The sequence below is a fragment of the Shewanella sp. FeAMO genome (assembly GCF_053653955.1).
In genome coordinates this window covers 402566-460236 of sequence record NZ_CM132201.1, presented here as the reverse complement: position 1 = coordinate 460236, position 57671 = coordinate 402566, and the positions used below count along the sequence as shown (strand labels likewise).

51 protein-coding genes (2 of these 51 running past the window's edge) are annotated in these 57671 nt (G+C 52.7%); 16 read left to right on the top strand and 35 right to left on the bottom strand.

Translation table 11 applies throughout. The annotated features are described in order from the left end of the window. The 14 genes from ftsZ to mraZ form a co-directional block, all read right to left on the bottom strand. On the bottom strand, positions 1-295 hold the 5' portion of the coding sequence (gene ftsZ, locus ACWAU4_RS02160; RefSeq protein ID WP_025010895.1) for a cell division protein FtsZ. 878 nt of this gene lie to the left of the window's left edge; the window shows 295 of its 1173 coding nt (coding positions 1-295); it begins with the start codon at positions 293-295; its stop codon lies beyond the left edge, outside the window. Between the two features lie 35 nt (positions 296-330). After that, on the bottom strand, positions 331-1566 hold the full coding sequence (gene ftsA, locus ACWAU4_RS02155; RefSeq protein ID WP_025010894.1) for a cell division protein FtsA: 1236 nt from the start codon (positions 1564-1566) through the stop codon (positions 331-333). Between the two features lie 3 nt (positions 1567-1569). Next, positions 1570-2334 (bottom strand): cell division protein FtsQ/DivIB, encoded by a 765-nt coding sequence (locus tag ACWAU4_RS02150; protein ID WP_101058279.1) that lies wholly within the window; start codon positions 2332-2334, stop codon positions 1570-1572. A gap of 96 nt (positions 2335-2430) precedes the next feature. After that, positions 2431-3900 carry a UDP-N-acetylmuramate--L-alanine ligase gene (gene murC, locus ACWAU4_RS02145; protein WP_208146114.1) on the bottom strand — a complete coding sequence of 490 codons (1470 nt, stop codon included), beginning with the start codon at positions 3898-3900 and terminating at the stop codon, positions 2431-2433. After that, on the bottom strand, positions 3897-5000 hold the full coding sequence (murG, locus tag ACWAU4_RS02140; RefSeq protein WP_044733550.1) for an undecaprenyldiphospho-muramoylpentapeptide beta-N-acetylglucosaminyltransferase: 1104 nt from the start codon (positions 4998-5000) through the stop codon (positions 3897-3899). The genes murC and murG overlap by 4 nt, the downstream gene beginning before the upstream one ends. Continuing rightward, a complete protein-coding gene (ftsW, locus tag ACWAU4_RS02135; protein WP_107006120.1) occupies positions 4997-6214 on the bottom strand; it encodes a cell division protein FtsW in 1218 nt (405 codons plus the stop codon). Before ftsW ends, murG begins: the two co-directional genes overlap by 4 nt. Further along, the gene (gene murD / locus ACWAU4_RS02130) at positions 6204-7523 is read right to left on the bottom strand and encodes a UDP-N-acetylmuramoyl-L-alanine--D-glutamate ligase (RefSeq protein ID WP_025010891.1); all 1320 of its coding nucleotides are present in this window, start codon (positions 7521-7523) and stop codon (positions 6204-6206) included. Before murD ends, ftsW begins: the two co-directional genes overlap by 11 nt. A gap of 6 nt (positions 7524-7529) precedes the next feature. After that, complete coding sequence (mraY, locus tag ACWAU4_RS02125) at positions 7530-8612, bottom strand: phospho-N-acetylmuramoyl-pentapeptide-transferase (protein WP_071237737.1); 1083 nt, start codon at positions 8610-8612, stop codon at positions 7530-7532. Next, positions 8613-9989: a UDP-N-acetylmuramoyl-tripeptide--D-alanyl-D-alanine ligase gene (locus ACWAU4_RS02120; RefSeq protein WP_045283628.1), complete on the bottom strand. Its 1377-nt coding sequence runs from the start codon at positions 9987-9989 to the stop codon at positions 8613-8615. Then, positions 9986-11455: a UDP-N-acetylmuramoyl-L-alanyl-D-glutamate--2,6-diaminopimelate ligase gene (murE, locus tag ACWAU4_RS02115; RefSeq protein WP_045283627.1), complete on the bottom strand. Its 1470-nt coding sequence runs from the start codon at positions 11453-11455 to the stop codon at positions 9986-9988. The genes ACWAU4_RS02120 and murE overlap by 4 nt, the downstream gene beginning before the upstream one ends. Then, positions 11452-13188: a penicillin-binding transpeptidase domain-containing protein gene (locus tag ACWAU4_RS02110; protein ID WP_025010888.1), complete on the bottom strand. Its 1737-nt coding sequence runs from the start codon at positions 13186-13188 to the stop codon at positions 11452-11454. Before ACWAU4_RS02110 ends, murE begins: the two co-directional genes overlap by 4 nt. Next, positions 13185-13499: a cell division protein FtsL gene (gene ftsL, locus ACWAU4_RS02105; RefSeq protein ID WP_025010887.1), complete on the bottom strand. Its 315-nt coding sequence runs from the start codon at positions 13497-13499 to the stop codon at positions 13185-13187. Before ftsL ends, ACWAU4_RS02110 begins: the two co-directional genes overlap by 4 nt. 8 nt (positions 13500-13507) lie before the next feature. After that, the gene (gene rsmH, locus ACWAU4_RS02100; protein WP_025010886.1) at positions 13508-14449 is read right to left on the bottom strand and encodes a 16S rRNA (cytosine(1402)-N(4))-methyltransferase RsmH; all 942 of its coding nucleotides are present in this window, start codon (positions 14447-14449) and stop codon (positions 13508-13510) included. 29 nt (positions 14450-14478) lie between these two features. Next, a complete protein-coding gene (mraZ, locus tag ACWAU4_RS02095; protein ID WP_025010885.1) occupies positions 14479-14937 on the bottom strand; it encodes a division/cell wall cluster transcriptional repressor MraZ in 459 nt (152 codons plus the stop codon). A 602-nt stretch (positions 14938-15539) separates the two neighbouring features. Between mraZ and ACWAU4_RS02090 the strand changes: the two genes are divergently transcribed. Beyond that, positions 15540-15839, top strand: a complete 300-nt coding sequence (locus ACWAU4_RS02090; RefSeq protein ID WP_025010884.1) for a hypothetical protein — start codon at positions 15540-15542, stop codon at positions 15837-15839. A 31-nt stretch (positions 15840-15870) separates the two neighbouring features. Here the strand turns inward: ACWAU4_RS02090 and ACWAU4_RS02085 are convergent, their stop codons facing one another. The 10 genes from ACWAU4_RS02085 to leuA form a co-directional block, all read right to left on the bottom strand. Beyond that, positions 15871-17451, bottom strand: coding sequence for a nicotinate phosphoribosyltransferase (locus ACWAU4_RS02085; RefSeq protein WP_454290437.1), 1581 nt, complete (start codon positions 17449-17451; stop codon positions 15871-15873). Between the two features lie 12 nt (positions 17452-17463). Continuing rightward, on the bottom strand, positions 17464-18330 hold the full coding sequence (gene prs, locus ACWAU4_RS02080; RefSeq protein ID WP_045283635.1) for a ribose-phosphate diphosphokinase: 867 nt from the start codon (positions 18328-18330) through the stop codon (positions 17464-17466). 152 nt (positions 18331-18482) lie between these two features. Then, on the bottom strand, positions 18483-19196 hold the full coding sequence (locus tag ACWAU4_RS02075; protein WP_208142418.1) for an NUDIX hydrolase: 714 nt from the start codon (positions 19194-19196) through the stop codon (positions 18483-18485). Positions 19197-19285: 89 nt separating this feature from the next. Continuing rightward, positions 19286-20791 carry a glycerol kinase GlpK gene (gene glpK, locus ACWAU4_RS02070; RefSeq protein ID WP_044733540.1) on the bottom strand — a complete coding sequence of 502 codons (1506 nt, stop codon included), beginning with the start codon at positions 20789-20791 and terminating at the stop codon, positions 19286-19288. Positions 20792-20817: 26 nt separating this feature from the next. Then, positions 20818-21288, bottom strand: a complete 471-nt coding sequence (locus ACWAU4_RS02065) for a nuclear transport factor 2 family protein (protein ID WP_454290436.1) — start codon at positions 21286-21288, stop codon at positions 20818-20820. 244 nt (positions 21289-21532) lie between these two features. Beyond that, positions 21533-22879: an outer membrane protein transport protein gene (locus ACWAU4_RS02060; protein ID WP_028781118.1), complete on the bottom strand. Its 1347-nt coding sequence runs from the start codon at positions 22877-22879 to the stop codon at positions 21533-21535. Positions 22880-23387: 508 nt separating this feature from the next. Next, a complete protein-coding gene (gene leuD, locus ACWAU4_RS02055; RefSeq protein WP_454290435.1) occupies positions 23388-23993 on the bottom strand; it encodes a 3-isopropylmalate dehydratase small subunit in 606 nt (201 codons plus the stop codon). Position 23994: 1 nt separating this feature from the next. Further along, the gene (gene leuC, locus ACWAU4_RS02050; protein WP_044733536.1) at positions 23995-25404 is read right to left on the bottom strand and encodes a 3-isopropylmalate dehydratase large subunit; all 1410 of its coding nucleotides are present in this window, start codon (positions 25402-25404) and stop codon (positions 23995-23997) included. Further along, on the bottom strand, positions 25404-26498 hold the full coding sequence (gene leuB / locus ACWAU4_RS02045) for a 3-isopropylmalate dehydrogenase (RefSeq protein ID WP_045283625.1): 1095 nt from the start codon (positions 26496-26498) through the stop codon (positions 25404-25406). The genes leuC and leuB overlap by 1 nt, the downstream gene beginning before the upstream one ends. After that, on the bottom strand, positions 26495-28063 hold the full coding sequence (leuA, locus tag ACWAU4_RS02040; protein ID WP_025888145.1) for a 2-isopropylmalate synthase: 1569 nt from the start codon (positions 28061-28063) through the stop codon (positions 26495-26497). Before leuA ends, leuB begins: the two co-directional genes overlap by 4 nt. A gap of 479 nt (positions 28064-28542) precedes the next feature. Between leuA and ACWAU4_RS02035 the strand changes: the two genes are divergently transcribed. Continuing rightward, the gene (locus ACWAU4_RS02035) at positions 28543-30306 is read left to right on the top strand and encodes a diguanylate cyclase domain-containing protein (RefSeq protein ID WP_028781114.1); all 1764 of its coding nucleotides are present in this window, start codon (positions 28543-28545) and stop codon (positions 30304-30306) included. Here ACWAU4_RS02035 and recQ read toward each other — a convergent pair. Continuing rightward, a complete protein-coding gene (gene recQ, locus ACWAU4_RS02030) occupies positions 30288-32075 on the bottom strand; it encodes a DNA helicase RecQ (protein WP_372239372.1) in 1788 nt (595 codons plus the stop codon). The two genes, ACWAU4_RS02035 and recQ, sit on opposite strands and share 19 nt — an antisense overlap. Positions 32076-32279: 204 nt before the next feature. Here recQ and ACWAU4_RS02025 point away from each other — a divergent pair, with 204 nt between their 5' ends. Beyond that, the gene (locus tag ACWAU4_RS02025) at positions 32280-32744 is read left to right on the top strand and encodes a thioesterase family protein (protein ID WP_454290434.1); all 465 of its coding nucleotides are present in this window, start codon (positions 32280-32282) and stop codon (positions 32742-32744) included. 106 nt (positions 32745-32850) lie between these two features. After that, complete coding sequence (gene rarD, locus ACWAU4_RS02020) at positions 32851-33735, top strand: EamA family transporter RarD (protein WP_454290433.1); 885 nt, start codon at positions 32851-32853, stop codon at positions 33733-33735. A 54-nt stretch (positions 33736-33789) separates the two neighbouring features. Here rarD and ACWAU4_RS02015 read toward each other — a convergent pair whose 3' ends face one another. The 6 genes from ACWAU4_RS02015 to radC all read right to left on the bottom strand — a co-directional run bounded on the left by ACWAU4_RS02015 (position 33790) and on the right by radC (position 38751). After that, positions 33790-34320, bottom strand: coding sequence for a PH domain-containing protein (locus tag ACWAU4_RS02015; RefSeq protein ID WP_045283624.1), 531 nt, complete (start codon positions 34318-34320; stop codon positions 33790-33792). A gap of 115 nt (positions 34321-34435) precedes the next feature. Continuing rightward, the gene (gene argA, locus ACWAU4_RS02010; protein WP_028781111.1) at positions 34436-35755 is read right to left on the bottom strand and encodes an amino-acid N-acetyltransferase; all 1320 of its coding nucleotides are present in this window, start codon (positions 35753-35755) and stop codon (positions 34436-34438) included. A gap of 436 nt (positions 35756-36191) precedes the next feature. Then, positions 36192-37385, bottom strand: coding sequence for an ISL3 family transposase (locus ACWAU4_RS02005; protein ID WP_454290432.1), 1194 nt, complete (start codon positions 37383-37385; stop codon positions 36192-36194). Positions 37386-37534: 149 nt separating this feature from the next. Next, entirely contained in the window at positions 37535-37708 is a 174-nt protein-coding gene (gene rpmG / locus ACWAU4_RS02000) for a 50S ribosomal protein L33 (protein ID WP_025010872.1), read from the bottom strand. Between the two features lie 6 nt (positions 37709-37714). Then, entirely contained in the window at positions 37715-37951 is a 237-nt protein-coding gene (rpmB, locus tag ACWAU4_RS01995; protein WP_028769274.1) for a 50S ribosomal protein L28, read from the bottom strand. A 122-nt stretch (positions 37952-38073) separates the two neighbouring features. Next, entirely contained in the window at positions 38074-38751 is a 678-nt protein-coding gene (gene radC / locus ACWAU4_RS01990) for a RadC family protein (RefSeq protein ID WP_093983855.1), read from the bottom strand. 128 nt (positions 38752-38879) lie between these two features. Between radC and coaBC the strand changes: the two genes are divergently transcribed. The 5 genes from coaBC (at position 38880) to folE (ending at position 44092) form a co-directional block, all read left to right on the top strand. Continuing rightward, positions 38880-40076: a bifunctional phosphopantothenoylcysteine decarboxylase/phosphopantothenate--cysteine ligase CoaBC gene (gene coaBC / locus ACWAU4_RS01985; RefSeq protein ID WP_208182700.1), complete on the top strand. Its 1197-nt coding sequence runs from the start codon at positions 38880-38882 to the stop codon at positions 40074-40076. Then, complete coding sequence (gene dut, locus ACWAU4_RS01980; RefSeq protein ID WP_025888140.1) at positions 40073-40531, top strand: dUTP diphosphatase; 459 nt, start codon at positions 40073-40075, stop codon at positions 40529-40531. Before coaBC ends, dut begins: the two co-directional genes overlap by 4 nt. 24 nt (positions 40532-40555) lie before the next feature. Continuing rightward, on the top strand, positions 40556-41149 hold the full coding sequence (gene slmA, locus ACWAU4_RS01975; RefSeq protein WP_025010868.1) for a nucleoid occlusion factor SlmA: 594 nt from the start codon (positions 40556-40558) through the stop codon (positions 41147-41149). Positions 41150-41278: 129 nt separating this feature from the next. After that, positions 41279-43249, top strand: a complete 1971-nt coding sequence (locus tag ACWAU4_RS01970; protein ID WP_208158079.1) for an alpha/beta hydrolase family protein — start codon at positions 41279-41281, stop codon at positions 43247-43249. A gap of 192 nt (positions 43250-43441) precedes the next feature. Then, positions 43442-44092 (top strand): GTP cyclohydrolase I FolE, encoded by a 651-nt coding sequence (gene folE / locus ACWAU4_RS01965; protein ID WP_025010867.1) that lies wholly within the window; start codon positions 43442-43444, stop codon positions 44090-44092. Positions 44093-44192: 100 nt separating this feature from the next. Here folE and pyrE read toward each other — a convergent pair whose 3' ends face one another. Together pyrE and rph are read right to left on the bottom strand one after the other, a co-directional pair. Beyond that, positions 44193-44834 (bottom strand): orotate phosphoribosyltransferase, encoded by a 642-nt coding sequence (gene pyrE / locus ACWAU4_RS01960; protein WP_025010866.1) that lies wholly within the window; start codon positions 44832-44834, stop codon positions 44193-44195. A gap of 105 nt (positions 44835-44939) precedes the next feature. After that, positions 44940-45653, bottom strand: coding sequence for a ribonuclease PH (rph, locus tag ACWAU4_RS01955; RefSeq protein WP_025010865.1), 714 nt, complete (start codon positions 45651-45653; stop codon positions 44940-44942). A 180-nt stretch (positions 45654-45833) separates the two neighbouring features. On the opposite strand from rph, the gene ACWAU4_RS01950 reads away from it, so the two are divergent. The 3 genes from ACWAU4_RS01950 (at position 45834) to ACWAU4_RS01940 (ending at position 47468) form a co-directional block, all read left to right on the top strand. Continuing rightward, positions 45834-46697, top strand: a complete 864-nt coding sequence (locus ACWAU4_RS01950; protein WP_045283620.1) for a YicC/YloC family endoribonuclease — start codon at positions 45834-45836, stop codon at positions 46695-46697. 161 nt (positions 46698-46858) lie between these two features. Further along, a complete protein-coding gene (locus ACWAU4_RS01945) occupies positions 46859-47188 on the top strand; it encodes an Arm DNA-binding domain-containing protein (protein ID WP_052678818.1) in 330 nt (109 codons plus the stop codon). Further along, complete coding sequence (locus ACWAU4_RS01940; RefSeq protein WP_052678817.1) at positions 47172-47468, top strand: phage integrase central domain-containing protein; 297 nt, start codon at positions 47172-47174, stop codon at positions 47466-47468. The genes ACWAU4_RS01945 and ACWAU4_RS01940 overlap by 17 nt, the downstream gene beginning before the upstream one ends. Before the next feature lie 118 nt (positions 47469-47586). On the opposite strand, the gene ACWAU4_RS01935 is transcribed toward ACWAU4_RS01940, so the two are convergent. Next, positions 47587-48618 carry an IS630-like element ISSen5 family transposase gene (locus ACWAU4_RS01935; RefSeq protein ID WP_045283633.1) on the bottom strand — a complete coding sequence of 344 codons (1032 nt, stop codon included), beginning with the start codon at positions 48616-48618 and terminating at the stop codon, positions 47587-47589. A 954-nt stretch (positions 48619-49572) separates the two neighbouring features. On the opposite strand from ACWAU4_RS01935, the gene ACWAU4_RS01930 reads away from it, so the two are divergent. The 4 genes from ACWAU4_RS01930 to ACWAU4_RS01915 all read left to right on the top strand — a co-directional run bounded on the left by ACWAU4_RS01930 (position 49573) and on the right by ACWAU4_RS01915 (position 56842). Continuing rightward, positions 49573-51543, top strand: a complete 1971-nt coding sequence (locus ACWAU4_RS01930) for a DEAD/DEAH box helicase family protein (protein ID WP_454290431.1) — start codon at positions 49573-49575, stop codon at positions 51541-51543. 146 nt (positions 51544-51689) lie between these two features. Continuing rightward, on the top strand, positions 51690-53720 hold the full coding sequence (locus ACWAU4_RS01925) for an AAA family ATPase (RefSeq protein ID WP_045283618.1): 2031 nt from the start codon (positions 51690-51692) through the stop codon (positions 53718-53720). Then, entirely contained in the window at positions 53713-54222 is a 510-nt protein-coding gene (locus tag ACWAU4_RS01920; protein WP_052678812.1) for a DNA phosphorothioation-associated protein 4, read from the top strand. Before ACWAU4_RS01925 ends, ACWAU4_RS01920 begins: the two co-directional genes overlap by 8 nt. Positions 54223-54631: 409 nt before the next feature. Next, on the top strand, positions 54632-56842 hold the full coding sequence (locus ACWAU4_RS01915) for a DUF262 domain-containing protein (RefSeq protein WP_335904241.1): 2211 nt from the start codon (positions 54632-54634) through the stop codon (positions 56840-56842). 70 nt (positions 56843-56912) lie between these two features. Here ACWAU4_RS01915 and ACWAU4_RS01910 read toward each other — a convergent pair whose 3' ends face one another. Beyond that, positions 56913-57671, bottom strand: the 3' portion of a protein-coding gene (locus ACWAU4_RS01910) for a phosphoadenosine phosphosulfate reductase domain-containing protein (RefSeq protein ID WP_045283631.1). 141 nt of this gene lie beyond the right edge of the window; 759 of the gene's 900 nt are visible here — the last part of the coding sequence; the start codon falls outside the window, past its right edge; its stop codon occupies positions 56913-56915.

Genomic DNA, 57671 nt, shown 5'->3' with positions numbered 1-57671 from the left:
TCATATCCGAGCCCTTGATGGCCTCACGGATATTTTCACGATCTTCTTCGGCAGCAGCGCGACCGACTTCCGGGTTGGCACCGGCGCCCAGGCCCTTGGTGACATCACGTCCCAGTTGAATTGTGGTGCCCGCGGCAGACTTACGCAGTGCCTGGGCATCTGTATTGGTGGCAACAAACTCAACACCTTCGATGTTGTGTTTCACCATATGTTCGACGGCATTACCACCGCCACCACCGACGCCGATGACCTTTATCACCGCCTCGTCAGAATGAGTATCCATGATCTCAAACATGGTTGAATTCTCCGTATTACCTGCGTTTACGTAAGTTAAAACTCACCTTTAAACCAGCTCTGAACCCGATTCCAGAGACTGGTCACCCCTTGACGCTCGGGTCGTTCAAACTGACGTTCGATAACCCTGCGCGCGCCGTAATGTAACAGCCCAACACCTGTGGAGTAGATGGGCTGATCCACATATTCATACAAACCTTTCACCGGCAGCGGTGATGCCACCCTGACCGGCATGCCGAACGTGGCTTCGGCAACATCCACAGCCCCTTCGATAGAGGCTGTGCCACCGGTCAACACTATGCCGGCGGCAATTTGATCTTCTAGGCCACTGTCCTTTAGCTCTTTGAATACCAACTCGAACAGTTCCTGATATCTGGGTTCAACCACTTCGGCCAGTGTATGACGCGACATGGTTCTTGATGGCCGGCCACCTACGGACGGCACCTCTATGCTGTCCTCACGGCTCACCATGGAGCTGCGGGCACTGGCATGCTGCACTTTAATCTGCTCGGCATGCGACAGCGGCGTGCGGAAAATTTTGGCGATATCACTGGTTACCTGATTGCCGGCCACCGGCACCACGGCGCAGTGACGCAGAGCGCCATTGGTATACACAGCAATATCTGTGGTACCGCCACCGACATCCACCAGACAAACACCCAGATCTTTTTCATCATTGGTCAGTACCGCATCGGCCGAAGCGATACCGGAAAACACCAGGTCGTCCACCTTGAGGCCACAGCGCTCAACACTCTTGGTGATATTCTTAGCCATATCATTGGCGCAGGTGACTATATGCACCTTGGCTTCCATCCGCATGCCGGACATGCCAATAGGGCTGCGGATCCCTTCCTGAACATCTATGGCATATTCCTGCGGCAGTACGTGCAAAATGCGGCGCTCGGTGGGGATCTTCACCGAACGGGCCGTGTGAATGACGTTGTCCACGTCTTCCTGGGTCACCTCTTCATCATTGATGGAGACCATGCCGTTTTCGTTCTGACAATCGATATGCTTGCCGGAAATGCTCAAATACACCGAAGACACCTGACAGTCTGCCATCAGCTCGGCCTGATCCAGGGCCCGCTGCACACTGCGCACGATAGAATCGAGGTCGTTGACCCCGCCTTTATCCATGCCGCGTGATGGATGATTACCCAGACCGACGACACTGATTTCGCCATCGGGCAAGACTTCACCTATGATCACAGCGACCTTGGATGTCCCTATGTCCAATCCGACGATCAGATTTCTATCTTGGTTCTTGGTCATTAATTAACGGCTCTCTTCTTGTGCGTCTTCCCAGCCTACTGCCAGACCCGTGTCATAGCGTAGATCCACTCTGGCGACACTCTTTTCCTGTTTAACCAACTCGGGATACACGTTGATAAAACGCTGTATCCGCGCCATCTTGTCCTCTCGTCCCAACTCCAGCATGATGCCGTTGCCCAAAGTCGCCTCCCAGGCATGTCTCGGGCTGAGACTCAATCTATCCAGCTTGAAGCTGTTTATCCGCAGCAGTTCATCCATCTGCCGAAAGGAGATCAATACCTCCTTCGCCATAGGTTCAGGTCCCGCCAACCAAGGCAGATTTTCCAGCCCGGGTTGCGGTGGCGCCAGGAACACCTCGCCGTGTTCATTGAGCCATTCATCCTGATTCCAGTGCGCCACGGCGACCTGCTCCTGCAGATAAACCTTCAGCTTGGCCGGCCATTCGCGCCGAACCGAGGCCCTGTATACCCAAGGCAGGGCCTCCAGCGCCTGCTGCACCTCAGCCACATCAGCGCTGAAAAAGCTACGCTGCATCAAGTCCTGCAAGGCGCCACGGATTTCCGCATCCGTGGTGTACTGGCGCTCGCCTTTTATCGCCACTGCCTCAATGGGCAAGGCCTCGGCATCATTCAGCACCAGTCCCAATTTCCAAGCCGCCAAGCCGAATGCCGCCAGTACCAACAGCAGAAAGCCAATCCCGCTGCAGAGATACCAATTGACCCCGGCTAGCCTTGCCCGGCCCTTGTGCAACCTGTCCTTCAGCGCCATGGTCCTGCCCGTTAGCTTGGCGGAAAACCGGCCATTATATAGGGCTGGTTTTCTTGGTCAAAAGATACTGTTTTCAAGCCATTAAGCGGCGAAAATCTATTCAGCAATCGTATCTTTCTTATCATCACTAAACCCCAGTTTGCTGCTCGCCAGTTGGCGCGCCAGGGCGCCTATATTGCCGGCGCCTTGGGTCATCAGCAGATCGCCGTCCTTGAGCACATCCGGCAGTATCTCCTGCAACTGCTCCGGCGTAGCGACATAGATAGGGTCGACCTGACCACGCAATCTAATGCTGCGGCACAACGCGCGGCTGTCTGCTCCCGCGATAGGTGCTTCACCGGCGGGATAGACCTCCAGCAGCAATAGACCATCGACCTGAGACAATACTTCGACAAAGTCCTCGTACAGATCCCGGGTGCGGCTATATCTGTGTGGCTGATAAGCCATCACCAGGCGCTTATTAGGCCAACCGGCGCGAGCAGCCTTGATAGTGGCAGCAACTTCACTGGGATGATGGCCGTAATCATCAACCAGCATCACCTCGCCCTTGGGAGTATCGAAGGCCCCCAGATGCTGGAAGCGGCGGCCAATTCCCTGGAACTCCGCCAGCGCCTGCACTATGGCGGCATCATCTATATCATCTTCACAGGCCACGGCAATCGCCGCCAAGGCGTTCAGCACATTGTGCCGTCCCGGCAGATTCAGCAGCAGCTCCAAGTCGTCCCGCCCCTTGCGACGCACGGTGAAACGGCATTGATGTCCTTCCTGGCTAAAGTTGAGTGCCTGTACATCGGCCTCATCACTGAAGCCATAGGTCACCATGTGGCGACCAATACGTGGCATGATCTCTTTCACCACAGGATCATCGATACAGAGCACGGCCACACCGTAGAACGGCAAGTTATGCAGGAAGTCCACAAAGGTGGTTTTCAACTTCTCAAAATCGCCGCCATAAGTATCCATATGGTCGGCTTCAATATTGGTTACCACACTCACCATGGGCTGCAGATGCAGGAAGCTGGCATCACTCTCATCGGCCTCGGCGATAAGGTAACGGCTGTGCCCCAAGCGAGCATTAGTGCCGGCACTATTGAGCAGGCCACCTATTACAAAGGTCGGATCCCGCTCGGCCTGGCCATAAACACTGGCGATAAGGCTAGTTGTAGTGGTTTTGCCATGGGTGCCAGCAATCGCCACCCCATGACGGTAACGCATCAGCTCGGCCAGCATCTCGGCACGGCGCACTATCGGAGTGCGACTGGCTCTGGCGGCCGCGACTTCCGGGTTATCCGCTTTAATCGCGGTGGAAACCACCACCACATCAACGTTCACCACAGCCTCGGCACTGTGGCCGATAATGATGCGAGCACCCAGAGCCGCCAAACGCTCAGTCACGGCATTTTCGGCAATATCCGAACCACTGACCTGATAACCTTCGTTAACCAGAACCTCGGCAATGCCCCCCATGCCGGCACCACCTATGCCAACAAAGTGAATACGACGCACCCGGCGCATTTCCGGGATCATGGCGCGAAGCTGGGCGTATTTCTCTGCTCTGTTATTCATCTATTTCCTTTCTCTGCCAGTTCGATACAGACTTGGGCGACTTTATCGGTCGCATCCAGCACGGCGGCCGCTCTGGCTCTTTGCCCCATCAGGGCCAATTCATTTCTATCACTGCCAAGCAGGGCCAGCTTATTCGCCAGCCTGGGCACATCGACAATCGGCTGCGGCAACAGGAAGGCCGCACCCGCATCCACCAACACCTGGGCGTTGCGGGTCTGGTGATCATCCACCGCATGGGGATAAGGCACCAGCAGGCTGGGCAGGCCAACGGCCGCCAACTCGGAAACGGTTAACGCTCCGGCGCGGCAGATGACCACATCGGCCCAGCGATAAGCGGCTTCCATATCATCGATAAACTCAGCCACTTTGACTCTGCCGTCTTGTCCCAGCTGCTGATATTCAGCTTCCACCGGCACCTGATTACCCTTGCCCACCTGATGCCAAACCGTCACCGACTGTGACTTGCTGACCTCGGCAACCACGGCCGGCATAAGGTCGTTGAATACCTTGGCCCCCAGGCTGCCACCGACGACCAGAATTTTCAGCGCATCCTGATGCTGGGCTCTGGGCTGCCCACCCAGAGTGATAAGCTCCTGGCGAATAGGGTTGCCCACCACTTCGGCTTTACCCGGCTCGAAGGTGTTGGCAAAGGCGCACAGCACCTTGGTAGCGATACGGGAAAGCAGCTTATTGGTCATCCCCGGAATGGCGTTTTGCTCATGCAACACCAACGGAATACCACTGAGCTTGGCGGCAACGCCGCCCGGACCGCTGGCAAAGCCGCCCATGCCCAACACCACATCCGGCCGAAATTCGCGGATGACCCTGCGCGCCTGAATAATCGAGCGCAGCACCTTGAAAGGTGCCGCCAGCTTGCGCACTATGCCGTTGCCGCGCACGCCCTTGATGTCGATAAAATCTATGTCAAAGCCGTGTTGAGGCACCAAGCGCGCCTCCATCCGGTCTGCCGTACCCAGCCAGCGCACCTGCCAACCCTGCTGTGCCAGGCGTCTGGCCACTGCCAACGCCGGAAAAACGTGACCGCCGGTACCACCGGCCATCACCAAAATACGTTTGTTATTCACATTATTACCTTTCATGACTTCAGCCTTCCCTGTACCGCCTGGATCAGGCTGAGACGCCGCTCATGATCTATCCGGATCAGCATCATGACCGCAGCCGTCATCACCCAGAGACTACTGCCGCCATAGCTGATAAAGGGCAGTGTCAGCCCCTTGGTCGGCAAAATGCCGATACTGGCGCCCACGTTCACCACAGTCTGGAAACAGATCCAGATCCCTATGGCGTAGGCCAAATAACCTTCAAATGCCCGGTCCATGGCCAAGCATTGACTGCCGAGACGAATTGCCCGCAGCGCCACAAACAGCAGTACCGCCAGCACAGCGATAATGCCGATAAATCCAAGCTCTTCCCCTATAACGGCAAAGATAAAGTCAGTGTGCGCCTCCGGTAGGTATTCCAGTTTCTGGATACTATTGCCAAGCCCCTGACCAAACCAGTCACCACGGCCATAGGCCATCAGCGACTGAGTCAACTGGTAACCACTGCCGAACGGATCCTGCCAGGGGTCGAGGAAGGAGGTTACCCGCCGCATCCGGTAGGGCTCCAGCAACACCAAAGCCACAAAGGCCATGACCCCGGTGAGGATCAGCGCAAAGAAGTCCAGCAAACGGGCGCCGGCCAAAAACAGCAGTCCCACAGTGCCGACAAATAGTACCACCACGGTTCCCAGATCCGGTTGCATCAGGATCAAGAAGGCATAGACGGCAAAAACCGCAATCGGTTTGTAAAAGCCCTTGGCGTTTTCACGCACTTCCTGATGCCGCCGTACCAGATAACCGGCCATGTAGACCGCAAAAGCAAACTTGGCTATCTCAGCTACCTGAATTCTCACCGGCCCCAGAGACAGCCAGCGGGTCGCCCCGTTTACCGTGGTGCCCACTATCAGCACAGCCACCAACATGACTCCAACCAACAACAGCATCAGCGGACTCAGTTGCTGCCAGCGCTGCATCTCTACCTGCAACACCACTGCGGCTATCACCACGCAACCCACCAGATAAAACAGATGACGGGTCACAAAGTGAAACGGATTACCTGTCAGGCTCTGGGCTTCCGGCATAGAAGCCGACATCACCATCACAAAGCCAAAGGCGATCAACGACAAAACGGCAAGCAGCAAACGCCGGTCATACAGTTGCATGCCCTGCGATTGCTTCTCACCGAACCAGTCAGGCCAGCGCCACTTGAGGCTGGTCCCGAACAGGCTGAGTTGTCGTTCATCACTGCTCATCCAGCGCCTCCACCAGTTGGCGGAAATCATCGCCTCTGGCCATAAAGTTGCTGTACATATCCAGGCTGGCACAGGCCGGTGACAACAAGACTATGTCTCCGGAACTCGCCAGTTCGGCGGCCTTGCTCACGGCTTCTGCCATGGAGCCAACCTTGATGGCGCCCTCTTTCAATGCCGCAATCTTGTCACCGTCTCGCCCTAGGGTAATAAGGTGAGTCACAGAGCCGAGCGCATTGGCAAGCGGCCGGAAATCGGCTCCTTTACCATCACCACCGGCAATCAGGATCACATCACCGAGGTAGTCGCTGAGCCCTTCGAGCGCAGCCACGGTAGCGCCCACATTGGTGGCCTTGGAATCGTTGATCCAGGTGGCGCCATTCTTGACCGCCACCAGTTCACATCTGTGCGGCAAGCCTTTGTACTCGCGGGCCACTCTGGCCATGGCTTCCTTATCCACGCCGGCCGCATCGGCCAACGCCATGGCGGCCAGCAGGTTGGCGTGGTTATGGCTGCCGAGCAGTGCCACATCCATCAGATTCATGATTTCACTGCTGCCGTGGAAAATCTTGCCGTCGGTGATCCCCCACTCATCCCCTTCGGGGTTACCCAAACCAAAGCTATTGTTGTTCATGGGTGACATGGGCTGAGTTTGCGGATCATCCCGGTTGAAAATCGCCAGTCGGCTCAGTTCATAGAGCCGCAGTTTGGCCTGGCGATAGGCTTCCAGGTCGCTGTATCTGTCCATGTGGTCTTCAGAAATGTTCAGGCAAGTTGCCGCCAAACACTTGAGACTATGAGTGGTTTCCAACTGGAAACTGGATAGCTCCAGCACATAGTGACTGACGTTTTCGCCCAAAAGCTCCAACGCCGGTACCCCTATGTTGCCGCCGATGGCGGCTTGCTTGCCACCGGCTTTGAGCATTTCACCGACCAGAGTCGTCACAGTCGACTTGCCATTGGAGCCGGTAATCGCCAGCACACATGGGCCCTTGTCGGCGATGGCGCGGGCAAACAGTTCCACATCGCCGATCACTTCTATGCCCATATCCAACGCTGCCCTTACTTCGGGGGTATCCATGGGGATCCCGGGACTGATGATGATCTGCTCGGCCTGCACCAGACCTCGGCAATCGAAACCACCGAAGCAAAATTCCAGATCCGGAAACTCATTTTTCAGCGCCTCAGCACCGGGTGGATTGCGGCGGCTGTCCATCACCATAGGGGCATGCCCCTGAGCTACCAGATAGCGCACCACAGACAAGCCTGTGGCCCCCAATCCCAACACTATGTGCGAACAGCGACTCATCATGACTGTTTACCTCAACTTCAGGGTGGCCAATCCCAGCAGAACCAGGAACAAAGAGATAATCCAGAAACGCACTATCACTCTGGGCTCGGGCCAACCTTTCAATTCATAGTGGTGGTGTATGGGTGCCATACGGAAAATCCGTTGGCCACGCAGCTTATAGGATCCAACCTGAAGGATGACTGACACTGTCTCCATTACGAATACACCGCCCATGATCACCAGCAAGATTTCCTGGCGTACCAGCACTGCCATGGTGCCGAGCGCCGCTCCCAGTGACAACGAGCCCACGTCGCCCATAAACACTTGTGCCGGATAGGTGTTGAACCAAAGGAAACCAAGACCGGCACCGACTATCGCGGTGCAGACAATCACCAGTTCACCGGCGCCAGGCAGATGTGGAATATGCAAGTAGCCGGCAAATTGCGCATGGCCGGAGAGGTAGGCAATAAGCGCAAACGCCGCCGCGACCATAACGGTCGGCATAATCGCCAAGCCATCGAGGCCATCGGTCAGGTTAACCGCATTGCTCGAACCCACTATGGTGAAGTAGGCCAAAACAACGAAGAACAGCCCCAGTTGCGGCATCACATCCTTGAAGAAAGGCACCACTAATTGGGTTTCACCCGGCAGGGCCGCGGTGGCGTAGAGATAAAAGGCCACAGCAATCGCTGCAAGCGACTGTAAAATGTACTTCCAACGGGCCACCAGCCCCTTGGGATCCTTACGCACCACCTTGCGGTAATCATCGAGGAAACCTATGAGGCCAAAGCTGCCCAGAACGAATAACATCACCCAGACATAACGGTTACCGAGATCGCCCCACAGTAGAACACTGATAAAGATCCCCGCCAGCACCAGCAATCCACCCATGGTTGGGGTGCCACGCTTACTGAAATGTGACTCAGGGCCATCGTTACGCACCACCTGGCCTATCTGCAAAAGCTGCAAACGTTCAATCAACTTGGGCCCCCACCAGAGCGCGAAGCTGAGGGCGGTTAACAACCCCAGAATCGCTCTGAAGGTCAAATAGGAAAACACGTTAAACCCGGTATAAAACTGGGTTAGATACTCCGCCAGATACACCAGCATCTACACTAACTCCCCACGCCCGAAGGCTGATTTAAGGGCCTCGACCACACGCTCCATACGCATGCTGCGTGAACCCTTGACCAATACAGTGACACTCCCTGACAACTGATTGATATATTTGATTAAACTTTCCACCAAACGCCCTTGGGTATCCAGATGTTCCGTACCAAACCCCTGGCTGGTGTTCTGGGTTAATTGACCGCAGCAAAACAGGGCATCTATCCCGGCCTCCCGGGCATACTCACCCAGCTCGCGATGCAAAAGGGGGGCATTGTCGCCTAATTCCCCCAAATCGCCCAGTACCAGAATGCGATTTCCGTGAATTTCGTGAAGCCAGTTGATCGCAGCCTTGACCGAGGCCGGATTGGCGTTATAGCTATCGTCGATCAGCTGCACCCGCCCAAGCTCAGTGGGCAGCATGCGTCCCTTGACCGGCTGCATCTGTTGCAAGCCAGAGATAATGCTTGCCATATCCAGGCCCAGCGCCAGGCAAACCGAAGTTGCCGCCAGAGCATTGGCCACCTGATGTCGGCCGGCCAACGGCAGCGCCAGCAGATACTCCTGTTGCTGCCAGCAAAGAGTGCAGCGATAACGCCCCGAGGCATCGGCCTGTAAATCTTTGGCTGTCAACTCGGCTGCTGCGTCAATGCCATAGCTTAACTGACGGTAGCCTAACGCAGCCTGACGCATTACCTCGGCGTATCTGTCATTGGCATTGATAATGGCGCAGCCGTCCGGGGCCAAGTGATTGAAAATCTCGGATTTGGCCGCCGCCACACCGGCCTCTGAGCCAAACCCTTCGAGGTGGGCGCTGGCAACATTGTTCACCAGGGCAACATCCGGGCGCACTATGGCCGAGGTGTAATCAATTTCACCCTTGTGGTTGGCACCAAGCTCAAATACCGCGTACTCGTGTTCAGGCTCCAGTCGCAAGGCTGTCAGCGGCACGCCTATGTCGTTGTTGAAGTTACCGGCGGTGTAGAGCACCTTGGCATGTTGCGACAATATGGTCGCCAACATCTCCTTGACGCTGGTCTTGCCGTTGGAGCCGGTCAAGGCAACACACTTGGGTGATACCAGGCTGCGTACTATGGCCGCCAGTTGCCCCAGGGCCTGGTGAGGATCGGCCACCAGCAGCTGCGGCACATCGAGTGCCATCTCGCGGCTGACCAGGAGCGCTGCGGCGCCATTTTTGACCGCCGTTGGCGCAAACTCATGGGCGTCGAAGCGCTCGCCCTTGAGGGCGATAAACAAACCTTTGGTGCCTATATCGCGGCTATCTGTGCTGACACTCTCAATCAACTGCTCTGCGGCAGTCGCTGGAATCAACTTGGCATTTAGCGCCGTGGCTATCTGTTGCAGAGTTAAAGGGATCATGCCTTGCCTCCGCTAAGTTCCAGCGCCAAGGCCCGCTCATCGTAGTGATGACGGCTTCCTGCAACTTCCTGATAGGTTTCATGCCCCTTACCAGCCAATAAAATCACATCTCCCGCCTCGGCCTGGGCGCAAACCTGTTTAATGGCTGTCACCCTATCGACACAGGAAAGTGCCGCCTCGGGGCGGGTCAGCCCGGCCATGACTTCATCAATGATGGTTTGCGGCTCTTCGCTGCGAGTATTGTCGCTGGTGACCATCAAGCGGTCGGCAAAAGCCTCGGCAGCGCGGGCCATCAGCGGCCGCTTGCCCCTGTCACGATCGCCGCCGCAGCCAAAGACACACCAGAGGCGGTTGTCGGTATGCAGCCGCAGCGCCTTGAGCGCTTGCTCCAGCGCATCCGGGGTGTGGGCATAATCCACCACCAGCGAAAAACCTTTGTTCGACGGGAAACACTCCATCCGTCCGGGCACGGGCTCCAGGGCCGGTGACAATGTCAGCAGCTTTTGCAGCGGATACCCCATGGCATAGAGCGCCGTCAGCGCCGCCAACAGATTGGAGAGATTGAATTCACCCAGCAGCGGGGTTTCCAGCACACCTTTGCCTTCCGGCCAGTGGATCTCGGCGCGCACGCCCTTGGCGTGATATTGAGGATTAACAGCAACAACTGCCGCTCTGGGATCTGGCTTAATGCTATAGCCGAGCAACTTGGCCTTGGGCAGTTCCTCGAACCAGGCCTGCCCTGTGGCGTCATCCAGGTTAATCACGGCGTGTTTGAGACAGGCAAACCGCATCAGCCTCAATTTGGCGGCGGCATAAGCCTCCATGGTCAGGTGGTAATCCAGATGATCCCGGCTCAGGTTGGTAAACACAGCCACTTCAAAGGGCGCGGCTTCTACCCGCCCCTGCACCAAACCGTGGCTGGACACTTCCATGGCGCAGACGCTGACATCCATCTGCTCAAAAGCCTTGAGCTGGGCCATCACGGCCAAGGCATCACTGGTAGTATTGGTCGCTTGCTGGAGCTCCCCCAGCAAACCGTTCCCCAAAGTGCCCATAACACCGGCCTTTTCGCCGAGCAAAGACACCCACTGGGCGATTAGCTGGCTGACAGAAGTCTTGCCATTGGTGCCGGTAATCCCCACCAGGCGAGGCTTGACCGCGTGAATGCCATAGAACTGGGCCGCCAGCGCCGATAGCTGCCGACTCAGTTGAAAAAAGTAGATGGTTAAGCCTTGCTCCCGCTCCACCTTGCCGTCGGCATCCGGATCGTCCGTATGCAGCAAGGCAGCCGCGGCTCCCTTGTTGAAGGCGGCGGCAACATACTCCCGACCATCGGCCTGATGTCCGGGAACGGCCACGAAAAGGCCACCTTCAACCACTTTCCGACTGTCTAGACAGGGCTCGGCCACCGCCTCCGCGCCGGAGTAATGAAACCAGGGAGCCAGCAGATCCCGCAATAACATCATTCTGCTCTCCTAGGTACCTGAGCCAGTTGCACGCGAGTATCATCACTCACAGGCTCCACATTCAACATCTGCAACGCGCCGGACATCACCTTGCCAAACACAGGTGCCGCCACCACGCCGCCGTAATATCTGTCCCCTTTGGGCTCGTTGATCACCACTACCATGGCGAGCCTGGGGTTATTGGCCGGCGCGACACCGGCAAACAGGGCAACATAATCATCGCCATAGCCACCGGCTATTGCCTTACGACTGGTGCCCGACTTACCGGCGACCGGATAGCCTTCAATGTGCGCCCGGGTACCTGTGCCGCCCTTCTCGGTCACGCCCACCAGCATGTTGATCACATCGCGGGCCACGTCCGGGGCTATTACCCGGGTGCCTTCCGGCGGTTGCTTCAGTTTAAGAATCGATACCGGGTAAAGCATGCCGCCGCTGCCCAGAGTGGCGTACATACGCGCCAATTGCAGCGGGGTAGCGGTCAGGCCATAGCCGAAGGACAGAGTCGCCCGTTCAAAGTCGGACCATCTGTGTCTGTCCTGCACCAAACCGGCACTCTCGCCGGTCAGGTTGATCCCTGAATAGTTGCCGAGCCCCATGGACTGATAGGTGCCCAGCAGCTGCTGCACCGGCATTTCCAGTGCCAACTTACTGATCCCCACGTTACTGGACTTGATCAAAATCTTCGCCAGCGACATATCGCCATAGTTGCGGGCATCCCGCACCTGCCGACCACCGATACGCATCCAACCGGGTGATGTCGGGATCAGCTCATCGCTCTTGACGATTCCGGCTTCCAGCGCAGCCACCACCACAAAGGGTTTCACCGTCGAACCCGGCTCGAAGGTGTCTGTCAGGGCGCGGTTACGCATCCTGTGGCTCTGCAGGTTTTCCCGCGAGTTGGGGTTATAGGAGGGGGTATTGACCATCGCCAGCACTTCACCCGTGTGCACATCCAGCACTACCACAGAACCGGATGTTGCCTGGTTCATTTCGGTGGCACGCTTGAGTTCACGGTAAGCCAACTGCTGAATACGCTGATCTATGCTGAGCACCAGATCATTGGGGCTCTCGCCCTCCTGGATGATATCCAGCCGCTCAACCACCCGGCCGTCACGGGACTTGCGCACCTTCTGTTTGGAGGGGGTACCGGTCAGCCAGCTGTTGTAAGTGTTTTCAATGCCTTCGATGCCGACATCATCGATATTGGTGATCCCGACCAGCTGAGCGCTGATCTCACCGGCCGGATAGTAACGGCGTGATTCAGACTTGAGGTAAATGCCAGGTAGCTTCAGTTGCTCGATATAGTGCGCTACCGCCGGGGTAACCTGGCGCTTGAGGTAGGTAAAGCGTTTCTTGGGGTTAGACTGCACCCTGGCCAACAGGTCATCCAGCGGCTCGTGCAATACATCGGCCAGCGCCCGCCAACGGCGCATATCATTGAAGCCATCCTTGTCGTGAACCACCTTGGGATCGGCGTAGACGGCACGCACAGGCACGCTGACGGCCAGCATCTCGCCGTTGCGGTCAGTGATAAGCCCCCTTTGCACCTCGTTGGAGGTGGTTCGCAAAGTGCGCATATCACTCTCATGACGCAGTTTTTCCGGTTCTATCACCTGGATGTAGGCGGCACGTCCAACAAGCGAGACAAACAACAGGCAAACAAAAGCCACCACCACTTGCAGTCGCCAGTGGATCAGTTGGGGCTTTTGAATCCTTTTAGCCTGTTTTCTCATGGGAGTCTCACTACCACCTCTTCATTGGGTAAGGGCCTTATCATGTCCAATTCCTTGGTCGCAATCCGGGTTATCCGGCTGTGCTCTGCCTGCGACTGTTCTTCCAGCAACAGGTTGCGCCACTCGATATCCAAGCGATCCCTTTCCTGTAACAGCTTGTCCAACTCACTGGTTTGGGTACGGCTGATGTGGCTGGTATATACCACGGCAACCGCATTACCCAGTACCAGCATGCCCAGCAAGAGGATCCATTTGTGCTGCCAAAGATCCTGCAGCACTATGCGCGCCAGATTGAGTTGCGACTTACTCACCGTCAACCTCAGTAAGGCAAACGCTCGGCAATTCTGAGTACAGAACTGCGGGCCCGGGCATTAACGGCAATCTCTTCATCCGACGGTTTCATCGCCTTGCCTATGGGCAACAGCTGCCGCGAGCGATTGAGCTCGGCCTCGGTCACCGGCAAACCGTAGGGCACTTCCTCGCCTTTGCTGTGACGGCGGATAAAACGCTTCACCATGCGATCTTCAAGAGAATGGAAGCTGATGATCGACAGCCGCCCCTTGGGCGCCAGTACTTGCAGTGCCCCTTCCAGTGCTTGATCTATCTGATCCAGCTCGCTGTTGATATAGATGCGAATCGCCTGAAACACTCGGGTTGCCGGATGCTTGTTGCGCTCTTTATGTTTGGTGATCCTTTCGATCAAGCCGGCCAAATCTTTGGTGCGTAAAAACGGCTTCTCATCACGGTCGGCGGCGATACAACGGGCGATATGGCGGGCATTTTTCTCTTCACCATAGGTCTTGAACACCCAGGCCATATCTTCGACCTCGGCCCTGGCGAGCCATTGAGCTGCCGTTTCACCCTGGCTGTTATCCATCCGCATATCCAGTGGGCCATCACGCAGAAAACTAAAGCCTCGTTCGGCATCGTCCAGCTGCGGCGATGACACACCGAGATCCAGTAAGACACCGTCTATCTTGCCCACCAGCCCCAGTTGCTCAACATAGTCGGCCAACTGGCCAAAACCGCCATGGACTATGGTGAAACGCGGATCATCGGCAAACTGTTTGGCAGCTTCAATGGCCGCCGGGTCTCTATCGATGGCAATCAGCCGTCCCTGTTCACCCAGGCGGGAAAGGATCTGACGTGAGTGTCCGCCTCGACCGAAAGTGCCGTCGATATAGATGCCATCTGGGCGGATATTGAGCCCGTCTACCGTTTCTTGAAGCAGGACAGACAGGTGGGCAAAGTTTTGGCTCATCACTCTCTTCTTTAATCTGGTCTCACTCATCAGAGTGAGAAATCAGCCAGCCGCTCACTGGCGGTCAATCCCTGGCTCTTAATCATCTCCAGGCTGTCGGCCAGCTGCTGCTGCCAGACCTGCTCATCCCAGAGTTCGAATTTGTTCAACTGCCCGACCAACATGGTCTTCTTTTCCAAAGAAGCGTATTGCCTGAGCGGCGGAGTCAGCAAAACCCGGCCGTTGGCATCCAATTCACATTCCTGGGCATAGCCCAACATCAGGCGCTTCATCGCCCGCTCCTGTGGTTGAAAATCAGACAGACCGAGCAGCTTGTCGGCGACTTTGTTCCATTCGTTTATCGGATAGATCAACAGGCAGGGAGATTGGATATCCACGGTGATTACCAGCTTGCCTTGATGATCGGCATGCAGAGGCTCGCGGTATCGCGTTGGCATAGCGATCCGCCCCTTGGCATCCAGATTCAAAGCACTTGCGCCGGAAAACACTTGGTTTCATCCTTGCTCAGTTAATAGATCCACAAATATCCACAAATTCCCACAGATGCTAAGTTTAGGGATAGTCAACAAGGATTGTCAAGCAATGCAAACTCGAATAAAGCCAGTCACCAAGCGGGTTAGCAGCGTGTCACAACATTTTTTGAACAGCCGAATTCCAAGTGGCAAAAAGTGGTGCTACGGCCCCTGGCAGTGGAAAATTTCAACACTGACAGGGGAGATTTTCACAGTGAAAAGAAACGATTGTGGAGAAGTTTCCCGGATCTAGGCATTCAGGAGTACGATCCAGTGCAAACTTCTGTGGCGGCAAAACTCGGCCAGGATAAACCACTATGCCAACCTTACAGCTGTATCTGAGGGTTAAATGTTAAATCATGGTTAACTAAAATTTCTTGCCATATCAGAGCGACAGGCTTTTCCTACATAGTGTTCAGAGCCTGAGTCAAAGATTTCAGCACTGTTTTGATACAGCCGGAACCCCAAAGGATAAATTCAGTCTAATTTTTAGGCTAAACAGGCCGATAAAGGATACAGAATAGGCTAACAGTTAAAGCATCTAACCGGCGCAAAAGCCGCCGGCACGGGGAACTCTAATGGGATTGGACAGCATTTACGCCATGTTGGCGCGCCCGGTCAAGGCGGTATTTCAGCCCAAACGCGAAGTGGAGCAGGTCAAGACCAGCTCCGCCATAGCACCCGACAGCCACGAAGCCCCGCAATCGCAACTGCCTCCCGAAATAGACAAGCGTGAAAAAGTCGCTGATCGCCGCAAAGAGCAGAAAGGCTTTGCCCACGAGCGGCGTAAACATAACCGCCGCCAGGAAGATGAAGAAAGGGATGAGTCCAGGGCGCAGGAAGAAGGCAAGGGTCAGATCATAGATATCGATGTCTGACCCTGCCGGTGAATGTCATTGAATCAAGGCTTCATAACTGCGCCGCCACCCGCTGACGTATCTCGGCCAGATTGGTTTCGCGAAGTAGTTTGCCATCCTCATAAACGGTTTGCAGTAGCCCCTGGGCTTCTTCAGTCACCGAAACATCGTCTCTCAGCACCAGCTCCCCGTCTTGCATAACCACTTGCAGTAGCCCCTTGGCGGAACGCTTTTGGCTATCTGTCTTGGGCGCCTTGAAAATCGCCAGCGGCTCGCCGTCTTTTATCACGTGGGTCGCCTTGACTGCCGAGCCATGGGTATCTCGGGTGACATATTGATAGCTGTATGAGCCAATCCCCAGCACGACTTTGGAAGCAAAACCTTTATCCATCAAACGCTGCAGTATTTGTCGTTGGCGCTCGAGCGTGATGGCATCGCCATAAATGGCACCCACATGGTTATCCAATAACTTGTAACCCTTGTCGGTCAAGGTGCCACCAAAAATGTCCCACAGGCACTCGATAAGCCCCTTCACCTCGCAGGCCATCAGGGTTTGGCGCTGCAGATCGATAAACTCACCATGCCAACTTATCGCCTCATAACCGCTATCGGCCGCCTTTTGCAAGGCTTCATCCAGGCCACATTCGCGGATAAGTGCTTCAGGCGCCAGCTTATAACCGCTGAGAATGGTCACAGGGTCGCCGGAATCGGGACGGATCACCAGGGTGCCGTCACGCTCGAGGATCTCCTGCTTGAGTTCAGGTAAGTATTGAGTCACCAGAGTCCAGAAATCCCAGGTATCGGACACCACACTGAGGATCCCCTTGGGAGACTGGGTCTGCATCAGATAACGGAAGAAGGCGATCTCCCCTTCGAGGATCCAGGAACAGGTCACCGAGTGCTCGGTGGCATCCACTGAGGCGCCGACCAACTCCTTATCGACATCGGCACCATAGTACTTCTCGGCAAACAGCACCGCCGGAATGGTGTCGGTTCCAACAAAACCGCTGGCCAAATGGCCAAAACCACTCATGGCAGCGGCCTGCTTACCGAACATGCCGCGAAAACTGAAGTCATGCCCCTGAAACGCTACCATCTCGGCGGGCAGGCCTGTCTTATCGGCGAACTCTTTAAAGGTACGCAGGTAAGCAACGGCCGTGGTGGCACTGGTTTGTATCGGCCAGTTTTCACAACTGAGCACGGTTTCTATCATGTTGGTCAACCAGGGGAAATCCGGATGGGTGTTGACTATGGTCAACGGCGGCACCAGATAAGGCACCAGAGTACCCTCTTCCAGCGCCTTGATCCTCAGCGGTAAATACCCAAGGTCGTGGAGTTTTTCCAGATAAGAAACATCGACGCTGTACCCCAGCATGGCACTGAGTATGCGCTTATGGGCGGCCACGGCCTGCGCCTTGGGCTGACGAAAGAAGCTGTCCCACTCCTCCATCAAATAACTCTTGATAAAATACTGCAGTCCAATAAAGGCGACTTTGTCATTGTCTGCTATGTTGGCATTGCGACCGCTGCGGGAAGTGAAGTTGGCATACACCTCGGTCACCTGAGGATGATAGGCGCGACCATGAAACTCTTTGTAGACATCCTTCTGCATTGAGGGGGCGATGATACTCATAATAAACTCCTTTTATTCAAACAGTTTCAAGGTGTGCAGCTCGACAATTTGCGACTCAAACGGATGCAATGGACACACAGAATCTGTGGTAAACACGGCATCAATCAAGCCTTCCAGCGGCTCTATTCCGCGGGAAAACAGGCCATGGGTCACATAGAGTCCCACTCGGGCGGCGCCTTTTTGTTTCAAAAGCCGCGCCAGCTCGATAAAGGTTCTGCCACCGTCGCAAATATCATCCAGGATCAGCAGACTGCGACCAGCAACATCGGCGTCCAACTCGGATGCCAATATGGCGCCCGTCGCCGGATCCCGGCGTTTACTGGCCTGAAAGACTTCGGCCTCAATCCCGGCGGCACTCAGCGCATCGGCAACCTTGGCTATCTTGTGGCTGGCGCCCTTGTCCGGCGCCAGCAGTGCCGCCTGGTGGGTTTGCAGCCACTGCTTCAGCTGCGCAAACTGACAAACCAGCTGCGCCTGATGTACCTGCTCGGCCTCCAGCAGTTGCTCACTGACCGCCGAGTGCAGATCCCAGCAGCGGATCTGGCTGAAGCCGGCATTTCGCAGCAACCCCGCCATCACGGCGGCGGAAAAGGCCTCACCGGCGACGCAAACCCTGTCTTGGCGGGCATAGGGGAAATAGGGAAGTTGCAGTGAAACCTGAATGCCCGGGGCGGCGCGGTCCAAAGCATCTTTGATCAGCAGCAGCTGCATGATGGCATCACTGCTCTGCAACCTGGCGCAGATAATCGCGCTCTGTACCTGTTGTCCATCAAAACCTGCCAGACGCACATGTTGCTCACCACCGGCAAACCGCCATTGCTCAACAGTCAAAGCCTGTCTGGTCGCATCTTTGTTTACTAGCTCAATACTGATATCCATATCGCTCACCATTAAGTGTCTTAGTGACACTTAATCTAAAGCAACAACTTGGAGCGGTCAAGCTTATTTCGAGTCAAAAGGACACTTATCTAAAAAGAAGAATTAAAATAATGGATAAGATAGTGGTAAACCAAAGAAGCTCGAATGGAGTTTCAAGCTTCCAGGTTGCGTACAAAGCGATAATCGGCAGCTTCAGGCAATACCCGGTAGAGCTGGGGTGGGCGACCGACTTCGACCCGGCCCTCTCCACAGGGGGCGAGCACGCCGGCCTGCTCGATTCGCCGCCGGAAAGATTTCTTCTGCAGTGGCTTGCCCAGGATGGCCTCATGCACTCGCTGCAACTCGGCCAGGGTAAACAATTCCGGCAGGGCAAAAGCCGCCACCAGGCTGTAAAGCGCCTTTTGGCGTAAGCGCTCCTGTGCCAAGGCTATGATCTCGGCGTGATCAAAGGCCAAGTGTTCGGGCAGCGACTGCAAGCTGAACCAGCGGCTCTCTTCAGAACCTTCCATGACGGGTTCAAGATGAGGCATCAGCGCATAATAGCTGATGGTGACCGACCAGCCTCTGGGATCCCGGCTGCCATTGCCTATACTCTGTAACTGCTCCAGGTAGGGCGGCACTATCCCGGTCTTTTGCTTAAGTTTGCGCTTGGCCGAAGCATCGATATCCTCATCCTGCTGCAGATCGATAAAGCCTCCCGGCAATGCCCACATCCCTTTGTAGGGAAACCCGGAACGCTTGACCAAGAGCACACACAATTGCCCTTCTCGCACACAGAGCAGCACGCTGTCGACACTGGTCAACGGCAGCGGATAATCATGGATATTGTATTGCGCCAGATATTCGGCTTCGGTCGTCACTGTCATGGCGGGCTCACGTTGGTGTCTTTGGGGCACTATTTTGAGTCACTATTCAATGGGAGACAATAACAGCCGACAAGAAACCACCCGGCACATCACAGTTCGTCGGTTTCATGCCAGTGGCGACAACGGTCCACCGCCTTCTGCCAACCGCGGTAATAAAGCTCCCGCCGTCCTTCATCCATGGCCGGCTCGAAACAACGTTCAACATCGCTCCGGTGAGAAAGATCTTCCACCGAGTCCCAGAAACCACAGGCAAGACCGGCCAAAAATGCCGCTCCCATGGCGGTAGTTTCGGTCAAGGCCGGCCGCAGTACCTGAGTATCTGTGATATCGGCCTGAAACTGCATCAGGAAGTCGTTACTCACGGCGCCGCCATCCACCCTCAGCTGCTTGAGTGCAACAGCGCTGTCTTTACTCATGGCATCCAGCAGATCCCGGCTCTGATAGGCGATGGATTCCAGCGCCGCACGTATGATGTGGTTGCGGTTTACGCCGCGGGTCAATCCTTGCAAAGAGCCGCGGGCGTTGGCATCCCAATAAGGGGCTCCCAGCCCGACAAATGCCGGCACCAGATAAACCCCATTGGTATCTTCTACCTTGGAGGCAAAGTACTCTGTGTCCTGGGCATCACGAATAAGCCCCAATTCGTCCCTCAGCCACTGTATGGTCGCGCCGCCCATAAATACCGAGCCTTCCAGCGCGTATTGCACCTCGCCCTTGGGGCCTACAGCCACAGTTGTCAGCAACCCATGCTCTGAGCGCACCGCCTTGTCACCTGTGTTCATCAGCAAAAAGCAACCTGTACCATAGGTATTCTTGGCCATGCCGGGTTCGACGCACAGCTGGCCGAACAGCGCCGCCTGCTGATCCCCGGCCATGCCGGCGATGAGAATTTCACTGCCCTCACCGGCAATCCGGGTTGTGCCATAAACAGCCATCGACGGCTTGACCTCGGGCAACAACGAAGCAGGGATGTCCAGCGCCTGTAACAGGGTCTGATCCCAGCATTGTTTATGAATGTTGTAGAGCATGGTGCGCGACGCATTGGTGGGGTCGGTCACATGCACCTTGCCCTCGGTCAGCTTCCATACCAGCCAGCTGTCGATAGTACCAAAGAGCAACTCGCCTCTTTCGGCCCGCTCGCGGGCACCCTCGACATTATCCAGCAACCACTTAATCTTGGTGGCCGAAAAATAGGGATCCAGCAACAAACCTGTATTGTCGCGGACATAATCCTCCAGCCCCTCAGCCTTGAGCTGCTCACAGATCTCCTTGCTGCGCCGACACTGCCAAACAATGGCGTTGGCAATCGGCTTACCTGTGAGCTTATCCCAGATGACAGTGGTTTCCCGCTGATTGGTAATGCCGATGGCCGCTACTTCGTCACTGTGGATCCCGGCGCGGGCAATGACTTCTATCAGTGTCGAACTCTGGGATGCCCAGATTTCCATGGGATCATGCTCGACCCAACCCGGTTGCGGGTAGTGCTGACTGAACTCTCGCTGGGAGACGGCCACGATATTGGCCTGTTGATCGAAAATAATCGCCCGTGAGCTGGTAGTACCCTGATCCAGGGCAATAATATATTTCTTTTGCACGTGAAAGCTTTCTTGGGTTGGCTGAATTAATTTTGCTGCCAAGGCTGATCGCCTCGGGGTAAGCCGATTTCCGCTTCGGGAATATCACACTCCTGCGCCGGGTAATACCAGACAGCGGCAATCTTATCGCCCCTCAAGGTATAAACGCCCATATTACATTGGCTATTTTGCTCGCCATCCTGCTGCCAGCTGACCTTTTCCAGGGTGCTGACATAGTTACCCGAGCTCAGCGAGCCAAGAATACTGGCCTTAGCCCCCGGCAAAGTTTGAAAATAGTCGGTCATAGCCGCGCCCAATTCCGAATGCCCGGAAGCCTGCAGATCGACCTTGGTGCTGCTGACATTAAACCAAGTCACGTCTTCCGTGGTTTGCGCCAACATCAGCTCAATCTTTTGCTCATTGAAACCTTGAATAAACATACTGACAGGATCTGACTCGGCCAAACTCGGCATTGAAATCAGTGAGATAGTACTGGCAAACAGGAATGGATATTTCATGGGCTTATTATTTTTTGTTGGCAATAGCATGAATATAAGCCCTGAGCTCGGCCACGCCAAGTATAAAACAGCCCTGAGCGCGCTCCTACCAGCGATTAAACAGCCCTGAGCTCGCTCCCACCAGCGATTAAACAGCCTTGAGTGCAGCCGCGCCAAGTTTAACACCGCCTTGAGCCAGACTAGGCCTAATATGAAAAAGCCCCGCTTGGCGGGGCTCTTGTCTCATTCCTTGTCCGGAATGGTATTACATCTTGTAGGTCACTTGCAGACCCGCCAACCAAACGTGGCCGCTGGCATCGCCCTGGAAGGCAACCTGAGCCAGGCCCATCAGATCCTGAGTCTCGTTGATAGGGGCATCACCGTGGGCGCGGATATAGGTCAGACCCAGATCCACTGTCAGGTTCTTGCTGGGTGCATAACCGGCACCCACACTGAACCAGAGACGGTCGGTATCTGGAATAGTGATAGTACGGTATTCATCGTCAACCGCTGTCTTATCCAAGGCCACACCGGCACGCAACAACCACTCGTTGTTCAGCTGGTAGCTGGTACCCAGAGCAAAGCGCCAGTTGTCTTTGAAGTTTTCTTCCTTCACCAGATCGGATTCCAGGCCGCCAATAGGCTTCTGCTCACCAGGGAAATAAGCCACCAGCTTGTTGAACACACTCCAGTCGGTCCAGTTGATGCTGGCGTGCATCGCCCAGTTCTCAGTCAACTGATGGTAAGAAGCCAGCTCGGCAAATGCCGGCAGCTCCAATGGCAGGTAGCCTTCAACCTCGGCTGTACCGCCGGTATAAAGGGCGCCACGGGCCTGGCCGTCCAGATCCAGCTCAACCCGGCTGTGATAGGCGATACCCAGGCGGTGATTAGCATTGATCTGCCAGCTGGCACCTAGCTGCCAACCATAACCAAAGTCATCACCTTCCAGATGCTTGAGCTCGGTGCCGGCGGCAGGCAGACGAGAAGTCACCTCTGCCGGCAAGCCAGGGATAGCACGAACACCTTCTATCCAGCCAGGAACAGATGCGCCTATCTCACCGTCACCATACACACCGCGCAGACCGGCACCCACAGTGAAGTGCTCATCAATGCGGTAAGCAATATTGGTGTTCAGCTCTACAGTAGTCACCGCTGTCTTGTTACCAAAAATGGAGGCAGCATGGGCGGCCGGCAGTTCGGTAGACAAACCATAGTTGGAGTTCAGTGCCAAACCCCAAGTCCAGCTGTCGTTGAGCTGGTTGGAGTAATAGAAGTTAGGCACTAAAGCGTTGTCAGCCACATCCAATGCATCGGCATTCATGGTCATGGCCTGAGGCAATAAAGGCGACGCCAACGAAACCTGACCCAAGGCGTCAACTTCCGGCATCACATAGATAGCACCGGCAGAGATCTGCCGACCTTCAAGATAGCTGAGCATGGCAGGGTTACGCCCCTGAGCCGCAGGGTTATCGGCCATGGCCGCTTCACCGGCGAAGGCACGTCCAAGTCCGGTCGCTGAAGATTCTGCCAGTTGGAAACCAGCTGCTTGAACCTGAGTCGTTGCTCCCACAAAGCTGGCCGCAATGGCGACAGCAATAAGTTGTTTCTTCATTGTTATTCTCTGTCTGTTTATTTAGCAATTTCTGAATAGAGTAATAACTCCATTTTGTTGCGGCGCAGTTTACTGACACAGAATATCTTTGCAAGCATCAAGCAAAAAACAGGATAAACAACCACAAAAATCAACAAAGAAAGACACAAAAGTGACACAAGTCACGCTATAGGTGCTTAAAACAGAGAGGAAACGGCATTGATGTTTGCTGAAAAGAATTGAAATCCAAAAGGAAACAAAAACTATTAACTTGAAAAATAACTATAAATCATCAAGTAACCATAAAAACACTTGTTCACTTAATTTAAGTCAGACAAACAGCATAAATCACTAAGCATTCAAAGTTGCAGTCTACCTCCCTATGAGCAAAACCTATAACCAAATGTTTTTAAAAAATAAATTATAGGCAACTACAGTCAACATGCTTGTTTTGAACACAAGAGAGCAGACCAGTTACCAAGCTACTGGTCTGCTCTTGTACAAGTGTGCGCTGAAATAACAGACGGGATTAGGCGCGCCAGCCCGGCAGCACGGCTTCATAATCGGCGATGGCCTGCTCATGGGACAGAGTCAGGCCGATGGCATCCAATCCATTGAGCAGCTTATGACGGGCAGATTCAGCCAGTTGAAATGCAAAGCGTTTCCCGGATGGTGAAACGACCAGGCACTGCTGCAGGTCGACTTTGATTTCACTGCCTTCGGTCGCCGTTACCTCGTCAAACAACTGCTGCACCTCAGCAGCCTCAAGGATCACCGGCAATAACCCATTATTGATGGCGTTGCCGTAAAAGATATCGGCAAAGCTGGGCGCAATAATCACCCGCAAACCATAGTCGGCCAGGGCCCAAGGCGCGTGTTCACGGCTGGAGCCACAACCAAAGTTTTCCCGCGCCAGTAAAATAGAGGCTCCCTGATATCTGGGCTGGTTCATCACAAAAGCAGGATTCGGCTGCTCACCGGCATCGTCCAGGTAGCGCCAGTCGTGAAAGAGATGGACACCGAAGCCGTCCTTGGTGACCTTGGATAGAAACTGTTTGGGGATGATCTGATCCGTATCCACATTGGCGCTATCCAATGGCACCGCAATTCCCTGATGAATAGTAAAAGCCTGCATTTTATTTCTCCTGGCCTGCGTGGCGGATATCGACAAAGTGACCGGCAATAGCTGCGGCGGCTGCCATGGCAGGACTCACCAGATGGGTACGACTGCCGCGTCCCTGCCGCCCCTCAAAGTTGCGGTTACTGGTTGAGGCGCAGCGATCGCCGCTTTCCAGGCGATCATCATTCATCGCCAGGCACATGGAGCAGCCCGGCAAACGCCATTCAAACCCGGCCTCGACAAATAGTTTATCCAAGCCTTCGGCTTCGGCCTGAGCCTTTACTTGTCCCGAGCCCGGCACCACTATGGCGGTCACGCCGTCAGCCACCCGCCGACCACGGATCTGCGCCGCGGCGCTACGCAGATCTTCGATGCGCGAATTGGTGCATGAACCGATAAAGACCTTGTTGATAGCCACATCCGTCATCAGGGTGCCCGGCGTCAAACCTATGTAATTCAGCGCCTTTTCCATACTGCCACGCACTGTGGCATCGGCCTCTTCGGCGGGGTTGGGCACAGGTTTATCTATGGCCACCACCTGGCCCGGATTCGTGCCCCAGGTCAGTTGCGGCGCGATTTCACTGCCTTCCAACTCCACATAGGCATCGAAGATGGCATCTTCATCGGACTTGAGCGTCTTCCAGGCTGCCAGGGCGGCATCCCAATCGGCGCCCTTGGGCGCAAACTGACGTCCCTCAAGATAGGCGAACGTGGTTTCATCCGGCGCGACCATGCCGGCCTTGGCACCCATCTCAATCGCCATGTTGCACAGCGTCATGCGCCCCTCCATCGACAGGGCGCGAATCGCATCACCGCAAAACTCCACCACATAGCCGGTGCCGCCATCCATACCTATCTTGCCGATAATCGCCAGTACCACATCCTTGGCGGTAATGCCCTCACCCAGTTGCCCCTTGACCTCAACTCTCATGGTCTTGGCCTTGAGCTGCCGCAGCGTTTGGGTGGCCAGCACATGCTCTACCTCTGAGGTGCCAATACCAAAGGCCAGCGCGCCAAAGGCACCGTGGGTAGCGGTATGGGAATCGCCACAGACAATAACCGTACCCGGCAGGGTAATGCCCAGCTCAGGCCCCATCACATGCACTATGCCCTGATTGGGGTGGTGAATGTCATACAGACGCACACCAAATTCGCGACAGTTCTGTGCCAGGGTTTCAACCTGAGTGCGCGCCATGGGGCTCAAGGCGTCCAGACTGGCGCTCTTCGTCGAGGTGTTGTGATCCATGGTGGCAAAGGTCTTATCCGGTGCCCGAAGTGTGCGCCCGGCCATCTTCAGGCCACTGAAGGCCTGGGGCGAGGTCACCTCGTGCACCAGATGACGGTCGACGTAAATAATCGGTGCTTCCCCCGCCGGCGTCGCCACCAGGTGGGCATCCCACACCTTTTCATACAATGTCTTGCCCATTACACCCCCTCCCGAATCGCATTGGCGATATAGTCGCCCATCTCTGCCGTGGTCTTGGCATTATTCCGCTGCTCCGGCGCCAGCAACTCACAGGTAAAGAAGCCATCTGCCAGCGCCTTGCCTACGGCGCGCTCTATCGCTGCCGCCGCCTCTTCCTGCTGCAGGCTGTGGCGCAACATCAAGGCCGCCGACAAGATCTGCGCTACCGGGTTGGCAATCCCCTTGCCGGCAATATCCGGGGCACTGCCACCGGCCGGTTCATAGAGACCAAAACCACTGCTGTTGATGGAAGCCGATGACAACAGCCCCATGGAGCCGGTCAACATGGCGATTTCATCGGAAAGTATGTCGCCGAACAGGTTGGAGCACAGCATCACATCAAAATCCCAGGGGCGACGCAGCAGTTGCATGGTGGCATTGTCGATATAGATATGTTCCAGTTCCACATCCGGGTACTCGCCCGCGACCTGCTCGACCACTTCACGCCAAAGTACCGAGCAGGCCAGCACGTTGGCCTTGTCGACCGAAGTCACCTTACCGCGGCGGCCGCGGGCGGCCTCGAAGGCGATATGGGCGATACGGCGGATTTCGGCGCGGCTGTATCTCATGGTGTCAAACGCCTCTTCGCTCTCGCCCTCCCCCTGACGCCCCTTGGGTTTGCCAAAGTAGATACCGCCGGTCAGTTCACGCACGCACAGCACATCAAACCCTTTGGCCGAGATATCGGCGCGCAGCGGCGACAAATGTTCCAGCCCCTGATGTAACTTGGCCGGTCTGAGGTTACTGAATAAGCCGAAATGGCCCCTCAGCGGCAACAGCGCGCCGCGCTCGGGCTGTTCATTGGGAGGCAGTTTTTCCCATTTGGGGCCGCCTACCGAGCCGAACAGGATTGCATCCGCCGCTTCACAGCCGGCCAGGGTCGATGCCGGCAACGGGCAGCCATGGTTATCTATCGCTATGCCGCCGACATCATATTCGGCGTACTCCATTGCCAGACCAAAGCGTTGCTCTACCGCCGTCAGCACCTTACGGGCCTGGGCCATGACTTCCGGGCCTATGCCGTCGCCGGCCAATACCGCTATCTGATAACTCATACGCCACCCAACTCCTTTCTCTGTTGTATTTTCTGTTTATGATCCGCCACCTGGTCGGCGCGCTGAATAAGGTTCATCACATGCACCAGGGCCGCGGCCGAAGCCTCGACCACATCGGTAGCCAAGCCGACACCGTGGAAATTGCGCCCCTGGTACTGAGCCGTGATATCCACCTGCCCCAGCGCATTCTGGCCTTCGCCTTTGGCGCTCAACTTATAACTGCAGATATCTACGCTCTGGCCGCTGGCACGGGCTATCGCCTTATAGGCGGCATCCACAGGGCCATTGCCGGTGGCGGCTTCGGTCACTACCTCACCGGCGGCTTCAATACGTACAGTGGCGGTGGCCATGCCCTCAGTAGAGTCGGATTGCACCACCAGCTGCTGCAACTGGAAGTGGTCGTCGGCCGCCGCCCGGCCCTCCATATACACCAAGGCTTCCAGGTCATAGTCGAACACCTGACCCTTCTTGTCGGCCAGTTTCAGGAAGGCGTCGTACAGTTGGTCCAATGAATAATCCTGCTCTGAATAACCCATCTGCTCCATTCGATGCTTGATCACATGGCGGCCGGAGCGAGAGGTCATATTCAGGTGATTGCGATTCAGGCCTATGCTCTCAGGTGTCATGATTTCATAGGTGTTTTGCGCCTTTAACATGCCGTCTTGATGGATACCGGATGAATGGGTAAAGGCATTGGCGCCCACTATCGCCTTGTTGGCCTGGATCGGCATATTGCATAACTGGCTCACCATGGAGGAGGTGCGGTGAATTTCCTGAGCCTTGATGCCTGTCTCCAGCCCCAGAATGTCCTTGCGGGTCGCCAGGATCATGGCAATCTCTTCCAGTGAGCAGTTCCCTGCTCTTTCACCTATGCCGTTGATTGTACACTCAATCTGCCGGGCCCCCTGTTGCACCGCCATGATGGAGTTGGCGACCGACAACCCCAAATCGTCATGGCAGTGCACAGAGATCACCGCCTGATCGATATTGGGCACCCGGTTGAACAGAGTTTGAATAATGCCGCCGAACTCGCTGGGAATGGTATAGCCCACTGTGTCCGGAATATTGATGGTGCGGGCACCGGCTTCGATGGCCGCCTCAACCATGCGACACAGATTATCTATCGGAGTCCGGCCGGCGTCTTCGCAGGAAAACTCCACATCATCGGTAAAACGCCTGGCATACTTCACTGCCCCTACCGCCATCTCCAGCACCTGGTCGAAGGAGCGCTTCAGCTTGCTCTGCACATGGATATTTGAGGTTGAAATGAAGGTATGAATGCGGAACTGATCTGCGACCGACAAGGCCTGGGCCGCAGCGTCGATATCTTTCTCCAGTGCCCGCGACAGGGCGCAGACCCGGCTGTTTTTGATGGTACGGGCTATGGTCTGTACCGATTCAAAGTCGCCGGGAGAGGAAACCGGGAACCCCACCTCCATGATGTCGACCCCCAGGCGCTCGAGAGCCATGGCTATCTGCAGTTTTTCTTTCACTGTCAGGCTGGCTGCCAGCGCCTGCTCGCCGTCCCGTAAGGTGGTATCGAAAATAAACACTCTGTCAGACATCTGGATTCTCCATTCAGGGGTTTCGATTGATTTTTCCCATGCCAGAAACAAAAAACCCCGCGGTTTCTGGCGCGGGGTTTTGAGTTCTGGCTTGCTAATCGACGTGCAAGTCTAGCTCCTCCGCGCAGGGACTGCGAGAGTAAGGAGGAGGAGAGACAGTTGCATTTGTGGGTTCATTTAGCCGTTCTATACCAGATAAAAATTCGTTTAAAGTGGGTTTATATTCTTCCCACCGGGTTCAAGAAGTTCAATAATTAACTGCCTCCTTGCTCGCTGTCAAGCCTATATTTCTCAGCATCAGTTGAAAATTTCGGCTTAAAGTGCTGATTTGCACCATTCAAGCCTTGGTGATCTAAAGCTAAATAGATGAATAAAATCTTGCCGATAGCATCATTTTTTGTGCCAAAAATGATAAAAAATAGTTATTATCCCAACACGGTTTCGCCCGGAAAAACTCACCTTCACTCAGCGGAGAAAAAATGGATTTTCGCCTCTTGGCACTGAGCTTGCTCCTGTGGTCATTTTCTTGTGTGCTTTGGGCCGCGGAGCGGTTGGACACACTGGCCAACACCCTCTATCAATATCCTACGCTGGCGCTGACCCAAATCAACGAGCTTGAGCGTCAGGCCTCAGAGTTGAGCCAGGCTCAAGTGCTGAGATTACAGTTATTTAAATGTGAAGCACTCCTGCAATTAGGAGACAACGGCGCCGCCATCAATCTGGCCGAACTGGGAGAAGCCAGAGCCAAGCAGCTAAGGCTGGAACAGGCAGACAGTTATTTTCAAATTTGCCGCGCCGATGCCTATGCCAATTTCGACGATCTGAAGCAATCACTGCTGTTACTCGACGGCGCCATTGAGCAGGCCAAACGCCACAACCAACCCCAGGCTCTGGTCAACGCCCTGAGACTCAAGGGCCAGCTGGAAAACGACCTTGGCAACTATGGCACCGCCATCGAAGATCTGCGTCTGGCGCTGGACATCTACCCGGATATCAGCAGTCAAAATCCGTCCTGGCTATGGCCACCTCTGGCCTATGTTTACGGCGACATGGCCAGCCTGATGTATTCCACCGGCGACCTGCGCCAAGCGGCCTACTATCTCAAGTTGGCACTGGACACAGATGAAGCCAAAGGCAAGGTTCGCCATGTGCTGTTATTGATGGCCGCCAGAGTCGCGCTGGCGCAGGAGGATATGGCCCAAGCCGACAGCCTGCTGAAACAGTCCAAAATACTGCTGCCCGAGATAGGCTCACCGCTGGAGCTTGCCAACAGTTACAGCCAAATAGCCGTGATAGAACTCGCCAGGGGCAGAACCGAGATTGCCGACGAGTTAGTGGGTATTGCCCTGCAGACCTATGAAAAACAAGGCAAAGTAAACAACTATATGCGTGCTACCCGGCTATTGGCCAGGGTACGTCTCGCCCAGCGCAACGACGATGAAGGCATAAGGCTGTTGATGCAGGCGGCGCAACAGGCCGAGCAGCTGCAACTGGCCGATGAAGTGGCCTATACCCAACAGCTTATCAGTGACTATTACGCCGAAAGAGCAGAGTTCAAACCGGCATACGAGGCGATGAAACTGGCGGCCCAGGCCGCAGCCGAGGCCCAAAAGCAGCTCAACAATACCCGCTTTATGCAATACAAGGCCAGGCTCAGCCAGCAGGAGCAGTTGCAGGTAGAAACCCAGCAGAACATTCGTCTTGCCAGTGCCGATCAGCGCTCCAAACTGAGCCAGGCCTACGGCACCATCTCTGTGCTGGCACTCGCCATCATAGGTGCGCTGATCTGGTTGGTCAGTCGCCGTAACCGCTGGCAACAACCGAGTACCGAGGCACTGGAAAAACTGCCTGCGGCCCAGCAGCTGGATGCCATGCTCAGCAGCGCCAAGAAGGGCAACTACCCCTTGAGCCTGTTGTTGCTGAGTACCAGCCATATACGTCAGGTGGATCTTTCCGCCCTGCAGCGGGCGCTGGAACAGAAACTCAGAGAGCAAGATAGACTGCTGCGCTACAGTATGGATGAGATGGTGGTCCTACTGCCCTACACCTCGGTCCAGGGCGCCTTGCAGGTCAGCGAGCAACTCAAGCCGATAGTGCAGAGCTGGCAAGTGGCTCATGCCGTGCGCATTGGTGTGGCCTCGCTGCAGCAGCCCGATACCCTGGATAGCCTGGTGAAGCGTGCCGGTGTCAACCAACTCAGTCAGCAGAAAGCCGCCGAGCAACATCAGTCACCGGCGAGATAAGCCTCTATCTCGTCGAGGAACTGATCGCCAAAGCGGGCCAACTTGCGCTCGCCAACACCATTGACCGCCAACATCTCGCCCTGACTGGTAGGCAAAATCGCCGCCATTTCCGCCAGGGTTGCATCGTTGAATACCAAATAGGGTGGTACATCCTGCTCTTCGGCTATGCTGCGCCTTAACTGCTTGAGGCGGGCAAACAGCTTGCGATCGTAGTTGAGTGGCGCCTTGCTGCTGACGTTGCGCCTGCGGGTAACATGCAAGTCAATTCTGGGTTCGGCCAACATCAGTGCAACTTCGCCCCTGAGCACAGGCCTGGCGGCCGGATTCAGGCGAATACTCGATCCGCGGGTAATATCCTGGCTCGCCAGCCCCAAATGGATAAGCTGCCTGGTCACACTGAGCCAGTGTTCATGGCTCTTGTCTTTGCCGACACCCCAGGTGGATAACTTGTCGTGCCCCCGGTCGACCACGGCGGCCGATTTGGAGCCTCTGAGCACCTCTATCAGCTGGTTCATGCCAAACTTCTGCCCCAAGCGATATATGCAGGACAACACCTTCTGTGCATCCTCGGTGCCGTTGTAGCGTTTGGGCGGGTCCAGGCAGATGTCACAGTTGCCGCAGGGCTCCAGCGCCGGCTCATCGAAGTAGTGCAGCAACACCTGGCGGCGGCAGGTCTGAGCCTCGGCAAAGGCCGCCATGGTATTGAGTTTATGCAGTTCCACCTGTTGCTGCGGCCCGGGTTCACCCTGCTCAATCAGGTGGCGCACCCGGCCGATATCGGCGGGCTCGAACAACATAAAGGCTTCGGCCTCGAGACCATCTCGCCCAGCGCGGCCGGTTTCCTGATAGTAGGCCTCTATGCTCTTGGGCAGATCGTAATGCACCACAAAGCGCACGTTGGACTTGTTGATCCCCATGCCAAAGGCGACCGTGGCCACCACTATATCCAACTGTTCCTTGAGAAATCTGTCCTGGACACTGGCGCGCTCGTCGCTGCTCATACCGGCATGATAGCCTTCGGCGGCATAGCCCTGTAACCGCAGCCTTTCGGCCACTTCATCGACCCGGCGGCGGCTGGAGCAATAAACAATCCCGGCAGCGCCGTTCTGCGCGGCGATAAACTGGCGCAATTGATTGGCGGCGTTAAGCTTTTCCGCCACTGTGTAGCGAATATTCGGCCTATCAAAGCTGGAAAGAAGCACATAGGGGGCGATATTGAGCCGCTGGCAGATATCATCCCGGGTCGCCTTGTCGGCGGTGGCGGTCAGCGCCATCACAGGCACGCCGGGAAACAGCTGTTTCAGGCGGCCAAGCTGGGCATATTCGGGGCGAAAATCATGGCCCCACTGGCTGATACAGTGCGCCTCATCCACGGCAAACATCGACAGCGGCAGGGATTGCAGCCGCTCAATAAATTCATGCTGCAGCAAGCGCTCCGGCGAGACATACAGCAGGCGGATCTCCCCCTGATGCAACTGGCGCAACACCTTGAGGCTCTGCTCCCTGGGCAGGGATGAGTTGAGATAAGCAGCATTGACCCCTGTCTGCAGCAGACTGTCGACTTGATCTTTCATCAGGGAGATCAGCGGCGAAACCACCAGCGTCAACCCTGGCATCAACAATGCTGGCAGTTGGTAACACAGACTCTTGCCGCCGCCGGTGGGCATGATCACCATGCAGTCTTCCCCGGCCATCACACGTTCAATCACCTGGCGCTGCCCTTCACGGAAAGTGCGGTAGCCGAACACCTGCTGCAAGGCTTGCTGCATAGGGTCTTGGGGATGATTTAGGCTCTCGGGAGCGATACTCAGCGGCTGATCCATGACTGTCTGTGTCCAAAGAAGAGGCCGCTATTCTAAATGAAGCCAACACCAGAGTGCCAGCCAAGAGGGGATTTTTCCGCCTGGACTAGGCAAACGGCCATATTAGCGTTAGATTGATTGCTCTAAAAAACAACAATAGCAGGAAGCCCTATGAGCCAGGACATTCAAGCCGAGGTACTCGCCAAGGTAGCAGAAGTATTTGATAAACATGTGCCTTTTCACAATCTTCTCGGCCTTGGGATCCGCCGATACGACGCCTCTGGTGTCGAAGTGGAGATCAAAATGAAGCCGGAGCTAATCGGCAACATACATCAAAAAATACTCCATGGCGGGGTTACCGCAACCGTGCTGGATGTGGTTGGCGGCCTGACGGCATTCTCCGGCTTAGCTATCAGTCGCGACAACTGGACAGTGGAGCAGCTGCAACAGCGACTGCAAACCCTGAGCACCATAGATCTCAGGGTCGACTATCTGCGCCCCGGCTGGGGAGAAGTCTTCAGCGGCACAGGAACAGTGATCCGTGCCGGCAACAGGGTCTCAGTCTGCCGAATGGAGCTGCATAATGAAAAAGGCAGCCATATCGCTTTTGGTACAGGGACTTACATGGTCGGCTGAGTAGCTGTTTAAAACTCAAACACTGAATCTGTTGTCGATAACTTGAGCCGAGGGGCTTTGCCCCCTACAATCGCCCTTCTCTCCTTTTCGTCATTGTGTAGTACCTATGCCTGAAACCGAATACCGCAAGGGGGTCATTCTCGCCCTTTGCGCCTATATTTTTTGGGGCTTTGCGCCGCTGTACTTCAAGTTGTTGCATCATGTCTCGGCCCCCGAGATCCTGCTGCACCGCATCATCTGGTCCTTCGTCTTTATGGGGATCCTGATGCAGTTTATCGGTGGTTTCGGACAGCTCAGGCTGTTGCTCAAGCGCCCGAAACAGTTGGCGGTACTGCTGCTGACTTCGATTCTTATCGCCGGCAACTGGCTGCTGTTTATCTGGGCGGTCAACAATGATCATATGCTGGATGCCAGCCTGGGCTACTTTATCAACCCGCTGTTCAATGTGTTGCTCGGCATGCTGTTTCTGGGGGAGCGGCTCGGGAGACTACAATGGGTGGCGGTAACGCTTGCCGCCGCCGGGGTGGTGATCCAGCTGGTTTCTTTCGGCTCGATTCCGCTGGTATCCCTGGGGCTCGCAGCCTCCTTCGGTTTCTACGCCCTGCTGCGCAAGAAGGTCAATGTCGACGCCAAGACTGGCCTTTTGGTCGAAACTGCAGTGTTAATGCCGGCAGCGCTGGGCTTTTTACTGCTGGGCACCGGTGAAGCCGGCGCCAATATGCTCAGCAACAGTTGGGCTCTCAACCTGCTGCTGATGGCCGCCGGTATCATCACCACCATCCCCTTGCTGTGCTTTGCCGGTGCAGCAGTGCGGATCCCGCTGATCATGCTGGGCTTCTTCCAGTACATAGGCCCAAGCATCATGTTTATCATGGCAGTGACCCTGTTCGATGAACCCTTCGATATCGAAAAGAGCATTACCTTCGGCTTCATCTGGGCCGCCCTGGTGGTGTTTACTTTGGATATGCTGCGAAAACGCTCTCGCAGGTAACAAGTACAACCGGCCCGGATAGAGTTTCCGGGCCGGTTAAGCAATATCCAACGTTTATCCCGGCAGGTTCTGCCCCAGCCCCTCAAGCAAACTCTCTGCTTCAGGCATACTCAGCAGCAGGCTGTAACCAAGGTCGGTCGGCAGTAACAAGACGCTATCTTTTTCCGTCAGAACCACAAACGCTTTGCTGCCATCGTTGAGCCGATACCACCCCAGGGTGTAACCGGGCAGACCTATGCCCTGGGTACGCATGCCAAGCCTGGGGCCGCTGGTATCGCCGAGATTAATCACTTTCGCCTCTGAGATACGCAGATGCTCGGGAGCCAGGCTCTGGCCGTAGAATGGCACCTCGACCACCAGGCTCTGAGCCGTCAATTCCACCTTGGATGCCTGCGCCTGCCAAAATACCCATACAGATCCCGCCAGTGTTACCAACAGCAAACCCGAGGCGGCGCTCTTGGCCGTTGCCGGCATCTTCCGAATGCGGATCAGCAGCAAGATGGCCGCCAACATCAGTATCAAGGCGATAAAACTGCCACTGGCGACGCCGGTCAATGGCGCCAACTCGTAACTTCCACTGTTCATCTCTTACTCCTTAATGGATAGGCATAAGTGGGCTTAGCTTAGGAGTTAAAGACATAATATGTCAACAAATGGAATATACCTGCTTACAAAAAGCCCCGCTGAGCGGGGCCGGTTTTTACAGGTCAAGCGCCAAAATTTTGGAGCGACGCTGGTAGTTATAGAGCTGCTTCTTCTTATTCGGTAAGGCATCTACCTCCACCAGCTCAAAGCCGTGTTCCAGGAACCAGTGAATGCTGCGGGTCGTCAGCGCAAACAGCCTAGAATAACCACGCACCTTGGCCTGGCCTATGATGTTCTGCAACAGCAGGCTACCGCGATCGGCATCGCGATAGTCAGGATGCACCACCAGACAGGCAAACTCGCCGGCGTTGTCCTCTTCAAAGGGATAGAGCGCCGCGCAGCCTATCACCAGGCCATCACGCTCAATCAGCATAAACTGCTCTATTTCTATCTCCAGTTGCTCGCGGGAGCGACGCACCAGGATCCCCTGCTCTTCCAGCGGGCGGATCAGGTTGAGTATGCCGCCAATATCGGCAATGGATGCGCGCCGCAAGCGCTCGGCACTCTCTGTGACTATCTGGGTACCTATGCCCTCACGGGAGAAGAGTTCCTGCAACAGGGCACCATCTTCCAGATAGCTGACCAGATGGCAACGGGGCACACCGCTGCGACAGGCATCAATACTGGCCTTGAGAAATGCCATGGTGCCGACACAGCCTTCACCCTGGCCGGCCAGTTTATCGAGAATTTTCTGGGCATCGTTGGGCATCAGCTCGGCAATCACATCACCGTTGCGATCCAAAATACCATTCTGGGAGCTGAAGCCGATCATCTTGTCGGCCTTGAGTTTGATAGCCACCTGAGTCGCCACTTCTTCGGCGGTGAGGTTAAAGCTCTCGCCGGTGACTGAAGCCGCTATCGGCCCCATCAGGATGATGCAGTTGTTTTCCATCTGCCGTTTGAGTCCCTGAACATCGATACGGCGCACCTTGCCGGAGAGGCAATAGTCAATACCATTGTCGACCCCCAAAGGCTGGGCGATGACAAAGTTACCACTGACCACGTTGATCTGTGCGCCCTGCATCGGCGTGTTCGACAGGCTCATGGACAGCCTGGCAGTGATATCAAACTGCAAAGAACCGGCTACCTGCTTAATGACCTTGAGAGTGGCTTCATCGGTGATCCGCACGCCTTGATGGTAGGCAGGCTCAATCTGATTGTTAGCCAAGGCTTCGTCTATCTGTGGCCGGGCGCCATAGACCAATACTACCTTGATCCCCAGGCTATGCAGCAGAGCAACATCATTGATGATGGAGCGAAACTTAGGCTGAGCCAACGCCTCGCCCCCCAACATCACAACAAATGTCTTGCCCCTGTGAGCATTGACATAGGGAGCAGAATGACGAAAACCATCAACCAATTCTGTGGTACGCACCTTGGGATTTACCTCACACTCGTTAAAGCCGACATAAAATGAATGCCACCCCGTGGCACGGACAACATAATAATGCATTTAAATTCACTTAAAAAGAATTTATTTGCGCAAATACTTATTTTAAATCTCTAACTATTCACATGAAGGGTAAGCCATATCCAGCATCTTCCCCCCTGAGACTCAAACCGAGTAAATATTCGCCGCTGCGGTTCAAGTGATTGCATAGAAAGGTATAGCAGGGATCTGTTTAGAAAGTATGAATCCACCTGAACCGCAGAAGGCCAGCAGCCGGATCCTTACGCGGAATAACTCAGGACTAAAGTGGATTGAAGGTGATAGAGGCAGCTTGGTGATAAAGGAGATAAGCTTAAGGGCAACGAGAGCCAAACCGACTCGACTACGGCCGCGGCGGCCAAATTCAAATCAAAAAAAAGGTTCATCGCGGATCTCCGGGGAACGCCTCTCTGACTTTCAGAAAGAAGTATTCGGTATCCCGGTAGCCATAGCCCATTCGCTTCAGCAGTTTGATTTTGTTGTTCATCCCCTCTAGTCGGCAGGTGTGCAACGGATGAACCGCTGAAGCAACTATGCCATGAAGATAGTTTTTAAGACGCTGGCCAAATTGGAGTAGTGGCCTGATACCGCTCTCTCTGACTTGTTGCCACCAGAGGTTCCATTGAGCCGTGGCTTCGGCTTCATCTGTGCAGTACCACATCTCCTTGAGTTGCTCCCTGAGCAGGTAAACCGTCATTAAGCTTTTGTTCGACTCCAACAGCTCGTTGAGATACCCCGCCTGTTTGTCTGTCAAATTATCTCTGTTTTTGAGTAAGACCCAGCGCCCCCGTTTTACCCGTTTGCGGGCTGGTTTGTCGTGCTTGAGTTGATTAGCTTGGTCAACCCTGACTCGGTCGATGACTTCACGGCCATACTTGGCAACAACATGAAACAAGTCGTAGACCACTTTGGCTTGGGGACAGTGCTTCTGTACCTCCAGGTCAAAGGCAGTATTCATATCCATAGCAACGGCTTCAATCTGTTGGCAGTACTGACCCAACTTAACGAAAAACGGCCGGATAGCTGCTCTACTGCGGCCTTCACCTATCCAAAGGACTTGATGAGTATCCGCATCGGCCACCACGGTGGCGTAACGATGGCCTTTGAACAGGGCAAACTCGTCCATGACCAGGCGTTTGACACGACTCCAATCAGGCTCTGTGACCTCCCTTGCCAGCCGACGTTTGTCGATAGTCTTGATGGTATGCCAGTGCAGGCCAAGGAGTTGCGAAATATGTTTAATCGGCAAGAGCTTGAGTAGCGCCTCGACATGCTCAATGAGCAGTGTGGTCTGGCGAGCATAGGGCTTTAACCAGCTGATATGCTCCCGAACGATACCGCAATCGGGGCAAAGAATACGGCGGACGGGTAGCCGTAACTGAACCTGAAACGCCAGTATGGTTCGTTCCGATACGCTGCGAAGTGAAGCGTCGTGAACAGCCTTAGCCGGTTTGCCGCAAGCACAGTGGCCGTTATTAATCGGCTTTAGGTGGATGATGAGGGTTTGTTGATTTTGCTCGGTATGGACGGCTTCAAAGCCTTCCCAGAGCGCAATGGGAAAGGTAATATTCGACATCGAGAACGGTTGGTGTTGGTCATTGTTTTTGTTTGGCGACTAAACAATAACTCTCCAACCGTTTTCATTTCCAGTCCACGCTAATCTGCGATGAACCAAAAAAAAGCCCCTGCGAGAGGGGCTTTCCAAGAATTCAAATACCAAGTGGATTACTTGATTTTGGCTTCTTTGTAGATAACGTGCTGACGAACTACGGGATCAAACTTTTTGATCTCCATTTTCTCAGGCATGTTACGCTTGTTCTTGTCGGTAGTGTAGAAGTGACCAGTCTTGGCGCTTGAAACCAGCTTGATCTTCTCACGATTGCCTTTAGCTTTAGCCATTTTCTATTACACCTTCTCGCCACGGGCACGAAGTTCAGCAACAACGACTTCGATACCTTTCTTGTCGATAATGCGCATACCCTTGGTAGAAACGCGCAATTGTACGAAACGCTTTTCGTCTTCTAACCAGAAACGGTGGTTCTGCAGGTTAGGTAAAAAACGACGACGAGTTGCGTTTTTTGCGTGCGAACGGTTGTTACCAACCATTGGTCGCTTGCCAGTAACTTGGCATACTCTTGACATGTCAATCTTCTCCAAAAAACAATTTTAACGCTCGAGCATTAATGTGCCTCGTATGGCCGTCGCCCGAGGCACAAAGAGGGCGCATGTTATACAGGATAACTGAGGAAAGATCAAGCGATGGATCAATCCATCCATCCGCGTTCTGCGAAGGAAACTATCTCGCAATCCCCTACAACCATATGATCCAGAAGTGAAACATCTATGGTTGCGAGCGCACATTTCAACCGCTCAGTAATTCGCCTGTCAGCCTGGCTGGGCTCAGCCACGCCGGACGGGTGATTATGGCAAACTATGACCGCCGCGGCCTGTTTTTCCAGCACCAGCCTAACCACCTCTCGTGGGTAGACAGATGCAGAGTCCAGGGTGCCATGGAATAATTCCACGAATTGGATCACTCGGTGCTGGCTGTCCAGCAACAGAATCGCAAACACCTCGGTGGCACGGTCTGCTAATTGTCTCATTAAATAGTCGCGAGTCAAATCCGGATTTGTCAAAACCGCCCCTCTTTGCAGCTTTTCCCGGGAAATTCGCCTCGAAAGTTCGGCGGCCGCCTGCAATTGGGTATATTTTACCGGTCCCATTCCCGGAATTCGGGCAACCTGATTCAGTGGTGCCACCAAGAGTTGCCGCAGTGAACCGAATGCCGCGAGCAAATCTCTGGCCAATTCGACCGCACTCTGCCCCGCTAGGCCGTTACGCAGCAAGACCGCCAGTAACTCGGCATCACTCAGGCCCTTGGCTCCCTGCTGCAGCAACTTTTCCCTCGGTCCCTCGCCCGTTGGCCAGTCTCTGATCCCCATCCTTGGCTCCCATCCCTGTGCCCTATACTTTGTTTCAATTATGGTCGAGATTTTTGAAGCTGCATCCTGCCAAGTCGGGGGAGCTTTGTGATATCTTAGCCGCCAATTACCATCAGTTGATTGTCTCTATGAGCCTGAAGCATAAAAAAATCCTCTTGGGGATTGGCGGTGGCATTGCCGCCTACAAGAGTGCCGATCTGGTGCGGCGTCTGCAGGACAGAGGTGCCGAAGTCAGGGTCGTCATGAGCCAGAGCGCCATGGAATTCATTACCCCGCTGACCTTGCAGGCGTTATCCGGCCATCCTGTGGCCTCAGATCTGCTGGATCCTGCGGCCGAGGCAGCCATGGGGCATATCGAATTGGCCCGCTGGGCCGATCTGGTTATCATTGCCCCCGCTACCGCCAACCTGTTGGCCCGCATTCGTGCCGGTATGGCCGATGAACTGATCACCACCACCTGCCTGGCAACGGCGGCTAAGGTGATGCTCTGCCCGGCGATGAACCAACAGATGTACCAAAACGTAGCGACTCAGGAGAACCTCAAGGTGCTGGCCGAGCGCGGCTATGGTATCTGGGGCCCGGATAGCGGCAGCCAAGCCTGTGGTGAAGTCGGCCCGGGGCGTATGCTGGAACCCAATGATATCGCCAAGCGAGCCGCCGCTTGCTTTGAGCCACAGCTGTTGGCAGGCCAAAAGCTGCTGCTGACTGCAGGACCGACCCGCGAAGCGATAGATCCTGTGCGTTATATCTCCAACCACAGCTCAGGCAAGATGGGGTTTGCACTGGCCACCGCTGCGGCGCAAATGGGCGCCGAAGTGACTCTGGTCAGCGGCCCGGTTAATTTGGCGACCCCGGCAGGGGTGACCCGAGTCGATGTGCAATCGGCCAAAGAGATGCTCGATGCCGTGATGCACCGGGTGGAACAGCAGGATATTTTTATTGGCTGCGCTGCAGTGGCAGACTATCGTGTCGCCGATGTCGCCGAAGCCAAGATAAAAAAATCTTCCGAAACCATGGCATTGGCACTGGTGCGTAACCCGGATATTCTGGCCACGGTCGCCAGCCATCCTATCCGGCCCTTTACTGTGGGTTTTGCGGCAGAAACCCATGAGGTGGAGACCTATGCGCGTGACAAGCTCAAGCGCAAGAAACTCGATATGATTGCCGCCAACGATGTGTCTGTTCCGGGTCAGGGTTTCAACGCCGACCGGAATGCCCTGAAAGTATTTTCTGCAACAGGTTGTGATGAACTGCCGGCCACCGACAAGTTGAGCCTGGCCAAACAGTTGCTGATCCTGATAGCGAAGCATAAAAACAACTCATGAAAACACCCATAGAACTGAAAATTCTCGACTCGCGTATTGGCAGTGAATTTCCGCTGCCAAGCTATGCGACCCCAGGCAGTGCCGGCATGGATCTACGCGCCATGCTGGACACCAGCATCACCATAGCCCCGGGTGAAACTGTATTGATCCCGACCGGAATTGCGGTTCATGTGGCCGACCCTTCTCTGGCGGCGGTGATCCTGCCCCGCTCGGGTCTGGGCCACAAAAACGGCATAGTACTCGGCAACCTGGTCGGCCTTATCGACTCTGACTATCAGGGCCCGCTGATGGTTTCCTGCTGGAACCGCAGCCAGACACCTTTCACCCTGGAGATAGGTGACCGCTTGGCCCAATTGGTGTTTGTGCCCGTCGTTCAAGCCCAGTTCAAACTGGTGGATGAATTTGACACCTCGGACAGAGGCGAAGGTGGCTTCGGCCATTCAGGCACTCAATAATTCCTGCCACTGACAGAGCGAAACATGGCTGTAAAAGAAAAAATCAATCGTCGTGAACACATACTCCAATCCCTTGCCAGAATGCTGGAAACCAATCCGGGGCAAAGGATTACCACCGCCAAGCTGGCCTCGGAAGTTGGCGTGTCAGAAGCGGCGCTCTATCGCCACTTTCCCAGCAAGGCGCGGATGTTTGAAGGCCTGATTGAGTTTATTGAAGACTCTCTGCTGTCACGCATCAACCTCATCATGGACGAGGAGAAAGACACCATGAAACGCTGCCAACAGGCACTGCAGCTGTTATTGGTGTTTGCCGAGCGCAACCCAGGGATCTCCCGGGTACTGAGCGGTGATGCCCTGCTGGGCGAAAATGAGCGGCTCAGAGAGAGGATCAACCTGTTGTTTGCCAAGTTGGAAACCCACCTGAAGCAGATCCTGCGGGAAAAATCCCTGCGAGAAGGGCAAAAATTCGCCCTGGATGAAGCCATTCTGGCAAACCTGCTGTTGGCCGTGGCCGAAGGCCGTATTGCCCAGTTTGTTCGCAGTGAATTCAAGCTCAAGCCAACGGCTCACTTCGAGGAGCAGTGGCAGTTTATTCAAAGCCAGTTATTACAGAGCTGAGCCCCCTGTTTTAGGGATCAAGGACGGTAAAAACCGTCCTTTTTTTATGGATTTAGCCTTGTCCAAACCCAAGCATTTCATTAACATCGAACAAACATAAACCGCCAATAATAAATACAAGGATGTCAAATGAAGTTCCAACCTTTGTTGGCCGGCACGTTACTGCTGGCACCCACTCTCGCTTTGGCCCAGAGCAATCAAGCGCCCACGCCGGCAGAAATTTTCAGCCAGGGGGCGCAATACACCAATGTCAAAATCTCCCCCTCAGGTGACTATCTCAGCGTGATCATGAATCACGAAGGAAAAGATAAGCTACTGATCCTCAATACTGAAGATCTCAGTGCCAAGCACATAGTTTATTTCCCGGGTAATGCCCAAGTGGGCAGTTATTCCTGGGTCAACGATGAACGTGTCGTGGTCGCCAAGGAATACCTCAAGGGCTGGGATGATCGCCCGCTCTACTATGGTGAGTTGATGGCTGTAAACGCCGATGGCTCCAAGGCCGCCTATCTGTTCGGTTACAATTCGGGCCAGCAGCAAACCGGTTCCCACCTGAAGAAAAACACCGCTATCCAGGCCACGGCCTATGTGCTCGATCCCTTGCCGGATGATGACCGCTACATGTTGGTCAACGCCATCCCCTGGAACGGCGGTCGCAGCCTGGATTATGAACAGTTGCAGGATGTCTATCAGGTTGATGTCTACCGCGGCACCCGCAAGAAGATCACCCGCTCTCCCATAGGTATGGCCAGCTTCATGACAGATGATGACGGTGAAGTGCGCTTTGTTGCCGGTCAGGACAGAAGCAACAACACCCGTATTTTCTACCGTAACGACGGTGAATGGATTGACACAGACAAGCTGAACATCGGCCTGAAGGACTTTACCCCTATCTCCTTTACCGAAGATCCCAACAGTGTCTATGCCTCCGCCTCCCTGGCCGGTGAGCCCAAGGCCGTGTATCGGGTCAACCTGAAAACCGGTGAAAAGCAGCAGATAGTCAGTGATGCCAGAGTCGAGCCGGACAACTTCTGGATCAACGGCCAGAACAAACAGCTCTACGCGGTGGAATTTGCCAACGGTTACCCAACCTACGCCTTTGTTGACTCTGAAGATCAGCATGCTGTGTATCTGAAGCAACTGCTGGCCAGCCTGCCTGGGCACCAGGTACGCATCGTCAGCGAGACCCGTAACGCCGACAAGATGGTCATTCTGGCCTTCAACGACCGCAACCCGGGCGACTACTATCTGTTTGACACCAAAGCGGTCAAACTCAGACACCTGCTGCGCACCATGGGAAGCATAGATCCGGCCAAAATGGCCGAAGTGAAACCCATGGACATCAAGGTGCGTGACGGCATGACAATTCAGGCCTACCTGACCTTGCCACCCGGCAAAGATCCCAAACAGTTGCCTCTGGTGGTCAACCCGCACGGCGGCCCACACTATGTCAGGGACAGCTGGGGCTTTGATCCTCAAAACCAGATGCTGGCCAATCAGGGTATTGCCGTACTGCAGGTTAACTTCCGCGGCTCAGGTGGTTATGGTGAAGCCTTCCAGCAAGCGGGCTACCGCAAGTGGGGCAGTGAAATTCAGTACGACATCATAGACGCCACCCGCCATCTGATAGACCAAGGCATAGTGGACAAGAAGCGCATCTGTATCGTCGGCGGCAGCTTTGGCGGCTACAGCGCGCTGCAAAGCTCGGTCATGGAGCCGGATCTGTTCAAGTGTGCCATCGGCTTTGCCGGGGTGTACGACCTGGAAATGATGTTTAAAGAAGGTGACGTGCAGGAACGTGACTCGGGCACCAGCTACCTGCGAACTGTGCTTGGTCAGGATCAGGCCGTGCTGCGTGCCATGTCGCCCACTCGCAACGTCGACAAGCTCAAGGCCAATCTGCTGCTGGTGCACGGTGGCAATGATGAGCGCGCTCCGATAGAGCAGTTTGAAGCCCTGGAAGATGCGCTCAAGAAGCGTAACTACCCCTATCAGAAAATCATCATGGATGATGAGGGCCACGGTTTTTACGATGAAAGCCACAGAGCCATCTACTATCAGAAAATGCTAAACTTCCTTAAGCAGAATCTGGGCGTTTAAGTTTAACAGCCGTAAACCAAGCCGCTCTCCAGGGAGCGGCTTTTTTTGTGCTATGGGGCTTTTCTGGTATGAATTTACAGCAAATAGCGGTATCCTCCGCTTCCCGCAGATAAATGTGAAAAGCGTCACAGCTTGCGCGGATAGTAACAAACGGAAGGCGCTGGCTTGGCGTCTATCCGCCGGAGGAAAACAATGGCATTGAGTGAAGCAGCTTTGATGGTTCAGACCGCGCTCCTGGAGCGAGGACTCGAGACCCCCATGGTACCCTGTGGCTTGTCGGCCGAGGAGCGCAAGGAAAAAATAGAGGCCCATATGAAGGCCATTTTGACCTTGATGTCGCTGGATTTGAGCGACGACAGCCTGATGGATACGCCGAAACGTATCGCCAAGATGTATGTCGACGAAATTTTCTCCGGCCTCGACTATGCCAACTTCCCCAAGATCACTGTTATCGACAACAAGATGGGCTTCGATGAAATGGTGCGGGTGCAGGACATCAGCCTCACCAGCACCTGTGAGCACCATCTGGTGACCATAGATGGCACTGCTACTGTGGCCTATCTGCCGCGGAAGAAGATCATCGGCCTGTCGAAGATCAACCGCATAGTGCGTTTCTTTGCCCAGCGGCCACAGGTGCAGGAGCGCCTGACCCAGCAAGTACTGGTTGCGTTGCAGACACTGCTGGAAACCAAAGATGTGGCGGTAAAAATGGATGCAGTGCATTACTGCGTTAAATCCCGCGGTGTGATGGATTCCACCAGCTCCACCACCACTACGGCTCTTGGCGGCGTGTTCAAGTCCAACCCGGCCACCCGCGCCGAGTTTCTGCATCAGGCCAAATAGCCTCTCCGTAATAAAAAACGCTGCCAAGGCAGCGTTTTTTATGGCTGTACAGAAAGTTACTCAAGCTTCTGAAAGAGCTGAGATTCTATCCTGGGTGGCATTAAATACCGTACTGTTCACGATAGGCGCTAACGGCGGCCAACTCCTGCTCCATCCCCGGTTTCTCGGCCAAGTAGGCAATCAAATCGGCCAGCTTGATGATGGCCACTATCTGGCAACCAAAGTCGCGCTCCACTTCCTGAATGGCAGACAGTTCGCCCTTGCCCTTCTCCTGACGGTCGAGTGCAATCAATACCCCGGCCAGAGTCGCGCCATTGGCCTGAATGATCTCCATGGACTCGCGAATAGCGGTACCTGCGGTGATCACATCATCCACCAACATCACCTTACCCTTGAGCTCGCTGCCAACCAGGTTGCCGCCTTCGCCGTGGTCTTTCTTCTCTTTGCGGTTAAAGCAGTAAGGAATATCCAGATCATGGTGTTCGGCCAAGGCTACAGCCGTGGTTGTGGCGATGGGGATCCCCTTGTAGGCCGGGCCAAACAGGAGATCGTAATCGATACCGGCATCCACCAACGCAGCAGCATAAAAACGGCCCAGGCGGGCCAGATCCCGCCCAGTGTTAAACAGACCGGCATTGAAGAAGTATGGGCTCTTGCGGCCGGACTTCAGGGTAAACTCACCGAATCTCAACACCTGACGCTCAAGGGCAAATTCAATAAACTCGCGCTGATAGGCTTTCACGATCTCTCCTCTTGTGATTATGGGTAAGCCCTTAAGGCTCACGGGTACGAACAAGTACTCTCTGGAGTACGAAAAAAAGGACCCTCATGGGGTCCTTAAAAAAACTTAACTCAATGCAGCCTTCTGCACATCGATAATCTCACGAATGCCATGCTTGGCCAGCTCCAGCAGACTCAGCAACTCTTCATGGCTGAACGGCTCGCCTTCGGCGGTGCCCTGTATCTCGATGATCTTGCCGGTTTCTGTCATCACCACATTCATATCGGTTTCGGCGGCACTGTCTTCGATATATTCCAGGTCACAGATAGGCTCACCTTCAAAAATTCCCACGCTCACGGCGGCGATCAGGAATTTGAGCGGATTGGCCTTGAGAATACCCTTGGCACGAGCCCAATTAAGCGCATCCACCAGAGCCACACAGGCACCAGTGATGGCCGCAGTGCGGGTACCGCCGTCGGCCTGAATCACATCACAGTCGATCACTATGGTGTTTTCACCCAGCAGTTTCATATCCACAGCGGCGCGCAAAGCACGGCCGATGAGGCGCTGAATTTCCTGGGTACGACCAGACTGCTTGCCCCGGGCCGCTTCGCGATCCATACGGCTATGGGTAGAACGGGGCAACATGCCATATTCTGCCGTCACCCAACCTTGGCCCTGGCCTTTGAGAAATCTCGGCACCCCTTCGGTAAAACTGGCGGTACAGAGTACTTTGGTATCGCCGAACTCGACCAGCACAGAACCTTCCGCATGGGCGGTAAACTGGCGAGTGATTGAAATGGGGCGGGTTTGAGCCGGAGTTCTGTTGCTGGGACGCATAGTGAATTCCTGTATTTTGTCGTCTGGACTGAATTGGCTGCATATTATAGGGCCTTGCGGCGCTTGACGCCATGGCGGATCCGTATCGAACCGACAAAGTGTATACACTTCACTTTAACCCCGGGGGCAAGCTGTCTATAATCCTCTGCTACACCCGTCTTCAAGCAACTGGAATATCTGATGATCCACAGCATGACCGCCTACGCCCGTATCGAGCATAAAGCCGACTGGGGCACAGCCTCCTGGGAAATCCGCTCAGTCAACCAGAGATATCTGGAAACCTATCTGCGCCTGCCGGAACAGTTCCGCAGTCTGGAGCCTGTGCTGCGAGACAGACTGCGCAAGCGTCTCAATCGCGGTAAGGTAGAAGTCAACCTGCGCTACGAGCTGAGCGATCAACAAGGTACCCAGCTGAATATGAATCAGGACTTGGCACTGCAACTGTTGCAGGCCGCCAACTGGGTAAAACAGCAAGCCGGCCAAGGTGAGCTCAACCCGGTGGATATTCTGCGCTGGCCAGGGGTCATGTCCTCATCCGAGCAAGACATGGATGCCATTGCCGCCGAACTGCTCAAAGCCTTCGACGGCGCCGTCGATCAGTTTATCGAAGCCCGCGGCCGTGAAGGCAGTGCCATCAAAGAGATGCTGCTGACCCGACTGGATGCCGTTGAAGCCCAGGTCGCCATAGTCCGCGAGCACATGCCCAAGGTCATGGAATGGCAAAGGGAAAAACTCAGCAACCGCCTGGCCGAAATCCAGGGCGAACTGGACCCGGCCAGACTGGAACAGGAAATGGTATTGCTGGCCCAAAAACAGGACGTGGCCGAAGAGATGGATCGCCTCGAAGCCCACGTGGCCGAAGCCCGCCGGATCCTCAACAAGGGTGGCAGCGAAGGCCGCAGACTGGACTTCATGATGCAAGAGTTCAACCGCGAATCCAACACCCTGGCCTCCAAGTCAATCAGCAGCGAAATCACCGCCGCCGCAGTCGAGCTTAAAGTGCTGATTGAGCAGATGCGAGAGCAGATCCAGAACGTTGAATAGAATCCACTAGTGTCAAATATTGACATCAACCACTTGTTTTTAATGGGCTACAAGTTAAATGCCGTCTATTAGCATCCAATAACACCCATCAACCTCCACAGCCAAGTGGTGGGTAAAATGATGAACAGTCAACTTTACCCACCACGGCTGATACAGCAGAAATGGGGGTCACAATCATAGGCTCACTTACCGTAAAAGAAATCGAGGCAAAGCTGAGGCAATCTGCAGTTGGTCGACATGCTGACGGTGATGGTCTCTACTTGTTGGTGCGCCCAAAATCTGGTGAACCATACTGTATGCAGAGATACACCTATGCGGGCAAACGCAAGGAAATGACACTCGCCAAGTATGGTGACCTCAAACTTGCGGATGCGCGCCTGCAAGCAGCCGAGCAGATGAAGCAGGTTAGATTAGGCTGCAACCCGATACAGGTAAGGCAGCAAGTAGCGCGTAGCACGTACCCAAGTCGTTACCGTGCGGAACCTGTTTGATGATTGGTATCCAGGATTAGAAAAACGCCTTAAACACCCCGAGAGCCCGCTCAGGGTATTCTCCAAAGACATCGCGCCAAAAATCGGAAAGCTTCCTCTTAACGATGTAACTCCCTTAGATATTCGGGATATTCTAAGAAAGATCACCGATAGCGGTCACCCGACAATTGCCAACGAAGCGCTGATGTACTGCAAACAGCTTTTTAATCACGGCATCAAACATGACAAGCCTGTCACGAACGGTTGCAATGCTCATCAACCAAAGAGGCATTTAGTGTAATTATTCGGTTCTGTTCTGACTATTATCCATTTTGGGAAGCACATGCCAAACCTGTAGTGGTCAAGTAAAACTGGTCCAATATTTCCAGCACTTGACTAAATAGCTGATCCGAATACTGCTACATTTTCGCGATGCCGTGTCCGTTGCCGGGAAAAGGCGAAACGGTTTCCATAAAATGCCATACCTTGCCAAGAAGTTCCCGCATGTTTCGGCAACTGTGATTACGGGTTACCGTTTCATGTAGTGCCAACCATAAGCGCTCTATCTTGTTGACCCAAGGTGAGTATACCGGTTGAAACAACAACCTGAACTTGGGGTTGCTCTTGAGCCAAGCCAGGGTTTTACGGCTCTTGTGAATGATGTAATTATCCAGAATTAGCGTGATAGTTTTGGCTTTGCGGTAATGTCGTTTGAGCTTTTCCAGCACCGCAATAAACAGCTCCGATGCCTTGCGGGCGCTGCTCACATAAAGCACTTTTCCTGTCTTGGTATGCAGCGTTCCAGCTAAGTAGTGCTTGCGGTTGTTGCCTGGGGTGACCACGCGTTTTTGTTGCCCTTTGGGCATCCAGTCCGCCCCGATTTTGGGGTTAAGGTCGATGTCTACTTCATCTTCATAGAATACCGTATGCTCAGCACTGCACTGTTCAAGAGCCTGATTTATAGCGGCCATTTTCTCAGCTTTGTATGGGTCTTTAATGCGCAACGTCGGGGCTGAGCGGCGCCAGACTATGCCTGCTTCGGGTAACAGACGACGAATGGTTGATGCAGCGACGCATAGCTTAAGCTGCGCATTAATCACCTTGGCAAGCAGCTCACTGCTCCAGCGGCTACGCTGGTAACCAAAGTCTTCCGGGCATAGCTGGATCAACAGCGACAGACAGAGCAATATCGGGTTAATAGGCAAGACGGTTGGCCGTCCAGGTTTCTCTGATTTCAGTCCATCAATGCCACATTGGGTGTACCAGCCCAACCATCGGCCGATGCTGGAGCGGGCTGCGCCGGTGATGTGCTGAACTTGGGTAACCGGCAGCCCTTGATGCAACATCAACATCGCAATAAGACGCCTGGCAAAGTGCTTATCGTTGGTTTTTTGAATCAATTTTTGCATGCGCTTGCGCTCAGCGCGGCATAGTGGTGCTAAGATAGCCATTCTCAGTCCTTGGGCGAGTGGTGGGTTTGTTTGGCGATAGATCTGATCGCTCAAACAGGACTGAGTTCCCTTCCTGTGATCTACTATTTGGAACAGCTATTTAGCTGTATAGATTTGCATCACAAACGTTGAGTTGACACAGGAATTTTGGCGTAAGCTGTGGCAAACTTAATCTGCGTTCTGATGATCGCAGGGTTGATGTGGCGATGTGTTAATCATTGTTACTGACTAATACTGAATTTGGCTGAGAACATGGATGATTGAACAAACTCTTACCAACGAGCGAATAGTTCCCGTTGTGCTAATGGCTATAGTTGAAGGAAAAACTAAGCTACGGAGTCAAGTGTATTCTGAAGACTCTGCCAGTTGTATCGTCGTAAAAGATCAACTTGTACAACTCCCCCTTGGTGCTACGCAAATTTCAGTCCCAAGGCGGGGTAAGGCAATAGCAACTGATAATGAACTACTATCACCGACTCTTGTAAAAGCAGACGAATTACATCTAATTATTGTTGTATCAGCAGTTTTGCAGCCTGCAATATCAACTAATTAAATAAGTAGCCGATCAACCAAATGCGTCCAGTCGTGCCACTAAGACCGCAAAGGGAAAGAATGCTTAGCGAAATACTTTCAAATTTTTCCGAAGATGAACTTTTAGATTTTCTCCCCAAAAGTTCCATAAATTTTGCGCTCGAATTAGATGAACCTGGTAACGACTCAGAAGTGGGCTTTCAATAAAATGGCAGTAGAAAAGTAAGGGGTTTAATGAAAGGGTTTCATAGGTTGCAGTGGCGGTCGGTCTACCGCGCGGGTGATCAAAATCTGTTTAAAGAGTTCTACATACCAGCGCTTGAGCGTTCTGTGTCCTACGACAGAGCTGTAGGCTTTTTTAGTTCTCATAGCTTGGTGTCTAATCTGTGTGGGTTGAGCAGACTGGTCGCGAATGGGGGGACGATGCGCTTAATTATCGGCCACCCACTTGAAGCAAATGAATTTATGGCTGTAAAGCAAGGTTACAGACTTGCTGAGCTCTTCGATGATCTCGATCAAAGGTTAGCCGAAATCATGGAGGAACAAAGCCCATGCCTCGATCTTAATCTTCAATTGTTGAGTATGTTGATCGCTTCATCTCGTCTTGAAATAAAGTTTGCGTTCCGGCGAAAAGGAATGTACCACGAAAAAATAGGCGTTCTTACTGATAGCTGTGGCGATAAATTGGTTTTTCAGGGCTCTGCAAACGAGACTATCTATGCGCTCGAGGATGGCTACAATGCGGAATCTATAATGGTTTTTCCCAGCTGGCGAGAAGAGACTTTTGAGCTTTACGGGCTTCCTTGCATACGAGGGTTTGAAACGTTGTGGAAAGGGGAACAGCTAAATACTGTGACTGTGAGCGTGCCTTCAACTTTTTATGAAAGAATTTCGGACAAAGCCCAGCAAAATACAAAGCTTACTTCTCTTATCGACAGAGAAGTAAGTCTGTATGAAGAGGTTGATGAAGCTTTCTTTACAAACCAAAAGTCATTTAATGTTCCGACTGTCCCGAGTCACATAGGTAAGAATGTATTTATTATCCGAGAACATCAAAAAAAAGCCATTAAATCATGGGCGAGTAATAATTATAAGGGCATTTTGAGACTATCGACAGGCTCAGGAAAGACGATCACTTCTATCGTTGCAGCCACTAAGATATATGAAGCTCGAAAGCAAAAAAGTGCTCCTACTGTCCTAATTGTTTCTGTTCCATATAAGGAGCTTGCTAGTCAGTGGGTGGAGAATCTTAATCAATTCAACATTCAACCTTTACGGTGTTGGGAGTCCAGAAATCGTTGGTACGATGATCTAAAAAAGGAAGTCCTTGACATCAATATGAAAGCGCATGATTTTCTAGCGATTGTCGTTGTAAATAGAACAATGGAGAGTCGTGACTTCCAGAGTCTTGTTAGCACTCTCGATCCAAATATGATGATGTTAATAGGTGACGAGTGCCATAATCATGGTTCGAAAAAGACCAATCGCTCTCTGCCGAATGCCTTCTATCGTATGGGGTTATCTGCTACTCCATTCAGGTCTGATGATGACGAAGTTGATAGCCCTTTTCCAAATGAGGCCAAAGACCGAATCTTGGCTTACTACGGCGATATTGTATCGGAATACTCATTAGGTGATGCCATACATGATGGCGTTTTGTGCGAGTACAATTATCACCTTGTACCCATATTTTTAACAGCAGAGGAACAGGATGAGTATGAGAGGCTCTCAACGGAGATCGGGAAATTGATTGGCCGTTCGGATAATTTGAGCAGCTCTCAGAGAAACCAGTTAACTTCTCTATGCGGCACGCGAAGTCGCCTTCTAGGTAGTGCCGCGAATAAACTACCTGCTTTAAAAGAGCTTGTCTCAAAAATATCTACGGCAGACAGAAAGCTATCATTATTTTACTGTGGTGAAGGTAAGCTTCGTAACGAAGAAGCAAGCTCAGTAGATGAACAGAGAGTAATTCAGGCAGTATCGAAAACTTTGTCTGAAGAGGGTTGGAAAACGTCGCGGTTTACGAGTGCGGAAACTTCTAGTGATCGCAGGGCAATCATGAGTAACTTTGTTAATGGTGATGTTGATGCCTTAGTGTCAATGAAAGTCTTAGATGAAGGTGTTGATGTTCCTGATTGCAGGAAAGCTTTTATCTTAGCTAGCACGAGAAACCCCAGGCAATATGTTCAGCGTCGAGGACGAGTATTGAGAAGGGCACCCGGCAAGGAAATTGCTGAAATTTATGACTTCATAACTTTGCCAACCGGTAATAGCAGCGCATCGCGTGCACTACGTGCGGCAGAATTAGAAAGGATTGATGACTTTGTTTTACTAGCAAACAACAGGTTATCTGTTGAAAAAGAAGTTGACCGACTTGCATTAAGAGAGGAATGAGGTGGACCAGGACATTGATAAGTTGAAGAAGCTTGCGAAGGAACTGATTCTTGTTGAACGGAAAAGTTTTTATGGCTCAGAGCCTGAGCGAGAACGGTTAGCGAAAATGCGTACACTGATCGATGCTGTGTCGAAGGAGCTAGGCGATGATTCTTAATTCAGTAACAGTTGAAAATTTCCGCTCGTTTTACGGAGAGCAGACAATAAATTTTGCTGATGATTCGAAGAGAAACACCACAATCATATACGCCTTAAACGGCGTCGGTAAAACCAACCTTCTGAACGCCGTACTTTGGTGTTTACACGGTGAGTTTTCGCCGAGCTTCACGAATCACAACGACATTCTGAATTGGGAAGCCGCTAGGCGTGGACGAAAAAGTTATCACGTTTCACTGCATTTAGAAGATTCAGGCCAGCAGTATGCTATTAAACGGACGGGTGGCGAGAACAAAAATTTTAAAGTTTTCATGATCGAAGAGGATGGAAACTCTCGAGAGCTTAAAGGTTCGCCATCGATGTTTGTAAACAGCATCATACCGAGGGATATGGCGGGTTACTTCATCAATGATGGTGAGGGTAGTGATCTCAAGGTCTCACAAAACGGCATGATCTCGATTAAACGCTCGATTCGTGACATTCTTGGGTTCAATGTCGCTGAGAAAACATTGAGAGACCTATCGACTATTAAGAAGGAAGTTCGGGATGAACTGAAAAGGTTCGATAAAGATCATGAGTTATCCAGGATAGAAGAAAAAATCCAGAGTTTTGACGACAAAATCAATAAGGCTAAGGCTGATTTTGAATCGAATCAGTCCGCGTTAGAGCTATACGAAGATCAGCTAGATACAGTTGAGAAAAGATTGGGGAACTCAAGTTCGGCGGTCGTTGATCAATTGATAAAGCAAAGGGATAGCGCTCAGAAAAATCGTTCTGCTCGAGCGAACCAATTACAGTCCCTTGAAGCTCAGAAAGTCTCTCTAATTCGTGAATATTCGTGGGTGGCATTTGCACATAAATTATCGGACGAAGCGTTAGATTTTATTGATGAAGCTGAACTAAAAGGTACGATTCCAGCGCCATTTAACCTTCAGCTTGTTAAAGACATTCTTGAGCGCGAAGAGTGTGTGTGCGGTGCTTGTATCAAACCAGGCACGATGGCCTTTGAAAAAATCAAGGAATTGACAAAGGAAGCCGCGGATCCAGACCTTCTGCATAGATTGCAAAAGGCTAGAAGTCGACTTACGGCGGTAAAAACTTTGTCACCGCAAGCTTATGATCGTATTGAAAAAAACTTCAAAGATGAGCGGGCTGTACGAGACGAAATTCAAGCGTTAGATGCGGAGCTAGAAGATATTTCAAATCAAATTCTTGAGCTTGACGATGCTGAGATTAGAAAACTAGAGAAAGATCGAGGTTTGTTGAAGACAAAAATTCGTGAAACACAACGGTCGGTTGTTCGGCTTGAGGAAAATATTAAGTCGTTTACCAAAGAACGCTCGACGTTGCAGGACGAGGCTTCACGCATAGAGGGGTTAAGTCCGCGGGCGAAAGTGCTCAAGCATAAACTAAATGTAATTGAAGGTGTTGAGACGCAGATTGCAAAGGAGCTCGAAGAGGCTGAGAGTAGCATCCATGGTATTTTGAAAGAGAAAATCGATTCTTTCCTAGATAAGTATCTGCGCCAAGATTACAAAGTGCTTATTACTTCGGACTTGAATTTATGCCTTCAAGATCGTAACGGTAAAGCCGTGCCACCGAGCGGAGGGCAAGGGGCGATTCTGAGTTTCATCTATATATCATCATTGATTGCGATAGCGCGTGAAAGAAGAGATCTTGATAGCACCATACTTACCCCCGGAGCGATTGCGCCATTAATCTTCGACGCCCCGTTTTCAAAGCTCGATCCAAAATATTCGCCAAATATAGCACGAGAGCTTCCGAAGCTAGTGGATCAGTTAGTAATTCTTATGTACCAAGATGAGGGTAAGAGTGTTACGTCGACTTTCTTGGAAGAGGGGAAGCTCGGGAAAGAGTATTATTTCTGCGAACAGATAGCGGGAGAACGGGGCGATCGAGAGATTCATGAGTTGAATTTTGGCGATCAAAGCGTGGTAGTTACTGAATATGGCTCAGCGATAGACAAAGTCGTAGTCAAGGAGGTGGTGCGTAATGACTGACAAATATTCAAATGCGTCCCTAGCGCAAGACGCTTCGTTAAACTGGCGTAGTGTGGGCGTAAAAAGGGAAAGGACTCATGAAGCTTTAACTCAGCGTCTTACTGTCAGCGGAACAACAATATTTAGCTATCTTAAGGATTTGATGGTATTTGCTGCGATGGTTGGATATTCAGAGAACGAGCGGATCTCGTTGACTGGGCAGACTATTGAGATTTCACTTGACACTTATTCTAGCGACCAAAAAGATGGCTTCATCTATCTTCTTGGTCTTCTAGAGACTAGAAACGGTACTTGCCTCAAAAACGAAAATCTACGAGAAACAGTCAAAGTATTTGAAGAATACTGTAACGGGGGGTTATACATCATCACTAAATGGCTTGATGAAAATCCATCGGACCCAATTGGTTTGGATACATTACTAGATAAAGTTTTTGAGAAGCTTACCAAGAATCGTATGAAAGCGTCGATAAAACCAACTGATATAGAAATAGTTTTTGATTGAAGGAGTACGCCACATATCAAGACCTACTGAAAATTTTTCCTGCTGAATAAAAACACAGTTCACTGTTGGTCCTAGAGTATTTCTCCAGGACCAACAGTGGAACGTAATCACGCTTCCAAAAGCTTGGGTGTAAACGTCACTAATAGTTAGTTTGGATTTTGAGTTTAAGAAGAGAGTTATCATCTTTGGTTAAAGATACTCGATTATAATGAAAGCAAGGATGACTAACTCTTCTTCTTTATACACGATATCCAATCATCCAATACTGGATAGGTAAAAACTTGATGAACATCTATAAGTGATAAAAATTACTAACATAGCAAGTAGCACTATCAATAAAATTTCTTTTGTGATAGAAAATACCACTATATAATTAAGTGTTGGCTATGAATGAACTTTAAGGTTGATTATGGAACGCTCTCTAAGCGATACGTTTAAAAAAATTAACGATCAAACATTGTTGTTGCCCGATTTCCAGCGGGATTACAAATGGGTAACGGCGAAACAGCAAAGCTTATTAGCTTCTATTTTGCTTAAGTTTCCGGTTGGTAGTTCTTTGATTCTTGAGGGGCAGTCAGATGATTTCGCACTGCGCAAGATTGGAGAAACCGTTCAGCATACATTAACCGAGTCAGCGCCTTGCGAGTACCTACTCGATGGTCAACAAAGAACAACGACATTATATAATGCATTTAATGATGTGTTTGACTTCTCTCAGTTCTCAGATCAAGTCGAATTGTCAGAGTTTATTTCTAAAAAAGCCAATCCGATGAAAGTTCGTTGGTTTATACGAGTTCCGGTTGTTGGCAAAGCCAATGAAAACGTTACCGATGTTTTTCATGCGGCCAAAGTAGTGTTTGATAAGGATGGCCTAGATCATTTTGAGCCTAACGATATTGTTGACATCTTTAGCTATGAAACTTTCAACGAGCGAAATAGTAAAGGCGTGTCTAAGTGGTTTTCACCATACTATCAATTAAAATCACTCCAGATGGGTAAAACAAAACCTCAGGTGATTACTCAGTTTGTCAACGATTGCATCGATTTTGGTATGATCCCGCTATTCATGATCGGTACAAAGTCGATTGTTGTTAACCGTATTCTTGAAGGCATTGCCGAAATTAACATGCAGGCAATTCGTGATAAATATGAAGATGATTTCGAATTTATCAAGGAGCATTACGATACAGCACAACTTTTCGATGGAATTAATTCGATTGAAGAATGTGAAGAGAGTGGCATAGTTTTCTCAGAAGAGATTGAAAAAATCTTTAATACTTGTAAAAGTGAGTGGAAAAACAACGTATCTAACTATTTAGTTCGTGACATCTTCGAAGACTATAAACTTAATAGCCTAGTCACAAACGACATTCGCCGCGCAATTCCGATTTTTTGCCATCTTAATGATGGTGGTATGAAGCTAGATGATTTTGATTTAGTATCAGCTAAGGTTGCGAAAAGCATTTCCGGGGATACATCGACCTACTCGCTCAGCTCAATCATTCGCTCGATGTTTGTGAATCCTGTCACGCTTTGTGCTTCTCTTCAGCATGCGTGTGGTGCATCTGAACGTTTAGACCTTCATGATCTTGACAGTTTGTCTGACGGCTTACCTTCTGGGTACCTCTCTAAGGCAATTCTTGCGATCTGTACTGCACTGGCTCGCCGTGAAATTGAATTAGATGCGGGGAATGATTTTGAAGTAAAGAAGAAAGACACCAGTTCAAAGACGTTGCTAAGCTTGGACACCCAAATCATCCGCAAGTATATAGAAACTTCGACTCTAGCGGTACAGCGTGCATACGCGTTTCTGTTGATTCGTTGCGGGGTGTATAACTCTAACAAGCTACACTATAAGCTGATGATTCAGCCCATCGCTTATATATTTGCGGAAGATCGCTTCTGGAATGATGCAGCAGTGCATAAAAAAGTGGAGTTCTGGTACTGGACAAGCGCATTCTCAGGTCGTTATGTTTACGATCAAAGTGCGATTGTTATTGATGATATTAATCAGTTATACAACTGGGTTGCCAACGGTGATGGCGAAGTGATCTTAGACCGAGAAAATCTAGTTTTTAAAGACGATAAGTTCGCTTCAAAAGACCTGTTGATGCAGCGTCTAAATGAATATCCAAAAGAAGGGATTCATAACTTGATCCTTCAGTACGTTTTGAGTGTATCACCGAGCTATGATTTACACGCAACTGAAACTAAACCACTTAATGCCTATAAAGTAAACGACAATGGTGACATAGGACTCTGGCCAGCAAATGCATCTGATGGGTTGAATGATCATCATATTATTCCTCTAGGGGCAGTTAAGGGACTTGGGCAAAAGACGGAGGATATTCGACAAGATCCTAACCACATCTTGAATAGTCCACTAAACCGTGTGCTAATTTCTGGTCAGGCAAATAATGTGATTAGTTCAATGGACCCTTCACGTTATTTTGTTGATATCCCACAAAACAAGATCGTGATGAGATCTCTGTTAATTGGTGATTCATTTAGCTGTATTTCTACAGGTTCGAGTGTTGAAGAGATTGAAGCGGCATTGTCAGAGCGTTTTGATGAGTTGGTAGATTCAGTAAGGAGCCGATTACTTAGTTTGCGAGTGTAACCTTGACTCACTGAAATAGAATTTAAGGCTCTTTTCAATGGTGATAAAGAGCCTTTTATTTTATGATTTACTACTTATAACAAGTAATGCACGCACCACCACCTTCTTCTAGATCGTACATGGCATCCATATCTAAGGTGTCAATGAGCATGCTTTCATCAACCATGGCGTGCATACCTAATCGGCGTTTGCGCTCGCGCTGTTTCTTCTTTTCAAAGCGTGCTTTAACTTTTTCGTGATTTTCCTTAATCTGCTTGATGCGCTCAGGGTCTTCTAATGTTTCCAATGGCTCATTAGGCCCCATCCAAAAGAAAGTTTCGCCGTTAGCGCTTGTCTCTGCACGTTTCTCATACGATTTGGCTTCTTCAAATGCTTCAGGATGCTCTTCGCGAAGGCGTACCCATTCGATTTTTCGCTGGAAGAAGCAAAACGTGCAACCGGAACGGGAGCGCCACTCGTAGTATTTGGGCAGACCTAACCCAGCACTATCAAGAATATCTAGCACTCCTTGCTTTTTTATACCATCTTCAGCAAATGGCATTTTGATTGTCAGGTATTTCTGATTTTCGTTAGGTCTATAGCCATCGCGCCAAGGTTCATCGGCACGAATTCCAACGTAAGAAATCACTTCATAACCATTATCAAGATAAGGTTTTATCCATTTCTCGAATGGTTCCAACTTCATCCTAATTGTACACCAGCGCTGCTGGCCAGAAGGCAGGAAGTTATTATGTTGCTCTAGCCAATAATCGAAACCCTTTTTGTCATTGATATGCAAAATTGGTTTACCTAGAACAATTTCTAGTTGTTCCAGGTATTCATAGACTTC

Bases quoted from the DNA above. Each gene is read 5' to 3' on its own strand.
- ftsA (WP_025010894.1), bottom strand. From the start codon at position 1,566: ATGACCAAGAACCAAGATAGAAATCTGATCGTCGGATTGGACATAGGG.
- ACWAU4_RS02150 (WP_101058279.1), bottom strand. From the start codon at position 2,334: ATGGCGCTGAAGGACAGGTTGCACAAGGGCCGGGCAAGGCTAGCCGGG.
- murC (WP_208146114.1), bottom strand. From the start codon at position 3,900: ATGAATAACAGAGCAGAGAAATACGCCCAGCTTCGCGCCATGATCCCG.
- murG (WP_044733550.1), bottom strand. From the start codon at position 5,000: ATGAAAGGTAATAATGTGAATAACAAACGTATTTTGGTGATGGCCGGT.
- ftsW (WP_107006120.1), bottom strand. From the start codon at position 6,214: ATGAGCAGTGATGAACGACAACTCAGCCTGTTCGGGACCAGCCTCAAG.
- murD (WP_025010891.1), bottom strand. From the start codon at position 7,523: ATGATGAGTCGCTGTTCGCACATAGTGTTGGGATTGGGGGCCACAGGC.
- mraY (WP_071237737.1), bottom strand. From the start codon at position 8,612: ATGCTGGTGTATCTGGCGGAGTATCTAACCCAGTTTTATACCGGGTTT.
- ACWAU4_RS02120 (WP_045283628.1), bottom strand. From the start codon at position 9,989: ATGATCCCTTTAACTCTGCAACAGATAGCCACGGCGCTAAATGCCAAG.
- murE (WP_045283627.1), bottom strand. From the start codon at position 11,455: ATGATGTTATTGCGGGATCTGCTGGCTCCCTGGTTTCATTACTCCGGC.
- ACWAU4_RS02110 (WP_025010888.1), bottom strand. From the start codon at position 13,188: ATGAGAAAACAGGCTAAAAGGATTCAAAAGCCCCAACTGATCCACTGG.
- rsmH (WP_025010886.1), bottom strand. From the start codon at position 14,449: ATGAGCCAAAACTTTGCCCACCTGTCTGTCCTGCTTCAAGAAACGGTA.
- ACWAU4_RS02090 (WP_025010884.1), top strand. From the start codon at position 15,540: ATGGGATTGGACAGCATTTACGCCATGTTGGCGCGCCCGGTCAAGGCG.
- ACWAU4_RS02085 (WP_454290437.1), bottom strand. From the start codon at position 17,451: ATGAGTATCATCGCCCCCTCAATGCAGAAGGATGTCTACAAAGAGTTT.
- prs (WP_045283635.1), bottom strand. From the start codon at position 18,330: ATGGATATCAGTATTGAGCTAGTAAACAAAGATGCGACCAGACAGGCT.
- ACWAU4_RS02075 (WP_208142418.1), bottom strand. From the start codon at position 19,196: ATGACAGTGACGACCGAAGCCGAATATCTGGCGCAATACAATATCCAT.
- ACWAU4_RS02065 (WP_454290436.1), bottom strand. From the start codon at position 21,288: ATGAAATATCCATTCCTGTTTGCCAGTACTATCTCACTGATTTCAATG.
- ACWAU4_RS02060 (WP_028781118.1), bottom strand. From the start codon at position 22,879: ATGAAGAAACAACTTATTGCTGTCGCCATTGCGGCCAGCTTTGTGGGA.
- leuD (WP_454290435.1), bottom strand. From the start codon at position 23,993: ATGCAGGCTTTTACTATTCATCAGGGAATTGCGGTGCCATTGGATAGC.
- leuC (WP_044733536.1), bottom strand. From the start codon at position 25,404: ATGGGCAAGACATTGTATGAAAAGGTGTGGGATGCCCACCTGGTGGCG.
- leuB (WP_045283625.1), bottom strand. From the start codon at position 26,498: ATGAGTTATCAGATAGCGGTATTGGCCGGCGACGGCATAGGCCCGGAA.
- leuA (WP_025888145.1), bottom strand. From the start codon at position 28,063: ATGTCTGACAGAGTGTTTATTTTCGATACCACCTTACGGGACGGCGAG.
- ACWAU4_RS02035 (WP_028781114.1), top strand. From the start codon at position 28,543: ATGGATTTTCGCCTCTTGGCACTGAGCTTGCTCCTGTGGTCATTTTCT.
- recQ (WP_372239372.1), bottom strand. From the start codon at position 32,075: ATGCAGCAAGCCTTGCAGCAGGTGTTCGGCTACCGCACTTTCCGTGAA.
- ACWAU4_RS02025 (WP_454290434.1), top strand. From the start codon at position 32,280: ATGAGCCAGGACATTCAAGCCGAGGTACTCGCCAAGGTAGCAGAAGTA.
- rarD (WP_454290433.1), top strand. From the start codon at position 32,851: ATGCCTGAAACCGAATACCGCAAGGGGGTCATTCTCGCCCTTTGCGCC.
- ACWAU4_RS02015 (WP_045283624.1), bottom strand. From the start codon at position 34,320: ATGAACAGTGGAAGTTACGAGTTGGCGCCATTGACCGGCGTCGCCAGT.
- ACWAU4_RS02005 (WP_454290432.1), bottom strand. From the start codon at position 37,385: ATGTCGAATATTACCTTTCCCATTGCGCTCTGGGAAGGCTTTGAAGCC.
- rpmG (WP_025010872.1), bottom strand. From the start codon at position 37,708: ATGGCTAAAGCTAAAGGCAATCGTGAGAAGATCAAGCTGGTTTCAAGC.
- rpmB (WP_028769274.1), bottom strand. From the start codon at position 37,951: ATGTCAAGAGTATGCCAAGTTACTGGCAAGCGACCAATGGTTGGTAAC.
- radC (WP_093983855.1), bottom strand. From the start codon at position 38,751: ATGGGGATCAGAGACTGGCCAACGGGCGAGGGACCGAGGGAAAAGTTG.
- coaBC (WP_208182700.1), top strand. From the start codon at position 38,880: ATGAGCCTGAAGCATAAAAAAATCCTCTTGGGGATTGGCGGTGGCATT.
- dut (WP_025888140.1), top strand. From the start codon at position 40,073: ATGAAAACACCCATAGAACTGAAAATTCTCGACTCGCGTATTGGCAGT.
- slmA (WP_025010868.1), top strand. From the start codon at position 40,556: ATGGCTGTAAAAGAAAAAATCAATCGTCGTGAACACATACTCCAATCC.
- ACWAU4_RS01970 (WP_208158079.1), top strand. From the start codon at position 41,279: ATGAAGTTCCAACCTTTGTTGGCCGGCACGTTACTGCTGGCACCCACT.
- folE (WP_025010867.1), top strand. From the start codon at position 43,442: ATGGCATTGAGTGAAGCAGCTTTGATGGTTCAGACCGCGCTCCTGGAG.
- rph (WP_025010865.1), bottom strand. From the start codon at position 45,653: ATGCGTCCCAGCAACAGAACTCCGGCTCAAACCCGCCCCATTTCAATC.
- ACWAU4_RS01950 (WP_045283620.1), top strand. From the start codon at position 45,834: ATGATCCACAGCATGACCGCCTACGCCCGTATCGAGCATAAAGCCGAC.
- ACWAU4_RS01945 (WP_052678818.1), top strand. From the start codon at position 46,859: ATGGGGGTCACAATCATAGGCTCACTTACCGTAAAAGAAATCGAGGCA.
- ACWAU4_RS01935 (WP_045283633.1), bottom strand. From the start codon at position 48,618: ATGGCTATCTTAGCACCACTATGCCGCGCTGAGCGCAAGCGCATGCAA.
- ACWAU4_RS01930 (WP_454290431.1), top strand. From the start codon at position 49,573: ATGCGCTTAATTATCGGCCACCCACTTGAAGCAAATGAATTTATGGCT.
- ACWAU4_RS01925 (WP_045283618.1), top strand. From the start codon at position 51,690: ATGATTCTTAATTCAGTAACAGTTGAAAATTTCCGCTCGTTTTACGGA.
- ACWAU4_RS01920 (WP_052678812.1), top strand. From the start codon at position 53,713: ATGACTGACAAATATTCAAATGCGTCCCTAGCGCAAGACGCTTCGTTA.
- ACWAU4_RS01915 (WP_335904241.1), top strand. From the start codon at position 54,632: ATGGAACGCTCTCTAAGCGATACGTTTAAAAAAATTAACGATCAAACA.